Annotated in this window: 38 protein-coding genes and 4 tRNA genes; 20 read left to right on the top strand and 22 right to left on the bottom strand. The window is 35.2% G+C overall.

All coding sequences use genetic code 11. The features are described from left to right. Positions 1-23: 23 nt before the first annotated feature. The 13 genes from tsf to NMM19_RS07970 all read right to left on the bottom strand — a co-directional run bounded on the left by tsf (position 24) and on the right by NMM19_RS07970 (position 12,647). Positions 24-1,064 (bottom strand): translation elongation factor Ts, encoded by a 1,041-nt coding sequence (gene tsf, locus NMM19_RS08030; RefSeq protein ID WP_049494452.1) that lies wholly within the window; start codon positions 1,062-1,064, stop codon positions 24-26. A 78-nt stretch (positions 1,065-1,142) separates the two neighbouring features. After that, positions 1,143-1,925, bottom strand: a complete 783-nt coding sequence (gene rpsB, locus NMM19_RS08025) for a 30S ribosomal protein S2 (protein ID WP_178895615.1) — start codon at positions 1,923-1,925, stop codon at positions 1,143-1,145. 270 nt (positions 1,926-2,195) lie between these two features. After that, positions 2,196-3,407 (bottom strand): aminoacyltransferase, encoded by a 1,212-nt coding sequence (locus NMM19_RS08020; protein WP_254730839.1) that lies wholly within the window; start codon positions 3,405-3,407, stop codon positions 2,196-2,198. A gap of 210 nt (positions 3,408-3,617) precedes the next feature. Then, positions 3,618-4,823, bottom strand: a complete 1,206-nt coding sequence (pcsB, locus tag NMM19_RS08015) for a peptidoglycan hydrolase PcsB (protein WP_178895617.1) — start codon at positions 4,821-4,823, stop codon at positions 3,618-3,620. A gap of 92 nt (positions 4,824-4,915) precedes the next feature. Continuing rightward, positions 4,916-5,410 carry a rod shape-determining protein MreD gene (gene mreD, locus NMM19_RS08010; protein WP_178895618.1) on the bottom strand — a complete coding sequence of 165 codons (495 nt, stop codon included), beginning with the start codon at positions 5,408-5,410 and terminating at the stop codon, positions 4,916-4,918. Continuing rightward, entirely contained in the window at positions 5,407-6,228 is an 822-nt protein-coding gene (gene mreC, locus NMM19_RS08005) for a rod shape-determining protein MreC (RefSeq protein ID WP_178895619.1), read from the bottom strand. Before mreC ends, mreD begins: the two co-directional genes overlap by 4 nt. 31 nt (positions 6,229-6,259) lie before the next feature. Continuing rightward, on the bottom strand, positions 6,260-7,054 hold the full coding sequence (locus tag NMM19_RS08000; protein ID WP_178895620.1) for an energy-coupling factor transporter transmembrane protein EcfT: 795 nt from the start codon (positions 7,052-7,054) through the stop codon (positions 6,260-6,262). Next, complete coding sequence (locus NMM19_RS07995; RefSeq protein WP_178895621.1) at positions 7,047-7,886, bottom strand: energy-coupling factor transporter ATPase; 840 nt, start codon at positions 7,884-7,886, stop codon at positions 7,047-7,049. The genes NMM19_RS08000 and NMM19_RS07995 overlap by 8 nt, the downstream gene beginning before the upstream one ends. After that, positions 7,871-8,698 carry an energy-coupling factor ABC transporter ATP-binding protein gene (locus NMM19_RS07990; RefSeq protein ID WP_178895622.1) on the bottom strand — a complete coding sequence of 276 codons (828 nt, stop codon included), beginning with the start codon at positions 8,696-8,698 and terminating at the stop codon, positions 7,871-7,873. The genes NMM19_RS07995 and NMM19_RS07990 overlap by 16 nt, the downstream gene beginning before the upstream one ends. 2 nt (positions 8,699-8,700) lie before the next feature. Next, a complete protein-coding gene (gene pgsA, locus NMM19_RS07985) occupies positions 8,701-9,240 on the bottom strand; it encodes a CDP-diacylglycerol--glycerol-3-phosphate 3-phosphatidyltransferase (protein WP_006150908.1) in 540 nt (179 codons plus the stop codon). 11 nt (positions 9,241-9,251) lie between these two features. Then, positions 9,252-10,079: a cytoskeleton protein RodZ gene (rodZ, locus tag NMM19_RS07980; protein WP_178895623.1), complete on the bottom strand. Its 828-nt coding sequence runs from the start codon at positions 10,077-10,079 to the stop codon at positions 9,252-9,254. 40 nt (positions 10,080-10,119) lie between these two features. Further along, positions 10,120-11,400 (bottom strand): pitrilysin family protein, encoded by a 1,281-nt coding sequence (locus NMM19_RS07975; protein ID WP_178895624.1) that lies wholly within the window; start codon positions 11,398-11,400, stop codon positions 10,120-10,122. Beyond that, positions 11,397-12,647, bottom strand: coding sequence for a pitrilysin family protein (locus NMM19_RS07970; protein ID WP_178895625.1), 1,251 nt, complete (start codon positions 12,645-12,647; stop codon positions 11,397-11,399). Before NMM19_RS07970 ends, NMM19_RS07975 begins: the two co-directional genes overlap by 4 nt. A gap of 159 nt (positions 12,648-12,806) precedes the next feature. Between NMM19_RS07970 and yaaA the strand changes: the two genes are divergently transcribed. Together yaaA and recF are read left to right on the top strand one after the other, a co-directional pair. Then, positions 12,807-13,175 (top strand): S4 domain-containing protein YaaA, encoded by a 369-nt coding sequence (gene yaaA / locus NMM19_RS07965; protein WP_178895626.1) that lies wholly within the window; start codon positions 12,807-12,809, stop codon positions 13,173-13,175. Between the two features lie 2 nt (positions 13,176-13,177). Next, positions 13,178-14,269 carry a DNA replication/repair protein RecF gene (gene recF, locus NMM19_RS07960; RefSeq protein WP_178895627.1) on the top strand — a complete coding sequence of 364 codons (1,092 nt, stop codon included), beginning with the start codon at positions 13,178-13,180 and terminating at the stop codon, positions 14,267-14,269. 53 nt (positions 14,270-14,322) lie between these two features. Here recF and guaB read toward each other — a convergent pair whose 3' ends face one another. Both guaB and trpS read right to left on the bottom strand, forming a co-directional pair. Then, positions 14,323-15,801, bottom strand: coding sequence for an IMP dehydrogenase (gene guaB, locus NMM19_RS07955; RefSeq protein WP_006154819.1), 1,479 nt, complete (start codon positions 15,799-15,801; stop codon positions 14,323-14,325). 162 nt (positions 15,802-15,963) lie between these two features. Beyond that, positions 15,964-16,989 carry a tryptophan--tRNA ligase gene (gene trpS / locus NMM19_RS07950; protein ID WP_178895628.1) on the bottom strand — a complete coding sequence of 342 codons (1,026 nt, stop codon included), beginning with the start codon at positions 16,987-16,989 and terminating at the stop codon, positions 15,964-15,966. Between the two features lie 205 nt (positions 16,990-17,194). Here trpS and NMM19_RS07945 point away from each other — a divergent pair, with 205 nt between their 5' ends. Next, positions 17,195-18,817 carry an ATP-binding cassette domain-containing protein gene (locus tag NMM19_RS07945; RefSeq protein WP_178895629.1) on the top strand — a complete coding sequence of 541 codons (1,623 nt, stop codon included), beginning with the start codon at positions 17,195-17,197 and terminating at the stop codon, positions 18,815-18,817. A 133-nt stretch (positions 18,818-18,950) separates the two neighbouring features. Here the strand turns inward: NMM19_RS07945 and NMM19_RS07940 are convergent, their stop codons facing one another. After that, entirely contained in the window at positions 18,951-21,605 is a 2,655-nt protein-coding gene (locus NMM19_RS07940) for a YhgE/Pip domain-containing protein (protein WP_178895630.1), read from the bottom strand. A 128-nt stretch (positions 21,606-21,733) separates the two neighbouring features. Between NMM19_RS07940 and NMM19_RS07935 the strand changes: the two genes are divergently transcribed. Beyond that, entirely contained in the window at positions 21,734-22,276 is a 543-nt protein-coding gene (locus NMM19_RS07935; RefSeq protein ID WP_178895631.1) for a TetR/AcrR family transcriptional regulator, read from the top strand. A gap of 41 nt (positions 22,277-22,317) precedes the next feature. Here the strand turns inward: NMM19_RS07935 and NMM19_RS07930 are convergent. The 6 genes from NMM19_RS07930 to rlmH form a co-directional block, all read right to left on the bottom strand. After that, a tRNA-Asn gene (locus NMM19_RS07930) sits at positions 22,318-22,391 on the bottom strand. 5 nt (positions 22,392-22,396) lie between these two features. Further along, a tRNA-Glu gene (locus tag NMM19_RS07925) sits at positions 22,397-22,468 on the bottom strand. A gap of 51 nt (positions 22,469-22,519) precedes the next feature. Further along, positions 22,520-23,272 carry a competence system response regulator transcription factor ComE gene (gene comE, locus NMM19_RS07920; RefSeq protein WP_178895632.1) on the bottom strand — a complete coding sequence of 251 codons (753 nt, stop codon included), beginning with the start codon at positions 23,270-23,272 and terminating at the stop codon, positions 22,520-22,522. Then, positions 23,269-24,588 carry a competence system sensor histidine kinase ComD gene (gene comD, locus NMM19_RS07915; protein WP_178895633.1) on the bottom strand — a complete coding sequence of 440 codons (1,320 nt, stop codon included), beginning with the start codon at positions 24,586-24,588 and terminating at the stop codon, positions 23,269-23,271. Before comD ends, comE begins: the two co-directional genes overlap by 4 nt. Before the next feature lie 168 nt (positions 24,589-24,756). Next, a tRNA-Arg gene (locus NMM19_RS07910) sits at positions 24,757-24,830 on the bottom strand. A gap of 41 nt (positions 24,831-24,871) precedes the next feature. Further along, positions 24,872-25,351 (bottom strand): 23S rRNA (pseudouridine(1915)-N(3))-methyltransferase RlmH, encoded by a 480-nt coding sequence (rlmH, locus tag NMM19_RS07905; protein ID WP_178895634.1) that lies wholly within the window; start codon positions 25,349-25,351, stop codon positions 24,872-24,874. Between the two features lie 185 nt (positions 25,352-25,536). Between rlmH and NMM19_RS07900 the strand changes: the two genes are divergently transcribed. The 16 genes from NMM19_RS07900 to NMM19_RS07825 all read left to right on the top strand — a co-directional run bounded on the left by NMM19_RS07900 (position 25,537) and on the right by NMM19_RS07825 (position 42,114). Beyond that, positions 25,537-26,718 (top strand): S1C family serine protease, encoded by a 1,182-nt coding sequence (locus NMM19_RS07900; protein WP_178895635.1) that lies wholly within the window; start codon positions 25,537-25,539, stop codon positions 26,716-26,718. Positions 26,719-26,777: 59 nt separating this feature from the next. Further along, positions 26,778-27,539, top strand: a complete 762-nt coding sequence (locus NMM19_RS07895) for a ParB/RepB/Spo0J family partition protein (protein WP_178895636.1) — start codon at positions 26,778-26,780, stop codon at positions 27,537-27,539. A gap of 212 nt (positions 27,540-27,751) precedes the next feature. Beyond that, on the top strand, positions 27,752-29,107 hold the full coding sequence (gene dnaA, locus NMM19_RS07890; RefSeq protein ID WP_178894381.1) for a chromosomal replication initiator protein DnaA: 1,356 nt from the start codon (positions 27,752-27,754) through the stop codon (positions 29,105-29,107). Between the two features lie 158 nt (positions 29,108-29,265). Then, complete coding sequence (gene dnaN, locus NMM19_RS07885) at positions 29,266-30,402, top strand: DNA polymerase III subunit beta (protein WP_178894382.1); 1,137 nt, start codon at positions 29,266-29,268, stop codon at positions 30,400-30,402. 66 nt (positions 30,403-30,468) lie between these two features. Further along, positions 30,469-30,663 (top strand): DUF951 domain-containing protein, encoded by a 195-nt coding sequence (locus tag NMM19_RS07880; RefSeq protein WP_006150549.1) that lies wholly within the window; start codon positions 30,469-30,471, stop codon positions 30,661-30,663. An 84-nt stretch (positions 30,664-30,747) separates the two neighbouring features. Then, on the top strand, positions 30,748-31,863 hold the full coding sequence (gene ychF / locus NMM19_RS07875) for a redox-regulated ATPase YchF (protein WP_006150542.1): 1,116 nt from the start codon (positions 30,748-30,750) through the stop codon (positions 31,861-31,863). A gap of 72 nt (positions 31,864-31,935) precedes the next feature. After that, on the top strand, positions 31,936-32,505 hold the full coding sequence (pth, locus tag NMM19_RS07870) for an aminoacyl-tRNA hydrolase (protein ID WP_178894383.1): 570 nt from the start codon (positions 31,936-31,938) through the stop codon (positions 32,503-32,505). Continuing rightward, positions 32,498-36,001 carry a transcription-repair coupling factor gene (mfd, locus tag NMM19_RS07865; protein ID WP_178895637.1) on the top strand — a complete coding sequence of 1,168 codons (3,504 nt, stop codon included), beginning with the start codon at positions 32,498-32,500 and terminating at the stop codon, positions 35,999-36,001. The genes pth and mfd overlap by 8 nt, the downstream gene beginning before the upstream one ends. Before the next feature lie 65 nt (positions 36,002-36,066). Beyond that, positions 36,067-36,333, top strand: a complete 267-nt coding sequence (locus NMM19_RS07860; protein ID WP_006146042.1) for an RNA-binding S4 domain-containing protein — start codon at positions 36,067-36,069, stop codon at positions 36,331-36,333. Beyond that, entirely contained in the window at positions 36,326-36,694 is a 369-nt protein-coding gene (locus NMM19_RS07855) for a septum formation initiator family protein (protein ID WP_178894384.1), read from the top strand. Before NMM19_RS07860 ends, NMM19_RS07855 begins: the two co-directional genes overlap by 8 nt. Before the next feature lie 6 nt (positions 36,695-36,700). Beyond that, a complete protein-coding gene (locus tag NMM19_RS07850; protein WP_006154842.1) occupies positions 36,701-36,823 on the top strand; it encodes an SP_0009 family protein in 123 nt (40 codons plus the stop codon). After that, on the top strand, positions 36,816-38,084 hold the full coding sequence (locus NMM19_RS07845) for a serine hydrolase (protein WP_178894385.1): 1,269 nt from the start codon (positions 36,816-36,818) through the stop codon (positions 38,082-38,084). Before NMM19_RS07850 ends, NMM19_RS07845 begins: the two co-directional genes overlap by 8 nt. Next, positions 38,081-39,358 carry a tRNA lysidine(34) synthetase TilS gene (gene tilS / locus NMM19_RS07840; protein WP_178894386.1) on the top strand — a complete coding sequence of 426 codons (1,278 nt, stop codon included), beginning with the start codon at positions 38,081-38,083 and terminating at the stop codon, positions 39,356-39,358. Before NMM19_RS07845 ends, tilS begins: the two co-directional genes overlap by 4 nt. 4 nt (positions 39,359-39,362) lie before the next feature. After that, positions 39,363-39,905, top strand: coding sequence for a hypoxanthine phosphoribosyltransferase (gene hpt / locus NMM19_RS07835; RefSeq protein ID WP_006150551.1), 543 nt, complete (start codon positions 39,363-39,365; stop codon positions 39,903-39,905). A 16-nt stretch (positions 39,906-39,921) separates the two neighbouring features. Next, on the top strand, positions 39,922-41,880 hold the full coding sequence (gene ftsH, locus NMM19_RS07830; RefSeq protein WP_178894387.1) for an ATP-dependent zinc metalloprotease FtsH: 1,959 nt from the start codon (positions 39,922-39,924) through the stop codon (positions 41,878-41,880). Positions 41,881-42,042: 162 nt separating this feature from the next. Then, positions 42,043-42,114, top strand: a tRNA-Glu gene (locus NMM19_RS07825). The last annotated feature ends 66 nt before the right edge of the window (positions 42,115-42,180 follow it).

Below are 42,180 nucleotides of genomic sequence, written 5' to 3'. Positions count from 1 at the left end.
AAATCTGCTTCCTCTTTTTATTATTAGTTATTCAAAGCTGCTGCCATTGTAGCTGCAACTTCAGCTTCAAAGTCATTTGCAGCTTTCTCGATACCTTCACCAACTTCAAAGCGAGCGAACTCAACTACTGAAGCGTTAACTGATTCAAGGTATGCTTCAACTGTCTTGCTGTCATCCATGATGTAGACTTGTGCAAGAAGTGTGTATGCTTGGTCGACTTTAGTGTTGTCAAGCATGAAGCGATCCATTTTTCCTGGAATGATTTTATCCCAGATTTTTTCTGGTTTACCTTCTGCAGCCAACTCTGCTTTAATGTCAGCTTCAGCTTGAGCGATAACTTCATCAGTCAATTGTGCTTTTGATCCATACTTCAAGTGTGGAAGAGCTGGTTTGTTAACCATTGCACGGCTTTCGTTATCTTGGTCAATAACGTGGTTCAATTGAGCCAACTCATCTTTAACAAATTGCTCATCCAATTCTTTGTATGAAAGAACTGTTGGTTTCATCGCAGCAATATGCATTGAGATTTGTTTAGCAAGTGCTTCGTCTCCACCTTCGATTACAGAGATAACACCGATACGTCCGCCGTTGTGTTGGTACGCACCGAAGTGTTGTGCATCTGTTTTTTCAAGCAAAGCAAAACGACGGAATGAGATTTTTTCACCGATTGTAGCTGTTGCAGATACATATGCAGCTTCAAGAGTTTCACCTGAAGGCATTGTCAAAGCAAGTGCTTCTTCGTTGTTAGCTGGTTTACCTTCAGCGATTACTTTAGCTGTAGCATTTACCAACTCAACGAATTGAGCGTTTTTCGCAACGAAGTCAGTTTCAGCATTTACTTCAACTACTGCTGCAACGTTACCGTTAACAAATACACCTGTCAAACCTTCTGCAGCAACACGGTCAGCTTTTTTAGCTGCCTTAGCCATACCTTTTTCGCGAAGCAATTCAATCGCTTTTTCGATATCACCTTCAACTTCAACCAATGCTTTCTTAGCGTCCATAACACCAGCACCAGATTTTTCACGCAACTCTTTAACAAGTTTAGCTGTAATTTCTGCCATTTTGATTCTCCTATATTTTTTAAAAATAGGAGAGCCGGGCTAAGCCCCGCCCTCCTAGGTAATTACTATTTATACGAATTAAGCGTTGTCGCCTTCAACAACTTCAACGATTTCTTCGATTGAGTCTGCTTGAGCTTCTGAAGCTGCAAATTCTGCTTCAACTGCTACTACAGCATCTTCACCTTGGCGACCTTCGATGATAGCGTCTGCCAATTTAGCTGTGATCAACTTAACTGCGCGGATAGCGTCATCGTTAGCTGGGATGATTACATCGATATCATCTGGATCAGTGTTTGTGTCAACCATCGCTACAACTGGGATTCCCAATTTTTTAGCTTCTTTAACAGCGATTTGCTCTTTATGTGGGTCAACTACGTACATTACATCTGGGATGCGAGGCATGTCTTCGATACCACCCAAGAATTTTTCAAGACGTGCACGTTGTTTGTTAAGAAGTGCAACTTCTTTCTTAGGAAGAACATCGAAGATTCCTTCTTCTTCCATGCGTTTGATTTCTTTCAAACGAGCGATACGTTTTTGGATTGTTCCCCAGTTAGTAAGAGTTCCACCCAACCAACGGTGGTTGATGAAGTATTGACCAGAACGCTCTGCTTCTTCTTTAACAGCGTCAGCAGCTTGTTTCTTAGTACCAACGAACAATACAACTGCGTCGTTAGCTGCTGCATCACGCATAAAGTCGTATGCTTGGTCAGCGTATTTTACAGTTTGTTGCAAGTCGATAACGTGGATTCCGTTACGTTCAGTGAAGATGTACTTAGCCATCTTAGGGTTCCAGCGACGAGTTTGGTGACCAAAGTGTACACCAGCCTCAAGAAGTTGTTTCATTGAAATTACTGCCATGAGTATTTCTCCTTTTTTGTTTTTTCCTCTTCTTGATTTCAGCTTGCAAAACAACCCAAGGGCAACAGTTTCACAATTCATCAAGAATGAGTATTATCGTTCACACGACAAGTTTCATTTTATCATAATTAGAGCTTTATTTCAAGTAATTTTGTTATTTTCTCCTTATTAAATTACTAGTTAAAAGCTCTAAATTTAAAACATCTCAACATACACTGCTGAGATGTTCTAATTGCTAATTTTTTAAAATTTAATGTAGTGGTGTTTATGCTATCTACTTCGAAGTTTCTTACGAATCTTATAAGCTAGATTAAACAAGAAATATAATGAACTAGTTGGATAGTTAAACTCACCAGCAAATTCCTCAATAGTGGGATTAAACTTAGATTTAAAATTAAATAACCCGCCTTCTAAGTTGTTTTCAATTCCACCCATATTATGAGTCTCTGCCCCACGTTCAAATGAATGTTGAGCTGTCTCAAACCATGTAGGTATAGCAGGTTGATAGTGTCTAAACTCTTCATTCATTCCAGCATATAAGTTTTCAGATGTTTTCCCAAATTCGATGGTCAAAGTTCCAGACAATGGAACGACACTGTCCCCTCCATCAATATGGCTCTTAAGAAAAGAAATTTCTTCTTCTAATCGTTTTCTCTCTTGCTGATTCTCTTTTACTTTGCCTTCTTTCGTTTTATCTGTAAACTTCTGCGCTGTTTTTAGATTCTTTTCGAGTTGATTCTCAACTTCTTTCAGTCTATTAGGTAAATCTAAATAGCTCAGTGTGATAAAGGAGTGATCAGGATAAGTATTCAGTAACTTCTGATAATAATCTTTGCCTCGTAAACTAATGTTCTTGCGAGACTCTGTTTTCTTCATTAAAAATGAAAATTCATCTAATAAGTCGAGTCCACCGAATTTTACTTTCAATCCTTTATTTCTTGCAGTTCGGATTGCCTGTCTAGTAGACTTGGATAGTTGATCCAGAGAGAAGTTTTCTTTATGAATATTAGCTTGAAAACGTGGTTGTATATTTTCTGCCATATCCTTTGTCAAACCAGTCCAATGAACTTTGTTTTTTTGCAATTCCTCAATAATTTCAAAAGTTTTAGAATTTTGAATAATTTCTTGGTCGATAAGACTTCGACTGATAAACAAACTTGGATCAAATTTAACCATTATTGCATGGCTTTTTTTAGCAAGTTTTTTCAACGTTAAAAGTACAAATTTCAGAAGTTCTTTATCTTCATAGTCAATTACTGGACCTCGTGGAATATAGAACATAGAAAGTCCTAATGGTAGCGGCTGAATTAAGATATTCGCTACTCCAACTAGTTGATTTTCTTTATAAAATCCAACTCTCTCATTCCCCCAAGTATCCTTTATCTTGGACCAATCACTACTCTGCAATAAATTTCCTTGAGGATGATTTTCTAAAAACAAATCCCACTCTTTGACATCAACATTTATTTTATATGTAAACATAACTCCAACACCGACTCCCTTTAGAAACCTTTTTTATTAACGTGCTACACTCGTACTAAATCTCTAAATTTCATCTAACTTTAACTAAATAATTATAAGAAAAGAATATAAAATAAGTTCAAGTAATTATATAATGAAATTTATTTTTCAGCACTATACAAAGGGTGAGATTTATAAAACCTCACCCTAAATTTAGTAATAATCAGTATATTAGTTTGGATAAATGTATCTTACAGTACCTCTTGATGCTGTCGGATTAAACCATCCACGATAATTTCCAATTGGTTGAGTTCCACTACCATCATAGTTACATTCAGAAACTTGAATACGAGTTGATGATTCAACAGCCGTAACAACTGCTACGTGACCGTATCCCCCATCATCCCATGAAGCAATTGCACCAACTTGTGGTGTAGAACCCGTACGGAAACCTGCAGCCGCTGCACTTGCAGCCCATTGGCCACCATTTCCCCAGTAATCGCCAGCCCATGGTGCTAAAGTTTTTGCACCCCATGTACATTGACCTACAGGATAACTTGATGCATTTGAACTATAGGTTGGGCGCTGACTTACAGTAGTTACTGCAGGTGTGTAGCTTGAATCATCGTCTGATGATGAGCTTGAAGTTGCTTGTACTTGTGCTGCAAAGGTTGTATTTGCTGAAGCAGCAACTGTTTGTTGTTGACTTGCTTGTTTCGCTTTGTATGCTGCTTCTGCTTCAGCTGCAGCCTTAGCTTCTGCTTCAGCTGCTGCTTTTTGCTCTAACAAAGTAGCTTTTTCACTTTCTGCGGTAGCTTTTTCTGCTGCAAGATTCAACTCAGCGGCTTTCAATTCTGCCTGTTTTGTTGTCAAGGCTTGAGCGTCATCAGCAAGTGTTTGTTGGTTGGCAATAACTGTGTTGATTGCATCATTGTTTGCAACTTGTTTTTCAGAGATGGCTTTTTTATCTTCTTTTTGTTGTTGCAACATTTTATTGTTTGCTGAGACAATTTCACTCATAGCTGCTACACGAGAAATAGCTTCTGTGATTGAGTTAGAGTTAATAATTGTATTAATGTAGCTTGTAGCAGTTCCGTTAGTTTGTGCACTACGAGCTTGGTTTTCAAGCGATTCATTACGAGCTACGATGTTTTTTGAAAGCTCTGTGATTTCACCTTCAAGTTTTTTAGACTCTTCTTGAAGTTTTTCATTCTCAGCTTGCAACTTTTCTTGTTCCGTTTGAATAGCTGTTACTTTAGTTTGAATCTCATCAACTTGTTTTTGAGCTTCCTTTTGTTGTGTTGTCAATTCACTAATTTTGCTATCTTGAGCAGCAATTTTTTCATTTGTTGTATTGGCTCGGACACTTGAAAGCACAGCTCCTTGTGAAACTAATACTGTACTTAATAAGAGTGATGCTAGAATTTTTTTCTTCATAGTGTAAATGCTCCTTCTTTAAAAAGACAATACTAGTATATCAAAAAAAGGCCTAATAAATATTACGCCTTTATTACAGTTTTGTTTCTTTCTTATAGATATATTTTTTCAAAAATATATTGGAAAACTAACATCCATATAAAATTCAACATCATAGTAGGACCCAGACTATAAACTATAAAAACAGGTAGATTTTCTGCAGTCATTCCTACCACCTGCGCTAGGATAAAACTTCCAAATTCAAATGTAAAAGTCATCATTAAAATAGCTAATAATCTTGTCCATCTATTTGACAAAATAACTGAGTTGCTTTTATATACGATTGCTCCAATAATCACAAAAAGAAGACTGGCTATCCCTATCAGATGGAAGAAATAGATATCGTATATAAGTCCTAGAACCAAGCAATAGGCCAAAAACAGATATTCTGATACTTCGATTGTCTCGAATAATAAGAAGATGAAGATGAAGTGGCTTACAATTTGAAAATGTGGGAAAAAGCTATTTACAAATTGTCCTAAGTGGCTATCTATTAAAATGATTACGGGCAAGAGCAAAAACATACCTATTTGCTTAAAAAGTCTCATGATAGATTCCCCACTAACTCTACGACTTTAAGATTCATTGGATCAGCATGCATTTTGACCATAACTTCTCTTGTTAGATAGTCCGTACTATGTGTCACTGATACGACTTCTCCTACAGGGATATCTGTAGCATTAAAATTTCCCAAACCTCCAGTTACCACTTTGTCGCCTTGGCTAATGTCGCCATTGCTATTGAGCTGGCTGATTTTCAAAAGTTCTTTTTCCTTATCATAACCGATAATAATACCATAAATGCTACTAGAACCGTGCTGGATTTTAACGGAAATCTTCTCTGTATTCTCAGCGTTTGTCAATAAATTGACCACAGTTGAGTTGTCTTCTACTTTTTCAACACTTCCAACCAATCCTCCACCAGCAACAACAAGCATGTTTGTCGTTGCTCCTTGTTGAGAACCAACGTTAACTGTTAATTCTTGTTTCCAGGTTGATGGAGTTCTCATGATGACATCCGCAGCAATTAACTTGGTCACATTTAATTTGGACTTCATATCTAATAACTGACGTAATTGCTCATTTTCTTCCTTCAGACTGTCTGCTTCATTCGTTTCTTTTTCCATTTGATAGAGTTCTTTTTTAAGAGTTTCATTCTCATTGTAAGCTCTCGTCAAATTTCCTAAATCAGACTTTGTAGATTCTAACCATTGGAATGGTTTTTGAACAATTCTATCTATCAGAGAAATGCCATCTCCAACTTTTGTCACAACCGCACTTGATTTCGTCATCACTAAAAAAACTGAAACCACTAATACAACGACAAATAGAACAATGATATATTTTGATTTTTTAAAACGGTTCATACCTCTACCCTATCTCATTCTATACTTCACTCTAGGATTTTAACAAAAATAGAATACCGCCCAAGACACAAATAAGTAATAGAGCTACACTATCTTTATTCATCCATTTCAACTGTCGATACTGACTACGTCCATTTCCGCCTTGATACCCTCTAGCTTCCATAGCTGTAGCAAGAGAATCCGCTCTTTTCAAACTGGTAGCGAACAAAGGTATCAAAATAGGTATCATAGCCTTGACTTTTTGGATTACATTCCCTTCTCCAAAATCAACACCACGCGCCTTTTGAGCATTCATAATGCGAATAGTATCATCCATCAATGTTGGTACAAAACGTAAGCTCATAGACAACATGAGACCTATTTCATGCACAGGAACCTTCAGCTTTTTTAAAGGCCCAAGCAAGGATTCAACCGCTGTCGCTAAGCTCAATGGCATGGTTGTCAGAGTAAGCAAGGTTGAGAAAAAGATAATCAAAACAAAGCGACAAAAAATGATTCCAGCCTGCTCAATACCATGACTCGTGATTTTTATAAACCCCATCTCGAATAGGACTTGACCACCAGAAATAAAGAAAAGTTGAAAAAGTGTTGTAAAAGCAATCAGAAAAAACATAGACCGCAAACCTTTTATGAAAAAAGATAAGGGAACTTCTGATAAGGCTACAAAAATGCCAGTTGCAACGAAAAGGATCAAATTTGTTATTGGATTATTGGCCCAAAAAACAATCAAAATTAATAAAATCATCGCCACTAACTTACTACGAGGATCCAAACGATGAACAATCGAATTTCCTGGTATGTAACGACCTAAAATCATGTTATCCATTGATGAACTCCTTAAACTCCTCTATCGTTATCGGCAATTGTTTGAAAGAAAGTCCTCTGTCAGCTAATCTTTGAGCAAATCTTGTGATTTTTGGAACACCTAATTGGATTTTTTCCATAAATTCGACATTTTGAAAAACAAGACTTGGCTTCCCACTCTTGACTAACTTTCCTTTTTCCATTACGTAAACTTGGTCAGCAAATTCTGCTACATCATCCATAAGGTGAGTCACCAAAACAATCGTGATACCATCCTGATGAAGCTTTTTAAATAAGGTCATCAACTCTTTTCGTCCAATTGGATCTAGTCCTGCTGTAGGTTCATCTAAAACTAAGATACTAGGCTCCATTGCTAAAATCCCAGCAATAGCAACCCTTCTCATTTGTCCTCCTGAGAGTTCAAATGGACTACGTTCAAAAAGTGACTCGTCAATTCCCACTAAAGCTAATTTTTCACGTGCAATAGCCTCGGCATCTTCTACAGAAACTCCAAAATTTTGAGGACCAAAAGCCACATCTTTTAAGACTGTTTCCTCAAAAATTTGATTTTCAGCAAACTGAAAAACCAATCCTACTTGTTTGCGGATTTGACGAATTTGCTTATTGACTGATGTTGATGTAATTAATGTATCAAAGACACGAACACTTCCCTTTGTGGGAACCAACAAACCATTCAAAAGTTGTAGAATTGTAGATTTCCCACTTCCTGTATGCCCAATAATTGCTGTATAAGATCCATCCTCTATTGACAAACTAACATCGGACAAGGCAGCTGAGGCAAAGGGTGTTCCTTCCTGATACGTATAACTCACATTGTCTAGAATAATTCCCATAAAGCCTCCTCAAGTTCCTCCTCTGTGAGATAGAACTCTGGCAAGTCCAGACCACTGGTACGTAGCGATTCTTTTAATTGGTTGACAAAGGGTTGGTCTAAGCCGATTTGATCTAGATCTGATCTAGAAAATAATTCTCTAGGAGTACTTGTTGACTCAACTTCTCCTTTTTTCATTACCAAAACACGGTCACTCATAGCAACCTCATCTAAATCATGCGTAATAGAGATAACTGTCATCTGGTGGTCTTGGCGAATCTTCTGAACTATCTTAATCAACTCTAGTCGTCCTTCTGGGTCCAACATACTTGTAGCCTCATCCAAGATTAAAATATCTGGTCGCAGAGCTACTACTCCTGCAATTGCCACTCTCTGTTTCTGACCTCCAGACAAGCGAGCTGGTTCTTTTTTTGTAAATTCCGCCATCCCAACTAATGACAAAGCTTCAGAGACTCGTTTCTTCATCTCTTCAACTGGAATCCCTTGGTTTTCTAAGCCAAAAGCAACGTCATCTTCAACAGTTGCTCCTACGAACTGATTATCGGGATTTTGAAATACCATACCAATCTTACGTCTTTTCTCCCAGACATTTTCTGGTGTTAGGCAATCACCATCTATCCAAATTTCTCCAGATTCAGCCTCGAGTAAGCCATCAATCAAGCGAACTGTCGTTGATTTCCCACTCCCGTTGTGACCAACGATTGACAACCATTCTCCACGTTTCACGTGAAACGAAATGTTATGAACATCATAATGTTCTTGATCTGCCTGGTATCGAAATGACAGATCCTTAATTTCAATAATCGATTCCATATCTAGCGAAAGGTTCCTTTAAATAAATATGCGCTTCCCTTGAAGTAATCATAACCAGAATAAACTGTGAAGAACAAGGCAATATAAAGAGTTATCTGACCGAGTAAATTCCAATGGAATAACAAGAAGATAATCGCGAACATCTGGCTAAATGTCTTGATTTTTCCTGGCATTGCTGCAGCTAAAACAGTACCTCCGGTTTCAACTAAAAGCAAGCGCAAACCAGTAACTGCAAGTTCACGACAAATGATAACAGCCACCACCCAAGCAGGAGCCATATCGAGGCCAACTAGCATGATAAAGGCTGACATTACCAATAGCTTATCAGCCATTGGATCCGCAAATTTCCCGAAATTGCTAACGACTTGCCATTTTCTAGCCAAATAACCATCTAGATAATCCGTGATACTGGCGATAGCAAAAATAATTGCTGCTATTTTATGTAACACAGGAGATGGGCCAAATGATAGAAGGAGAACAAAAATCGGAATAAATAAAATTCTACCAAGCGTAAGTATGTTAGGAATATTTTCTTTTTTCATATTATCCTTCCTTAGTTTGAACTCACTGTTAGTCTAATCCAACCAGTTTGACCGGTTAATTTCGCAGTGTCAATTTCTTGATTATCAATTTTAATTTTAACGCCTTTTACAACGCCTAATGTGATTGTTACCGGAGAGCCTTTATAAATTGTTGTTTTAGCTGTTTTGTTATTTGGCTCGAGAGTAGTTCCTCCAGCTAGATCCGTATCTGATACACTTATCCAACTTGTTGCATCCGTCACAGATAATTGAAGTTCAGCAGTATCTTTAGAAGTTTTATACTCTACTGATATCACATCTCCCTGACCTGAAACAGTCACAGTTGATGCTTCACTCGAACTTGATGGACTAGTGGTTTGGTTGCTAGTTGTTATTTCACTAGTTGTTGCATTTGTAGTAGTAGTTACAACATTATAGTTAGCTGAAGTTGTTTCTGTTGGTTGTGTTTGAATATAATTCCAAACATAATAGGTTACGAATACTAAAATTGATAAGGAGAATAAGACGAAGTAAAAAAGTGGAAGCAGGGAACGTTTCTTTCGATTAGAACGTCTACGACCTGATAGTTCTATCTCATCAACATCAACTTCTTCATAGGTAATCATACTACCTGAATCATAAGCATCTAAAACTATACTTTCATCCAATTCAACTGCCCAAGCATACTTTCTCAAAAAAGAGCGAACATAAAAGGGACTAGGTAATTTATCAAAATCATCTGACTCTAAAGCTTCTAGCATATCCAGTTGAATATCTGTCTTGCGCTGCAACTCCTCTAAACTCAACCCCTGGTTTACTCTTGCTAAACGTAAAACTTCACCGATTGTTTTTTTCCTCATACTTATCATTCCTTCTTTCTAGTCTCATTTTTTTCAATTATTATAGCGGAAAAATCGTAAACTCAACCATTTCACTATTATCAATAAAATGATGACCTACCTCAAGAACATCTTCTAAGGTCATTTCCTGTATAATCTTTGGCAAATCAAACAAGGTTGATTCATCAACGTGCGACTGATATTGAGTCGCAATAAATTCTAAAGAATTCAGATTATGGATAAACTCTCCATAAATTTCACTTTTTATTAAATCAAGATGCTCCTCTGACACATCCGGATCAGTTACAAAATTTTTTATTGCCTTTCGAAATTGGTGTGAAATGGCAACAGGTTCTTTTGTATCCATTGTCAGCATCAAAAAATTAAAACGATGATTGATTTCAACCTCCATAGATAATGAAGAATCTAGTTTCCCAGTTTCATACAAACTTTGAAATCTTTTTGAGGTCCATCCAAACATCATCGAAAACAAGGCCTTCAACAAAACACCGTATCGATAGCAGTCTTTACTCTCCATCTCAGCATTTGTTCGAACTCCAATAGCTAATTTAGGAGAAGCAACATCCATACGAATACTCTCTACCTTCTTTACAAGGTGTAAAGCTATTTTTTCTCTAGCAGTTTTAGTTATCTGATTTCCAGTATGTCCATTAGAGAAATAACTCTGTATTAATCCTAAATCAAAGTTCCCAACGAGAAAAACATGGCTGTTGACAGGTGTGTAAAACTCATCAAAATTATCTCGTAAATCCTCTAAACGAATATCTTCTATCGAATGTTCAGTACCAACAATATCCGAAGCTAAAGGACTTTCTGGATAAAGATTTGCAAGAGTTTTAAAGAACAAGCAAGAATCTGGATCATCCTGATACATTTCACGTTCTTGCTGGATGATATCCTTTTCACGCTCAACTGACTCTTTGGTAATATGAAAACTTGTAACGAGTTCTTCAAGCAAATCCAAACACTCTATAACATGATCAGATGTTGAAAATAGATAGCTAGTATTTGTAAAGCTTGTAAAGGCATTACTTTCTGCTCCTAGTTCTGTAAAAGCAGCCATGATATCTTCGGAGTTTTCTCTTTCAAAAAGTTTATGTTCTAAAAAATGAGCAATTCCATTAGGATATTTTTTCTTTTTCCCATCTCTATCTGTAAACTCGGTGTCAACCGAACCAACTTGAACAGTTACCACACCATAAACTTCGTTAAAATCATTTTTAGGAAGTAAAGAAACTGTCAAGCCGTTTTTTAATGTTGCTTGATAAAGAGTTTCCTTTACAGCAGGATAGTATTTCTCTTGAAAAGTAACTCTAGTCATTCTGCTCCTTCCATAAAATAGATTGCCTGCAATTTTAGACTAGATGCAGCTTTACAAATCGCATCCTTGTCAACTTGTTCTAGTTTTTCTATCAAAGTCTCTAGGTCTAAAACTGACTTACCAAAAAAGATAGTTAAGTATTCTCTATCTATAATCGAGTCTTGGTTATCTTGACTTAGCAACATATTTCTGCGAATCATTTCCTTAGTCTGATTGATTTCAGCATCTGTAAATCGACCATTTTTGATATCGAATAATTGATCATTCATCAGTTTCCGTACTCGATTTCGGTCTTGATGGTTAATACCAGCAAAGAGTCGCAAAAAACCACTAAAAAGATCTAAATGACTAGATACTGTATAAGCCAAGCCTTCCTTTTCCCTTACTTGAGTAAACAGTTTAGAATGTGGGAAAGCCCCAAGTAGACCATTTAAAAGAAGTAAAGCCATTTTTTGATCATCCTCATAACCAATCGTGCTATGGTAACCCATCTCTAAAATGGACTGACCTAGGTTTCTCCTGATAATTCCTTCTCTAAGAACATTTGAATACTCTTGTCGATATTGAATGTTTACAGTTTCTTTACGACCTGTCAACTTATATTTCTTCAGGCTTTCTAGAACTTCAATTTCATTAAAGTCTCCTAAAAAGAATAAATCAATCCTATCTTCTTTCAGCATTTTTTGAAAACTTGAATAGCAAGATTTAGAAGTCTCTTCGGAAATTCTGGCAATTAAATCTTTAGGAACTAACTGCATTGATTCTTCTTGGAAAAACAACTGATCCAATTCTTTATGGGCAAAGAAGAAAGGATCCTCTAATTCTGATTCTAGTCTCGCCAACAATTGTTTTTTTTCAATTTCAAAGGCATTGTTCTCAAATTCATCTTCATCTGACAATGGATTAAATATGACTTGATACAATAATTCTAAAATCTGAGCAGTTAATACGTTTTTCTTACTTAAAAATTCATCTCGAACATAAGTCAAACTCACGTCTACTAAGTGACTTTGCCCCCTTCTATAAGCATGAGTTGACAAATCTGCTCCATACAATGCTGCCAGATGTTTTCTAAGAACCTGGGCAGTTGGATAACCTTTATTAGCAGTTTCAAGCATACTGGCACTTAGCATGCGACCAGAGATTAAATCCAGAGATAATGGAGCTGTGAAACGCATGGTTATTTTATTTGTCTTAAACTTTTTAGAATAGATAAAATGCACTGCAATTCCAGGGAATAACTCCATCTTTTACCTCCTTTTACATAGAGTTCTATTATACCATGAAAACGAAAATTTTTCCTGTTCTCTTTGACGCTTTTGAAATTAAAATCGTTTTCATATCTTAGGTTTTCCTTCCACTATTTTAAGTAAAATATGGTATAATACCAAAGATTGAGGTGAACTATGGAATACAAATTATTTGAAGAATTTATTACGCTCCAAGCTCTTTTAAAAGATCTTGGAATCATCCAAAGTGGTGGCGCTATTAAATCATTTTTAGCTGACCATCTTGTATATTTTAATGGGGAATTAGAAAATCGTCGCGGCAAAAAAATTAGAATCGGAGATTCTATTGAAATCCCTGATTTAAAAACTCAAATTATTCTAGTTAAACCAACATCAGAAGAACTAGAGGAGTTTCGTCTAGAAAAACTTGAGAAAGAACGTGTAGCTAAGCTTGTCAAGGAAATGAATAAAAAGATACAAAAGAAGCCAGCGAAAAAGAACCAGTCAACAAAAGCAAAACCTGCACCACGTTTCCCAGGTAGATAAATATGTGGCTGAAAAATCTATCCATTAAACAATTTCGTAACTATCGAGATGTCGAAGTTAATTTTAATCCAAAATTAAACGTATTTGTTGGCCGAAACGCTCAAGGAAAAACCAATCTTCTTGAAAGTATTTACTTTTTAGCCTTAACGAGAAGTCATCGAACAAAGACTGATAAAAATTTAATTCAATTTGAACAAGAACAACTGCAAGTTTCTGGAATCTTGAAAAAGAAAACAACAAGCATTCCACTTGAAATTGACCTAACTCAAAAAGGGCGAATTACTAAAGTGAATCACTTAAAGCAAGCTCGCCTATCAGATTATATTGGTCATATGAATGTTGTCTTATTTGCTCCAGAAGATTTACAACTTGTCAAAGGTGCTCCGGCCATTCGTCGTAAGTTTATTGACATAGAATTAGGGCAAATTAAACCAATTTACTTGTCAGACCTGTCAAGTTATAACCACGTCCTTAAACAGAGAAATACCTATCTCAAATCTACACAAAACATAGACGAGACTTTCCTATCTGTTCTTGATGACCAACTAATAGAGTATGGATGTCGTGTAATGATTCATCGAGCTGACTTTATCCAGAAAATGGAACTCTTTGGCAAGAAAAAACATTTTGACATCTCAGATCAGTTAGAAGAATTGTCAATCATTTATCAACCTTCTGTAAACTTTATTGACAAGGAACATTTGGCTGAATCTTTCCATATAGCACTTCAAAAAAGTAGATCCAGAGATTTATTTAAAAAGAATACTGGAGTTGGTCCTCATCGAGATGATATGATTTTCATGATTAATGGAATGGAAGCAAGTTTCGGAAGTCAAGGGCAACATCGTAGCTTGGTACTTTCTATAAAACTTGCTGAGATCGAATTGATGGAGAGCATTACCAAAGAATCTCCCGTTCTTTTGCTTGACGATGTCATGAGTGAACTTGACAATACTCGTCAACTTAAATTATTGGAAACTATTTCTCATAACATCCAAACTTTTATTACAACTACTAGTTTAGACCATCTTCAAAACTTGCCTGATAACTTGAGCGTCTTTACAGTAGATAATGGTCAATTGACTGTAAATTAAAGTTTACATCTATGTAAAATAAAAAATCTCCTGTTTAACAGGAGATTTTTTTATTACATTGAATAGTTTGGTGCTTCATTAGTGATTTGCACATCGTGTGGATGGCTTTCTTTTAGACCAGCACCTGACATTTCGATAAACTGAGCATTGTCATGTAATTCTTTTAGGTTAGCAGCACCACAGTAACCCATACCAGAACGAATACCACCAATCATTTGGAAGACGATATCGGCTGCTGCACCTTTATAAGCAACACGACCTTCGATTCCTTCTGGAACCAGTTTGTTTGCTTCATTGACAGAACCTTGGAAGTAACGGTCGCTTGAACCTTTCTTCATAGCAGCAATTGAGCCCATACCGCGGTATGTCTTGAACTTACGTCCTTGGAAGATTTCAGTTTCACCTGGAGCTTCATCTGTTCCTGCAAACATTGATCCAAGCATTACTGCATTTCCACCAGCAGCAAGGGCTTTAACAATATCTCCAGAATACTTGATTCCACCATCAGCGATAATTGTTTTACCATATTCACGCGCCACTGCTGCAGCGTCATAAATAGCTGTAACTTGAGGAACTCCCACACCAGCGATAACACGAGTAGTACAGATTGAACCTGGTCCAATACCGACTTTAACAACGTCAACACCTGCATCATAAAGGGCACGCGCACCTTCAGCAGTAGCGATATTCCCAGCAATCAGTGTACGGTCTGGGAAATGCGCACGGATTTCAGCAATTTTACGAAGAACCCCTGCTGAGTGACCATGGGCAGTATCGATGACAATGGCATCCGCCCCTGCTTCAAAGAGGGCTTCAGCACGTTCAAATGTATCAGAAGTGACACCTACCGCACCAGCGACTAGAAGACGACCGAATTCATCTTTTGCAGCATTTGGAAATTCGATTACTTTTTCAATATCTTTAATGGTGATTAAACCAGATAGACGTCCTTCCTCATCAACTAGAGGTAATTTCTCAATACGGTGTTCTTGAAGAATACTCTCTGCAGTTTTTAAGTCTGTACCAACCGGAGCAGTAACTAGGTTTTCACTAGTCATGTGTTTTGAAATTGGTTGATTGTAGTCAGAAATGAAACGCAGATCTCGGTTGGTCAAAATACCAATTAACTTACGGTTTTCAAGAGTTTCAACCACTGGGACACCACTGATACGGTAACGGCCCATGAGTTCATCTGCTTCAGCGATGGTATGTTCCGGAGTCAAGAAGAATGGATCAATGATAACACCATTTTCAGAACGTTTTACCTTTCGAACTTCATCTGCCTGTTGTTCGATAGACATATTTTTATGGATAACTCCAAGTCCACCTGCACGCGCGATTGCAATGGCCATTTGGCTTTCTGTTACAGTGTCCATTGCAGCTGTAATAATTGGGATATTTAAAGTCAAATTATCTGCCAATTTTGTTGTTAAATCCGCATCATTAGGCAACACATGACTCTCTGCTGGAATTAGCAATACATCATCAAAGGTAAAACCTTTTTTCAAAAATTTAGTGTCCCAATTAGACATTGAAGTTTCCTCTTTTCTTTCTTTATTGAGCTAAACGCTTTTTGTATTGTATCTATCATACCATTCTATGAAAATTTGTCAATTAAATTTATAAGAGAATAAATAAAAAACTATCCCTCTTATTTTAAAGAAGAAATAGTTTTATAGTTCATATTTTATCCATTAATGAAAGTAATTTAACCCCATTGCTGATTTAACTTCCGATAAGGTTTGACCAGCAACTTCTCGAGCTTTTTCACTACCTTTTTGAAGCATATTATAAACCTCACCCATATCTTTAGCATATTCTAGGCGACGTTCACGGATTGGACCAAGTTCACGTTCTAGGATTTCAAGTAGGTAGCGTTTGGTCTTAACATCACCAAGACCTCCACGTTGATAATGTTCCTTCATTTCAGCAATTTCTTGAGCATCCTCTGGTCGACCGAATACATCCAAGTAATGGAAAACCATATTTCCTTCAATCTTACCTGGATCCTCAACACGAATATGGTCTGGATCTGTATACATACTCATTACTTTTTTACGCAAAGTATCCGCATCATCAGCTAGGTAAATACCATTATTGAGTGATTTCGACATTTTCGCATTGCCATCAAGTCCTGGTAAACGTCCTGCTCCTTCATGCTCAGGATAAATTCCTTCTGGTTCTACTAAAACATCACAGTTATAGGCATGGTTGAAAGAACGCACAATTTCACGTGTTTGTTCAATCATCGGCTTTTGATCATTCCCTACTGGAACTAAGTTCGCCTTAAATGCTGTAATATCTGCTGCTTGCGAGATTGGATAAACTAAAAATCCAGTTGGAATACTTTCTCCAAAGCCTTTTTGAGCAATTTCAGTCTTTACGGTTGGATTTCGTTCCAAACGAGCTAATGAAACTAGGTTCATATAGTACATAGACAGCTCTGCCAATTCTGGAATCTGACTTTGAATGAAAATCGTTGCTTTATTAGGATCTAATCCCACTGCAAGATAGTCCAAGGCAACATTCCCAATAGACTCTACAATAGTTTGTGGATCTTTTGCATGGTCTGTTAGTGCTTGCTGGTCAGCTAAAAAAACAAACATGTCATATTTATTTTCTTCTTGTAGTAAGACACGATTTTTCAAGCTACCAACGTAGTGCCCAATATGTAATTTCCCCGTTGGACGATCTCCTGTTAAAATAATGGGTTTACTCATAATATTCTCCTTTGATATGGTCCTTTCAATTATAGCATTTTTTTGATAAAAAGACAGATAATTTTTTCAATCAAACAATAGTTTTCTAGCCATATATCCGTAAAGAAACTGTCAACTTACTTTACAAAAAATTGACAAATAAAAATTTGAATATTTACTAATTTTCTAGTAGAATTAGAGTATTACATATAATAGGAGAAAAACATTGCTAACAGTATCTGATGTTTCACTACGTTTTAGTGATCGCAAACTTTTTGATGATGTCAACATTAAATTTACAGAAGGAAACACCTATGGTTTGATTGGTGCTAATGGTGCCGGAAAATCAACCTTTTTGAAAATTTTAGCTGGTGATATTGAACCAACAACTGGTCATGTCTCTCTAGGACCAGACGAACGTCTTTCAGTTCTTCGTCAAAATCATTTTGACTATGAGGACGAACGTGTTATTGATGTTGTCATCATGGGAAATGAAAAACTTTACAACATCATGAAAGAAAAAGACGCCATTTATATGAAGGAAGATTTTTCAGACGAAGATGGTGTTCGTGCTGCTGAACTTGAAGGAGAATTTGCTGAACTAGGTGGTTGGGAAGCTGAGAGTGAAGCTTCACAACTTTTACAAAATTTGAATATCCCAGAGGATCTTCATTACCAAAATATGAGCGAACTTGCAAACGGGGACAAAGTGAAAGTCCTCCTAGCAAAAGCTCTCTTTGGTAAACCAGACGTCCTTCTTTTGGACGAGCCGACCAACGGTCTTGATATTCAATCTATTACTTGGTTAGAAGATTTCTTAATTGACTTTGATAACACAGTTATTGTCGTATCCCACGACCGTCACTTCTTGAACAAAGTATGTACACACATGGCTGACCTTGACTTTGGAAAAATCAAACTCTATGTCGGAAACTACGACTTCTGGAAGGAGTCTTCTGAGCTTGCTGCTAAATTGCTAGCAGACCGTAATGCTAAAGCAGAAGAAAAAATCAAACAACTTCAAGAATTCGTTGCTCGTTTCTCTGCCAATGCTTCTAAATCAAGACAAGCAACTTCACGTAAAAAAATGCTTGATAAGATTGAGCTAGAGGAAATTGTCCCTTCTAGTCGTAAATACCCATTCATCAGCTTTAAAGCTGAACGTGAAATTGGGAACGACCTCTTGACAGTAGAAAATCTATCTGTAAAGATTGACGGTGAAACTATTCTTGACAACATCAGCTTCATCTTGCGTCCAGGTGACAAGACAGCTCTTATCGGACAAAACGACATCCAAACAACTGCCTTGATTCGTGCCATTATGGGTGAAATTGACTATGAAGGAACTGTCAAGTGGGGAGTTACAACTAGTCGCTCTTATTTGCCAAAAGACAATTCAGCTGATTTTGCTGGCAGTGAATCTATCCTTGACTGGCTCCGTCAATTCGCAAGTAAAGAAGAAGATGACAATACCTTCCTTCGTGGATTCCTCGGACGCATGCTCTTTTCTGGAGACGAGGTTAACAAGCCTGTAAACGTCTTGTCAGGGGGAGAAAAGGTGCGCGTGATGCTTTCAAAACTCATGCTTTTGAAATCAAACGTTCTTGTACTTGACGATCCTACAAATCACTTGGATTTGGAATCTATTTCAAGCTTGAACGATGGATTGAAAAACTTCAAAGAATCTATCATCTTTGCCAGTCACGACCATGAGTTTATTCAAACTTTGGCTAACCATATCATTGTCTTATCTAAAAACGGTGTCATCGATCGTATTGATGAAACCTATGATGAATTCTTAGAAAATGCTGAAGTGCAAGCAAAAGTAAAAGAACTTTGGAAAGATTAAGTATAACTTTAAAAAACTCAGTTGGATTAACCAACTGAGTTTTTTTTTAAAATTAGTTACTTGTAATTTGTTCATTTACAGTTCTGTCAAATTGTTTTCTTTTAAAATATTCATTGTTTCACGTGAAACTTTTTTAATCTTCATCCATTTTTTTAGGTTGATAAGCTAACATGCCTAATCCTATGAATAAAACCAAAGTTACGAGAAGGAAAATTACCTGATGATGAATATTTCCTGTCATAGAAATGGTTTGTCTCAATCCTGAAACTGAATAACTCATTGGTAACCAAGGATTAACAGCTTTAAAGAAATCATTTGTCAAAGCAAGTGGATATGTTCCTGCACTCGAAGCTAATTGTAATAATAGCAATATTAGAGAGAAGAAAGCACCCAAACGACTATTCCATGTTGTTAATGCAGTTACCATAGACATAAATGTTAAGCTTGCGATAATAATTAAGAATAAAGTTCTCATTTCATGATTTGCTGTTAGACCAATAAGATGAACTCCACCAAATACTAACACAGCTGCTAACACAGCGATAACTCCATTTATCTCAAAGCGAGATTTGAACCAAGCCCAGCGAGTTTCAGGATGACGACCTGAAGGTAATTTAGCAAAAATCATATTTGTTGATAATGCAGCGACAAAGAGAGCGACTGATATCATATAAGGAGCCATAGCAATCCCATTTACAGGAACTTGATCATTATCTTTTTTTGAAAGACTCAAAGGCTCAGATAATATTTCTGCATTATTAGACTCTGTTGATGCTGATTTTAGTTGATTGCTAGCACTTCTTAAGCCTTGTCCTAGGTCAGTAGTTCCTACTTGTAAACTTCCAATACCAGCAGTTAAAGTTGCTCCACCTTCAGCTAATTTTCCAGCACCATCTGCAATTTTTGCTGCTCCATTTCCTAACTGAGAGCTAGCTGAAAGCAATTGACTTGATTTATCTGTTAATTGACTTGAACCAAGCTGTATTTTATCAAGTCCTGCAATTAATTCCGGACTCTTGCTATTTAATTGGTTAGAACCAGATGATAGTTTTTCAATACCTGTTACTAATTCTGGTGTTTTCCCAGCTAGAGTATCCAAACCAGTTGTCAATTTTGAAGAGTTTTCTGTCAACTTGGTTGAGCCAGAAACCAATTGATCCAAACTTGTTGTTAAAGTTGTATTCTTTTCACTTAGTTGATTTACACCTAAAGAAATAGTATCCAATCCTTTAGTATACGCATTAACTCCATTTTCAATTGATTGACTTCCGGGAACTAACTGATTATCTACAGCATTTTGCAACTGTGTAAATCCACTTGACATAGATGTCAAGGAACTAGACGCTATAGGTAAAAGTTGATTTGCTTTAGTCTGTAAAGTAGAAAGATTAGAGATTGGTTGGTTTATACTTCCTAAATTTTCTTTTAAATCTCCTGCCGTCGTTAAAATTGCTTTTGCTGACTCTATCGTAGAATTAGAATTATTTGAAACAGCTTCAGTCAGTTCTTTTTTCTGAGTATCAGTAAGAGACTGATAAGTTGCTGTTGCTTGAAGATTGGTAAGAATTTTTTCTTGCTCTATTTGACTATTAGTCACAATAGTTTGAGCGAGAGTAGTTATAGTTGTTAAGTCATTAGATATTGTATTTTTAAGATCAGTATTATCTGAAACTGTAACTGATTGGAGAGCCTTATTCAACTCATCTAAACTGCTTGCTAATTGAGTGATTTCCTCTTTTTGTTGAGATGAAGTATTCAATTGAGTCGAAATTTCTTTAATCCCTTTATTTAATTGGGCGATACCGTCTCTCAATGTATCTGATTGACTTGAAAGTTGTTTTGTACCAACAGATAATTTGTCCACTCCACTTGTATAGGCATTGACACCAACCGAAAATTGACTGAGACCTGAATTGAGTTGTGAAACTCCACCAGCATATGACTTCATCCCTGTATTTAACTGGTTGATACCTGTTACTAATTCAGGAGTCTTGGAAGATAATTGATTAAGTCCAGTGTCAACCTGTGAAACTGCACTTGTATAGTTCTGTAAACCATCATTAAATGTTCCTAAGCCACTATTCAGTTGCTTTACTCCTGTGACATATGTTGTCAACCCTCTTGTAAATTGTTCACTTCCATCAGAAAAAGTTAAACTTGAGTTAGCTAAAGTATTAAGATTTGAAGACAATGTTTGACTTCCTACAGCCAATTGACCAGCTCCGTTGGCTAATTGTTCACTTCCATCTGCAGCTTTGGTTAAACCGGATTTTAAATCACCCATCTTTTGAAATAAAGCTTTCGTGTAAGTCTCAGTTACACTGGCAGAAACATTTTGTTTTAACTGTGTCATAGCAGAATCGCTCATCTTACTTGCAATGAAGCTATGTCCACTAGAAGTTTGATAGTCAATGTTCATTTGTTCTGGGTGATCTGTTAAAATAGAAGCAGCCTTTTCAGACAAGTCGCTTGGCAAAGTGACTACCATATAGTAGTCACCGTCTTCTAGACCCTTCTTACCTTCTTCTTCATTGACAAAATGAAAATCTAATGATTTATTTTCCTTTAAATTAGACACCATGTCTTTTCCGATAGCCATCGTATTTCCATTGTAAGTCGCTTCTTTATCATTATTAACGACCGCTACAGGCAACTCAGATAATTGGCCATATGGATCCCACATAGATGATAAAAATATGATGTTGTATAAAGCTGGAATGAGAGAAATCCCTATCATTACAATGATAAAGGTTGGTTTTTTAAATATTGCTTTCCATTCTTTAAACATATTGTCTCCTTTTTTACACATATTGTCTAAAATTTTGATATAATAGATTATACATTAAAAAATCTAAATTACAAGGTAAAAATTAAATTTTTAGACACTACGTCTATTTTTGTTCACAAGGAGGAACTATGACAGAGAGTAACAAACGCTTAAAAACAAAACGTACTATCGAGAATGCTATGGTTCAATTATTAATGGAACAACCATTTGATCAAATTTCTACTGTTAAGCTAGCTGAGAAAGCCGGAATTAGTCGCTCTAGCTTTTATACACATTACAAAGATAAGTATGATATGATTGAACATTACCAAAGTAAGCTTTTTCATACCTTTGAGTATATTTTCCAAAAACACGCAAATCATAAAAGAGATGCTATTCTAGAAGTGTTTGAATACTTAGAGTCTGAACCTTTATTAGCTGCTCTTCTATCTGAAAATGGTACAAAAGAGATACAAAACTTCCTGAGAAATAAACTTCATATCATGCTTAGCACTGACCTCCAGAAACGCTTTATGCAATTAAATTTAAACGACATTGAGTTAGAATATAGTAGCATCTATCTAACCAATGCACTATTTGGTGTATGCCAAACTTGGATTGCTCATGGAAAAAAAGAAAGTCCGCAAGAAATGACAGACTTTCTTATGAAAATGTTAGGAGATTCAAATTAGCAACAAAAAAAGAACACCAATGGTGTTCTTTTTTTGTTTGACTCCGCCAGTAGGACTCGAACCTACGACATCATGATTAACAGTCATGCGCTACTACCAACTGAGCTATGGCGGATAATATAGTCCGTACGGGATTCGAACCCGTGTTACCGCCGTGAAAAGGCGGTGTCTTAACCCCTTGACCAACGGACCATCTATCTGTAGCAGATATAACCATTATATCAATTTCTTACTAATTGTCAATCACTTTTTAGATTTTTTCTCCAGAATATCTCTTAATTTCCGAACCTTGAGACGGGTAATCGGGCAGCGATGTTCCTCATAAAAAACCACTTCTAAATTTTTTCGATCAATTTCCCTAATATTTCCTACATTAACAAGAAATGATTTATGAGCAGAATAAAATCTTTGAGTATCTTTATCTTTTTCTTGAATATCCGCCATAGTCCCATAAAATTCTTTGGCAAAATTCTTACCAATAATCCTTAACTTATGAGATACTCCTGTTGTTTCAATATATAAAATATCATGGTAGGGAATTTTTAAATCATTTCCTTTGTAGTTATAGTCAAAATAATCCACAACATCTTTATTTTCAAGCAGCATACTTTTGGTATATAAGATACTCTGTTCGATACGTTTTTTAAATAATTCATCATTGATATCTTTATCAACAAAATCCAAGGCTGATACTTGATATTTGTAAGTTAAGGTAGCAAATTCTGATCTACTAGTGATAAATACGATAATTGCATAGGGATTGTGGCGACGAATAAACTGTGCTACCTCAAATCCTTTTTTCTCAACTCCATGAATATCAATATCTAGAAAATAAAGCTGGTTTACTTCATCATTTTCGATATATTCCTTAAACTCTCGTTCTTTACCTGTTGTTTTATAAGAAATAGGAATATTCAATTCCTTTGAAATTTCATCCAAGGTTCTTTCTAATCTGACTTGATGTTGAATAACATCTTCTAAAATTAATACTTTCATTCAAACTCTCTCTTAAATCTAATAATCTGTCTAAACGTACTATCTTCCATCTCTGTCTCTAAAATGATATTTTCATACTTATCCAAAATCTCTTTGACATTATTAAGGCCAATTCCTCTATTTCTACCTTTAGTAGAAAAACCTAGTTCAAACAAGTCTTCTGAAGGTGTCATAGTAATTCTACACGAATTTTGAATCACGATAACTGTTTCTAAATCCATCTTAATCACTGCAACTTCCATTTGTTTTAAATAACTTTCTGCAGCACCCTCAACAGCATTATTTAACAAAACACTCATAATACGAACAAGATCGAGTAAATCGATTGACAATCTTGTGATAATATCCTTTACTTCTAATGTAAACTCTACGTCATTATTTCTGGCATATACAATAGATTGAGCAATCAAACTTCGTAAAGCTGAATCTTCTATATTGTTTAAATCAAAGTATGTATACTTATCTGAACGTAATTTTTGATTAGCTTTGACTAGAACTTCATTGTAAACCCTGTAAATTTCCTGTAAATCTCCACTATCAATCGCCATTTGCATACTAACAAGCATACCTGCATAATCATGACGAAAACCACGGATTTCATTGTACAAACCAACAATTTCATCTGTATATGTCTGTAAATGTTCTTGTTCAAATTTTTTCTGTTTTAGGGCAATTTCTTTTTCAACTCGCACCTTATGAGAATTCATAGCGAAGAATATTAGTAGTAAACAGATAAAGACAATTGTTGCTAAAATACTACTGAAATTATTAAAATGAGCATGAATACCCACCATATCTGAAATGAATAATAGAACTTGTAAAGTAAAGAAAATTAAAATGACCTTTTTGAAAAATGGATAAAGGTAATTTTTATCAAAATAAGTAAGTTCAAGATGAAAATAAGTAATAATTTTTTTAGTGATAAAATACGTCAGCATCAAAACCACTACAAAAAATAAATCTTCATATTTTATTAAGAAAGAATCACCTGTTATAGAGGATATGATTACTGCTATAAATGTATGAGTACTTTGATATAATAAAGACAATAATAAACTAATAAAAATAGCTTTGAACTTATTATATTTTTTAAATCCTATTAAATAAGCAAAGATAATACAGGTAAATGAAATTTTTTCCATTCCTAATCCATGTAAAGAAGTTAAATAGAATAAAATTTCAACAATAGACTGTAATATAAATACCCAAGAAATAAACAGATATCTTTCTTTTTTTATTGCCTTACAAATGAGTTCATAGCTATTTGTTAGAATAAGAATATGAAGAATAACTATGAGTATTTTCAATAAATCCATTATATCTCCCTATAATGTTTTCTCTTTTTCTTTATAAATAAACTTACAAGCCTATTATACAAAACGGAGTCTGTTTTAAAACATTTCATTCTCAACTGCACATTTTTGTACCTGAACTGTCAATTTTTACAAAAAACGCTGGGTTTCCCCAGCGTTAAATCTAGTATATGATCCCAGCAGGATTCGAACCTGCGACCGTTCGCTTAGAAGGCGAATGCTCTATCCAGCTGAGCTATGAGACCTAACTAGTTTATCTTATCAAAATAATCGAGAATAGTCAATCCTATTTATGATAGGGAGAACCTTGTTGGATGGTAAAGGCTCGGTATATCTGTTCTACAAGAACTAGACGCATTAATTGATGTGGAAGAGTCAGTCTACCAAAACTAAGGGATAGATTCGCTCGATTTTTTACTTGAGGAGAAAGACCCAGACTCCCACCAATCACAAAGGTTAAGGTTGAATAACCATTAATAGAAGCTTGTTCTAGTTGTTTACTGAATTCTTCAGAAGACAAGGTTTTCTCTTCAATAGCTAAAACGACAACAAATTCTCTATCCCCAATTTTGGAAAGAATTCGATTTCCCTCTAAATCTAAGATTTTTTCATTTTCTGAATCGCTGGCACGATCTGGTGTCTTTTCATCAGCTAATTCAATCATTTCTACGGCAGCAAATCGTGATATTCTTTTAGAATATTCTGCAATTCCATCTTTGAGATACTTTTCTTTTAGTTTTCCAACTGTTACAATTTTTATTTTCATGCTTCTATTTTATCATAATCGCATTCTATTCACATCTTATTCACAAATGAAAAAGGTTAAAAAACACAATAAATTCACAAGTTTTAATCAGTTATCCACAGATTGTTAAAAACTTAAACTTTTTTAAGCTAGGATTAAGTTAATAATTTTATACTTTCACTAATAAATCAAATTTGGAGGATTCTATGAAAAACTTTAACAAGTTTTCAAAAACAATTGGACAACTTTTACTAGTTATTCTTATTAGCTTTTTTAGTGGTCTATTAGGAAGTTTGGCTGTTCTTCAATTCAACCAAAAGCAAGGAAGGGGAGAACAAAATAGTGCAGCGATCACTCAGACTGCTTCGAAAAATGAAAATTCTACCACACAGGCTGTAGATAAAGTTAAAGATGCTGTTGTATCTGTCATTACTTACTCATCAAACTCTCAAAATAGTTTACTCGGATCTGATGAAACTGATACAGATACCAATTCTGAACAAGTATACAGCGAAGGTTCTGGTGTCATTTATAAAAAGGAAGGGGATACTGCTTACCTTGTAACCAATACTCACGTTATTAATGGTGCTAAAAAAGTTGATATTCGTTTAGCAGATGGCACAAAAGTCCCTGGTGAAATTGTGGGTTCTGATACTTATTCAGATATTGCCGTTGTAAAAATTGCTGCAGATAAAGTCACAACAGTAGCCGAATTTGGTGATTCTAGTCAATTAACAGTTGGAGAAACAGCTATTGCAATCGGAAGTCCTCTAGGTTCTGAATATGCCAATACTGTGACACAGGGGATTGTATCAAGTTTAAATAGAAATGTATCTCTAAAATCTGAAGACGGACAAGCTATCTCAACCAATGCTATCCAAACAGATACAGCTATTAACCCTGGGAACTCAGGTGGTCCTTTGATTAATATCCAAGGCCAAGTTATCGGTATTACATCAAGTAAGATTGCCTCTAATGGTGGAACATCTGTCGAAGGTCTTGGTTTTGCCATTCCTGCAAACGATGTAATCAATATTATTAAGCAGTTGGAAAAAGATGGAAAAGTAACTCGACCTGCTCTTGGAATCCACATGGTTAACTTATCAAATCTTAGTACAACTGATCTTCAAAAACTAAAACTTCCTGGAAATGTTACTTCTGGTGTAGCTGTTCGTTCTGTTCAAAAAAATATGCCTGCAAATGGACATTTACAACAATATGATGTCATCACAAAAGTAGATGATACCAAGATTTCATCTACAACTGAATTGCAAAATGCTCTATATAGTCACTCTATTGGAGATGAAATGACTGTAACTTATTACCGTAATGGTAAAGAAGAAAAAACTACAATCAAACTAGATAAGAGTACAAGTGATTTAAATTAATAGTTTACATATTTGTAAACCTACTTTACAGAATATCAAAGATGTGATACTGTAGAAATATGGAAGAACTCAAACTCATTCGTATCAGTGATATTCAAAAAAATCCCTATCAACCTCGTAAAGAATTTTCAAAAGAAAAAATTCAAGAACTTGCCCAATCTATTAAAGAAAATGGTTTAATTCAACCTATTATTGTCCGTCAATCTCCAGTTATCGGATATGAAATCCTAGCTGGAGAAAGACGGTATCGGGCATCAATAGCAGCTGGGCTAACAGAAGTTCCGGTAATCATCAAAAAACTATCTGATCAAGATATGATGATTCACTCAATCATTGAAAATTTGCAGCGGGAAGACTTAAATCCGATTGAGGAAGCAAAAGCTTATCAATCTTTAATTGATAAAGGGTATACTCATGCAGAAATTGCTGACAAAATGGGGAAATCACGTCCCTATATTACCAATCTTGTTCGCTTACTAACACTTCCCAATTTTATTCTAATGGAAGTAGAGAAAGGAAAATTATCTCAAGCACATGCTAGGCTTCTAATTCAACTACCTGTGAAAGAACAAAAAAATTTACTCAATCGCATTCAGAAAGAGGATTTATCAGTTCGGCAGGTGGAACATCTACTTAAAGAAGAAAAAAATAAGAAGAAAAGCAAAGAAAAAGATCACTTTATCAAAGAAGAAGAAGAAAATTTGAAAAAATTGTTGGGATTAGATGTCCAAATCGTCCTTCAAAAAAAAGAGGCAGGAAAAATAACTATCTCTTTTCATAATCAAGAAGAATACCAACGTTTTATTAACAGCCTAAGATAAGGCTGTTATTTTATTTTTCTCAACTCACATAATTATCCACTGGATTAGTATAGAAAAAGTCGATTAAATCAAAAATAAGATAATTTATCCACAACTTGTGGATAAATCTTTTAAACATTGTGGATTGTTTTTCACAAGTTGTGGAAAAATTGCTTGCTATGTGATAAAATAGTGTTTAAGATTACACCATTTAGAAAAGGAGGAGTTTGTTGTTGAAAGAAAAACAATTTTGGAATCAGATTTTAGAATTAGCTAAAGAGAGATTGACACGATCAATGTTTGATTTCTATGCAACACCTGCTGAATTAATAAAGGTCGAGGGAAATGTAGCTACCATATTTTTACCAAGATCTGAAATGGAAATGGTTTGGAGTACAAAACTCAATGATATTATTGTAGCTGTCGGTTTCCAAATCTATGACACTGAAATTAAAGCACAATATGTATTGACTAAGGAAAATTCTGACTCCTCCGATACAACAACTGTTGAAAATTCTAATCATCAACAAGAACAAACTATAAAATCTATCCCTTACTCAGAAACAGGATTAAGAGATATTTATACTTTTGATAATTTCATCCAAGGAGATGGAAATATTTGGGCCAAGTCTGCTGCTTTAGCCGTCTCGGAAGATCCTGGGCTAACTTATAATCCTCTGTTTATATATGGAGGACCTGGTTTAGGAAAAACTCACTTACTCAATGCTTTGGGGAATGAAATTCTTAAAAAAAATCCTAATGCGCGTGTAAAATATATTCCTGCTGAAAGTTTTATTAATGAATTTTTAGATCATTTAAGACTCAATGATATGGATAATTTTAAAAAAACCTATCGAAGTCTAGATCTCCTTCTTATTGATGACATTCAATCTCTTAGTGGAAATAAAGTACAAACTCAGGATGAATTTTTCAATACATTTAACAAACTTCACAGTAATAATAAACAGATCGTTTTAACGAGTGACCGTAGGCCAGAACAACTAGAAAACCTACCTGAACGACTTGTCACGCGCTTCTCATGGGGATTAACAACGGATATTACTCCACCTGATTTTGAAACTCGTATCGCTATCCTAAATAGTAAAACAGAGGATTTAGATTATCATTTTCAACCTGACACAATCGAATATTTGGCTGGCCAGTTTGATTCAAATGTACGTGAATTAGAAGGTGCGCTCAAAGATATTAGTCTCATGGCTAAAGTCAAACAAATCAACACTATAACTGTGGATATTGCATCTGAGGCTATACGTGCTAGAAAACAAAGCGTCAGCACCATGATTGTCATTCCGATTGAAAAAATCCAAGAGGAAGTCGGAAAATTTTATGATGTGAGCGTTAAGGAGATGAAGGGAACTAGACGTGTTCAGAATATTGTTCTAGCTCGCCAAGTTGCTATGTACCTAGCTAGAGAATTAACTGATAACAGTCTTCCAAAAATCGGAAAAGAATTTGGTGGTAAAGATCATACAACCGTCATTCATGCTCATGCAAAAATCAAATCTATGATTGAAACTGATGATAAATTACGTATAGAAATCGAAACCATCAAAAAGAAAATCAAATAACTTGTGGATAAGTGTTTAAAATTTTACTGATTTATTAACAAATTTTAAACAAGTATAACTTCTTGATTTTTCTAAACTAAACTTGGTTTTCCACAGATTTCACACAGCCTACTATTACTATTAACCTTCTAATAATAAAAATAAATAAAGGAGATTCCATGATTCATTTTTCTATTAATAAAAATTTATTCCTGCAATCATTAAATATTACTAAACGTGCTATTAGTTCAAAAAATGCTATTCCTGTTTTATCAACTATTAAAATTGATGTGACTAACGAAGGAATTACATTAATTGGATCAAATGGTCAAATTTCAATTGAGAATTTCATTTCTCAAAAAGATGAAAATGCAGGTCTTCTGATTAACTCTTTAGGTTCTATCCTTCTAGAAGCTTCATTCTTTATCAATGTTGTTTCTAGTCTTCCAGATGTGACTCTTGATTTTAAAGAAATTGAACAACACCAAATTGTATTAACAAGTGGGAAATCAGAGATTACCCTTAAAGGTAAAGACAGCGAGCAGTATCCACGTATCCAGGAAATTGCAGCAAGTAATCCTTTAGTTCTTGAAACAAAGCTTCTTAAAAAGATTATCAACGAAACTGCCTTTGCAGCTAGTGTTCAAGAAAGTCGTCCAATCTTGACTGGTGTACATTTTGTCCTAAGTAATCATCAAGAATTAAAAACAGTTGCGACAGATTCTCACCGTCTCAGTCAGAAGAAATTGACACTTGAGAAAAATAGTGATAATTTCGACGTTGTTATCCCTAGTCGCTCTCTACGCGAATTTTCAGCTGTTTTTACAGACGATATCGAAACAGTAGAGATTTTCTTCGCAAACAACCAAATTCTCTTTAGAAGCGAAAATATTAGCTTCTACACACGTCTCTTAGAAGGTAATTATCCTGATACAGATCGCCTAATTCCAACAGATTTTAATACGACAGTGACTTTTGATGTTGTGAATCTACGTCAATCTATGGAACGTGCACGTCTCCTATCAAGTGCAACTCAAAACGGTACTGTAAAATTAGAAATCAAACAAGGAGTGGTTACAGCCCATGTAAATTCTCCAGAAGTTGGTAAAGTAGACGAAGAAATTGATACAATTGCTGTATCTGGCGAAGACTTGACTATTAGCTTTAACCCAACTTACTTGATTGAAGCACTAAAAGCCTTGAATAGTGAAAAGGTAACAATCAGCTTCATTTCAGCAATTCGTCCATTTACCTTGGTACCAGCTGATACAGATGAAGATTTCATGCAGCTGATTACACCAGTTCGTACAAATTAATGGAAAGAGGTTGAGCCTAGCTCACCTCTTTTATGATATAATCAGAAATATGAAAAGGAGAGTAGTATGTATCAAGTTGGAAATTTTGTTGAAATGAAAAAACCACATGCTTGTACAATCAAATCTACAGGCAAAAAAGCAAATCGTTGGGAAATTACTCGTTTAGGTGCAGATATTAAAATTAAATGCAGTAATTGTGATCATGTAGTCATGATGAGTCGCTATGATTTTGAAAGAAAAATGAACAAAATTATCGACTAGAAACACTGAATTGGAGAGTTAGCAAGTTTTCCCTTTTTGTGTTATAATATTGAAGATTGAAATGTGAACGGAGAATGAGAAACTATGGCTTTAACAGCAGGTATCGTGGGTTTGCCAAACGTTGGTAAATCAACCCTATTTAACGCAATTACAAAAGCAGGAGCAGAGGCTGCAAACTATCCATTTGCAACCATTGATCCAAACGTTGGGATGGTAGAAGTTCCAGATGAACGCCTCCAAAAATTAACTGAAATGATCACTCCTAAGAAGACAGTTCCAACAACCTTTGAATTTACAGATATTGCAGGGATTGTAAAAGGTGCGTCAAAAGGTGAAGGTCTTGGTAATAAATTCTTGGCCAATATCCGTGAAGTTGATGCCATTGTCCATGTGGTTCGTGCCTTTGATGATGAAAATGTCATGCGTGAACAAGGTCGTGAAGATGCTTTTGTTGATCCACTAGCAGACATTGATACCATTAACCTAGAATTGATTCTTGCTGACCTAGAATCTGTCAATAAACGCTATGCGCGTGTTGAAAAGATGGCACGTACGCAAAAAGATAAGGAATCAGTTGCAGAATTTAACGTTCTCCAAAAGATTAAACCAGTTCTTGAAGACGGTAAGTCAGCACGTACCATTGAATTTACAGATGAAGAGCAAAAAGTAGTCAAAGGACTCTTCCTTTTGACTACTAAACCAGTTCTTTATGTAGCAAATGTGGATGAGGATGTTGTTGGAGACCCAGAATCTATTGATTATGTGAAGCAAATTCGTGAATTCGCAGAAACAGAAAATGCAGAGGTAGTGGTGATTTCTGCGCGTGCTGAAGAAGAAATTTCTGAATTAGACGATGAAGATAAAAAAGAGTTTCTTGAAGCTATTGGTTTGACAGAATCAGGTGTGGATAAGTTGACTCGTGCAGCTTACCATCTACTTGGACTTGGAACTTACTTCACAGCTGGTGAAAAAGAGGTTCGTGCTTGGACCTTTAAACGTGGTATGAAAGCTCCACAAGCAGCTGGTATCATCCACTCTGACTTCGAAAAAGGTTTTATTCGTGCAGTAACTATGTCTTATGATGATTTGATTAAATACGGATCTGAAAAGGCTGTAAAAGAAGCTGGACGTTTGCGTGAAGAAGGAAAAGAATATGTCGTTCAAGATGGCGATATCATGGAATTCCGCTTTAACGTATAATCAACATTTTTAATAGTGTCAATTAGGTTGGAAAAAAATTCCAACCCTTTTGGGTTTTGAAAGGAAATTTTAATGACAAAATTACTTGTAGGATTGGGAAATCCAGGGGATAAATATTTTGAGACAAAGCATAATGTTGGTTTTATGTTGATTGACCAACTAGCAAAAAAACAGAATGTATCCTTTACACACGATAAAATATTCCAAGCTGAATTAGCTTCATTTTTCCTTAATGGTGAAAAAATTTATCTAGTGAAACCAACAACTTTTATGAATGAAAGTGGGAAAGCAGTTCATGCTTTATTAACCTACTATGGTTTAGATATTAAAGATTTACTGATTATTTACGATGATCTTGACATGGAAGTAGGAAAAATTCGTCTTCGCGCTAAAGGATCAGCTGGCGGTCATAATGGTATCAAGTCAATTATCCAACATATTGGTACACAGGTTTTTAATCGTGTAAAGATTGGTATAGGTAGACCTAAAAAAGGAATGTCTGTTGTTCACCACGTTTTGAGTAAATTTGACAAGGATGACTATATAGGTATTTTACAGTCTATTGACAAGGTTGACGATGCTGTAAATTATTATTTACAAGAGAAAAACTTTGAAAAAACAATGCAGAAATACAATGGGTAAGGGAATGTCATTAATCGAATTCTTTTTAGAGAATAATCATATACAATCATGGAATGGGCATTTATCTCTCAAACAAAGACAATTACTACTTGGTTTATCAGGATCAGCAAAATCCTTAGCTATTGCAAGTAGTGCTAAAAATCAGGACAAGATTTTAGTGATGACATCTACTTATGGAGAAGCTGAGCGTCTAGTAAATGATTTAATTTCTATCCTGGGTACTGATATGGTTTATCCATTTTTAGTAGATGATTCACCAATGGTAGAATTTTTAGTATCGTCACAAGAAAAGATTTTTTCTCGCGTTGAAGCCTTACGTTTTCTAAGAGATAAATCTCAAAAAGGAATATTAGTTTGTAACATGGCAGCTAGTCGTATATTCTTGCCTGATCCTAAGATTTTCGATGATAGTGTTTTAAAACTGCAAGTCGGACAAGAGTGTGAACAAAGAGAATTAAAAAATAAGTTAACTGCACTTGGTTATAAGAAAGTTACACAAGTTCAGAGTCAAGGTGAATTTAGTCTTCGAGGGGATATTTTAGATATCTTTGAAACATCACAAATTTCTCCTTACCGAATTGAATTTTTCGGTGATGAAATAGATGGGATTAGAGAATTTGATGCAGAGACACAATTATCAAAGGAAAGTCGCCCTGAAATTTCTATATATCCCGCTAGTGATATTTTACTAACTGCTGAAGATTATCATCGTGGTCAGGAATTTTTAGAAAAAGAGATTGACAAGACATTGTCACCAACTGTAAAGTCTTACCTAGAAGAAGTTTTTAGTTGCACGAAAGAGCAAGTTTTTCATGCAGATATTCGAAAGTTTTTATCTGTTTTGTATAAAAAACAGTCGACCTTGATTGACTACTTGAACCAAGCGCCTATTATCTTTGATGATTTTCAAAAAATCATGGATCAGTATGATATTTTTGATAAGGAAACAGCTAGCTACTTTACAGAGGATTTACATAATAGTAAAGCTGTATCAAGTTTACAATACTTTGCAGATGTAGAAAGTCAATTTAAAAAATATTTACCAGCTAGCTTCTTTTCTAATTTTCAAAAGGGACTTGGAAATCTAAAATTTGATCATCTTTATCAATTTAATCAATATCCAATGCAAGAGTTCTTCAATCAATTTTCTTTTCTGAAAGAAGAAATTGAACGCTATAAAAAATTAAAATATACGATTGTTCTTCAGTCAAGTAGCGAGAATGAACTAAAAAAATTGTCAAGTATTTTAGAAGAATATGACATAAAAGTTGATAATATTAGTGCGAATGAATTCTGTAAAGGAACTGTCAATATTGTTGAAGGAAACCTTCGTCATGGTTTTCATTTTGTGGATGAGAATCTTGTATTCATCACTGAATATGAAATATTCAAAAAGAAGATTAAACGCAAATACAGAAGACAAAATATTAGCAATGCTGAAAGATTAAAGGATTATAGTGAACTCCAAAAAGGAGACTATGTTGTTCATCAAATTCATGGGATTGGTCAATTTTTAGGAATTGAAACGATTGAAATCAAAGGGATTCATAGAGACTACGTAAGTGTTCAATACCAAAATGGAGATCGAATTTCTATCCCTGTAGAACAAATCCAAACCTTATCTAAGTATGTTTCAAGTGACGGTAAGGCTCCAAAGTTAAACAAATTAAACGATGGACGTTTTAAAAAAGCTAAGCAAAAAGTTAAAAATCAAGTTGAAGACATCGCAGATGACTTAATTAAGTTATATGCAGAGAGGAGTCAACTTGAAGGTTTTGCATTTTCAAAAGATGATGAAGACCAAGTTGCTTTTGATGAGGCTTTCCCTTATGTTGAAACTGAGGACCAACTTCGAAGTATAGATGAAATTAAAAGGGATATGCAGACTTCTCAACCAATGGATCGACTCTTAGTTGGAGATGTTGGTTTTGGTAAGACAGAAGTTGCCATGCGAGCTGCATTTAAAGCTGTCAATGATCATAAACAGGTTGTCGTTTTAGTGCCAACAACTGTTCTTGCGCAGCAACATTACAGTAATTTCAAAGAAAGGTTTGAGCAATTTGCTGTAAACGTAGATGTTTTAAGTCGTTTTAGAAGTAAAAAAGAGCAAACTGAAACACTTAAAAAATTGAAAAAAGGCCAGGTAGATATCTTGATTGGGACCCATCGAGTTTTGTCTAAAGATGTTGAATTTGCAGATTTAGGATTGATCATCATCGATGAGGAACAACGTTTTGGTGTCAAGCATAAGGAAGCACTTAAGGAATTAAAAAAGAAGGTGGATGTCTTAACCTTGACAGCTACACCAATTCCTCGAACTCTTCATATGTCTATGCTAGGTATCCGAGATTTATCTGTCATTGAAACCCCTCCAACAAATCGATATCCTGTTCAAACCTATGTTCTTGAACAAAATGATCGTGTGATTCGTGATGCTGTGTTGAGAGAAATCGATCGTGGTGGTCAGGTTTACTATCTTTACAACAAAGTTGACACGATTGAAAAGAAGGTTTCAGAATTACAAGAACTGATTCCTGAAGCTTCTATTGGTTTTGTTCATGGTCAAATGAGTGAAATTCGTTTAGAGAATACATTACTTGATTTTATTGAAGGCGAATATGACATTTTAGTAACTACGACAATCATTGAAACAGGTGTAGATATTCCAAATGCTAATACCTTGTTTATTGAAAACGCAGATCACATGGGCTTGTCAACCTTGTATCAATTAAGAGGTCGAGTTGGTCGTAGTAATCGAATCGCTTATGCTTATCTCATGTATCGACCAGACAAATCTTTGACAGAAGTTTCAGAAAAGAGATTAGAAGCTATCAAAGGTTTTACCGAATTAGGTTCTGGTTTCAAAATTGCTATGCGTGATTTATCCATTCGTGGGGCAGGTAATCTTTTAGGAAGTTCTCAGTCTGGTTTTATAGATTCTGTTGGTTTTGAATTGTATTCTCAGTTACTAGAAGAAGCAATTGCTAAGAAAAATGGAACTGACAAGAAACGTGAAAAAGGAAATGCTGAGTTAATTCTACAAATTGATGCCTATCTTCCAGATGAGTACATATCAGATGAGCGCCATAAAATTGAAATTTACAAGAGAATTCGTCAGATTGACAATCGTGTCAACTATGAAGAATTACAGGATGAGTTGATAGACCGATTTGGAGAATATCCAGATGTAGTTGCCTATCTCTTAGAAATTGGATTAGCCAAAGCATATCTCGATAAAGTATTTGTCAATCGTGTAGAAAGAAAGAATAATAAGCTTGTCATTCAGTTTGAAAAAATATCGCAACAACTATTTTTAACCCAAGATTATTTCCAGGCTCTTTCTCAGACAAATCTGAAGGCTAATATTTCTGAGAATCAAGGTTTGATTGAAGTTGTATTTGATATCCGAAATAAAAAAGATTATGAGATTTTAGAAGGACTCTTAACCTTTGGAGAATCGTTAGCGAAGATAAAAGACTTAAAAGAGTCACATTAGGGATTACCTTTTTTCTTCTATAAAAGGGAGAAAAATGGTACAATAATAATTTGAGGTATTATAAGATGAGACTAGATAAATATTTAAAAGTATCACGAATTATTAAACGCCGTACGGTAGCTAAGGAAGTTGCAGATAAAGGGCGAATCAAGGTAAATGGAATCCTTGCTAAAAGTTCAACAGATTTAAAAATCAATGATCAAGTTGAAATTCGCTTTGGAAATAAGTTGTTACTTGTAAAGGTGCTCGAAATGAAAGATAGCACAAAAAAAGAAGATGCAGCTGGAATGTATGAAATTATCAGTGAAACAAGGGTAGAAGGCGATGTATAAAAAAATAGTCCAAATGAATAACTCTTTTATTCAAAATGAACACCAACGACGTAAATACATGATGGAAGAACGTCAAAAACGCAATCGTTTTATGGGATGGGTTTTGATTTTGATAATGTTGTTATTTATCTTGCCAACTTATAATTTAGCACAAAGTTATCAACAATTACTAACACGTCGTCAGCAATTAACGGATTTGAAAAAACAATACCAGGAATTGAGTGACGAAAAGGATAAAGAAGCTAGTTTAGCAACTAAGCTAAAAGACGAATCCTATGCAGCTAAATATTCCCGTGCAAAATATTATTATTCGAAATCATGGGAGGAAGTTTATACAATTCCGGACTTGCTTCCTAGGTAATGTAAAATGGAAAATTTATTAGATATTGTCGAAAAATTTTTAAGTCAGTCAGATGAAAAATTAGATGAGTTAGCTCAAAAGAATCATCTGTTACGACTACAAGAAGAAGAGGGGAAAAAGAATGCGTAAATTTTTAGTGATATTACTACTTCCTATTTTCCTAAAAAGCGTTCAAGTAGTAAGCACTGAGAATCCAGTTATCATTCCAAAACAAGAAGTTTATTCTTTAACTCATACTCCATATCATTTTTATTATCAAGATATTATAGAATCTCCAAAATTTTATGGTGAGACGCCAGTTTATTCTACAGAAGACCTGATTAAAGAATCAGGAAAAGTCAATGCAGAAACAAAATTATCTGTTTTAGAATGGCGATTAAATAAACAAGGACAGCCTGTGTTTAAATTGTCAAATAATCAATTTGTGATGGCTGATAAACGACTTTTATACGATAGTTCCATCGTAAACGATTTTTCTAAACGAGTATGGCTAGAACCAGGATTTGTCGTTTATAATAGTCCTTATGATCAACAAGAATTAAAGTCTACTTTAGCAGCTTATCAAGAGGTTGAAGCAGATATGTCTATTTTTGCTGAAGGTCGTGAATTCTTACATATCAAGCAAACGGGCTGGATTTCGACGGATTATATTTCCGATGATGATAATCGTATTCAGAAAGTACAAGAGTTGCTATCTGCAAATTATCAAAATGAACAGTTCTCTATTTATGTGAAACAATTGAGTACAGGTAAAGAAGCTGGGATTAACGAAGATCAGAAAATGTACGCTGCTAGTGTTATGAAATTACCTTATCTTTATTCTGTTCAGGAAAAAATCAATCAAGGTGATTACCAACTTGACACGAAATTGAAGTATGTTTCCGAAGTTAATGATTTCCCTGGTTCTTATAAACCGGAAGGAAGCGGTAGTCTCCCTAAAACAGCGGACAATAAAGAATACACTATCAAAGATTTAATCACAAAAACTGCAAAAGAATCTGACAATGTAGCTCATAATATTCTTGGTTATTATATTACGAATAAATCAGATGAAGCCTTTAAAAAAGAGATGGCTACTATCGCAGGTGAAGAGTGGGATGTGACAGATAAGTTGGCTTCAGCTAAAATGGCTGGTCAAGTTATGGAATCTATTTATAATCAGAATGGTTTTGTTTTAGAATCCCTATCACAAACATCATTTGATAATCAGAGGATTGCTAAGAATATTTCTGCTAAGGTAGCCCATAAAATTGGGGATGCAGATGAATTTAAACACGATGTAGGAATAGTCTATACAGATTCTCCTTTCATTATTTCAATCTTTTCCAAAAATTCTGATTATGATACCATTTCTAAAATTGCTAAGGATGTATATGAGGTCCTAAAATGAGAGACCGCGATTTTTTAAATCATCTTCTAGAAAAGGATTATTTCAAAGATCATTCAAGAGTTGTGCTAGCTTTGTCTGGTGGATTGGATTCGATGTTTCTCTTTCGTCTTCTTTCAACTTATCAAAAAGAACTTGGTATTGAATTGTTTTTAGCTCATGTAAATCATAAACAACGACCAGAGTCAAATCAGGAAGAAAATGAATTAAGAAAATTAGCTGAACAAGCTGGAGTTCCAATTTATGTAGCTTGTTTTACTGGAGATTTTTCAGAAACGAATGCTCGTCAATTTCGCTATAATTTTTTTAGAGAAGTGATGGAGAAAACTTCATCTACAGCTCTTGTAACAGCTCATCATGCAGATGATCAAGTTGAGACAATCTTTATGCGATTGATTAGAGGTGTTAGACTACACCATTTATCAGCTATTAAAGAAAGACAAACGTTTAATAAGGGAGAGTTAATTCGTCCTTTGTTGTCTTTTTATAAGAAGGATTTTCCTAAAATTGAGCATTTTGAAGATCCAACGAATAAAGAAAATCACTATCTTCGCAATCGTATTCGCAACCTCTATCTGCCACAGTTAGAAAAAGAAAATGTTCAGGTAAAAAAGGCATTTTTAGAGTTTGGGAAAGAAGTTTCTGATTATCAAATTGCTCTGGCTGAATTATCTCAAGCGGTTGATGTGGAAGATTTAACTCAGTTTTTATCTTTTAGTGAAGCAACGCAAGGAGTTTTACTACAACAATACCTTAGTCGTTTTGCTGATTTAAATGTAACAAGAGAACAATTTCAAGAAATTCATCATATTTTAAAAACTAAGAGTCAATATCGCCATAGTATAAAAAATGGTTATGAACTTATAAAAGAATACCAGCACTTTCAAATTGGTAAAATCAGACCAAAGTCTGATGAAAAAAGTAGTGAGTGTGTGCTAAACTATCAAAATCAAGTTTATTATGAAGGTTTTCTATTTTCATTCGGAATTCCTTTAAAAGGCGAAAATGTTCAACAAATAAATGTTTCCCGTGAAACATCATTGATTTTGAGGCATCGACAGTCAGGTGATTATTTGATAATAAATGGTCATCGAAAAAAAGTAAGGCGACTTTTTATTGATTTAAAAATTCCTGCAGAAAAACGAAAAAATGCGATTATTGTTGAGCAATTCGGAAAGATTTGTTCAATTTTAGGAATTGAATTCAGTGATTTGAGTATAAAAATGAAAAATGATATAATGAACACTGTACTTTATATAGAAAAAATAGATAGGTAAAATCATGTTAGAACAAGATATCAAGAAGATTTTGATTTCACAAGATGAAATTACAGAAGCTGCTAAGAAGTTAGGTGCTCAATTGACCAAAGATTATGAAGGTAAAAATCCGATTCTAGTTGGTATTTTAAAAGGATCTATTCCTTTTATGGCAGAATTGGTGAAATATATCGACACTCATCTTGAGATGGACTTTATGATGGTTTCTAGCTATCATGGTGGTACTGTAAGTAGCGGTGTTATCAATATCAAACAAGATGTAACTCAAGATATTAAAGGTAGACATGTTGTTTTTGTGGAAGATATTATCGACACTGGTCAAACCTTGAAAAGTTTGAGAGATATGTTTACTGCTAGAGAAGCGGCATCTGTTAAGATTGTTACAATGCTTGATAAACCTGAAGGCCGTACTGTAGAAATCGAAGCAGATTATACATGTTTTACAATTCCGAATGAATTTGTTGTAGGCTATGGTTTAGACTATAATGAAAATTATCGTAACCTTCCTTATGTAGGTGTATTGAAAGAGGAAGTTTACTCAAAATAGAAGGGTAAGTTGTTGAATGCAAAAGCAAAATAATGGTTTTATAAAAAATCCATTTCTTTATTTGTTGATGATTTTCTTGCTAGTAACAGGATTTCAGTACTTTTTCGCTGGAAGAGCTGCTGGGCACAGTCAACAAATTAAATACTCAGAATTGGTGCAGGAAATCACTAACGACAATGTAAAAGAAATAACCTATCAACCAAGTGGTAGTGTTATTGAAGTGTCTGGTGTCTATAAAACTGCTAAAACAGAAAAACCGGAAACAGGTATTCAGTTTTTCACACCTTCTGCAACAAAAGTAGAAAAATTTACAAGTATTATTCTTCCATCGGATACTACTGTAGCAGATTTGCAAAAATTAGCTGGGGAACACCAAACACAAATTGAAGTGAAGCATGAAAGTTCAAGTGGTATGTGGATTAACATCCTAGTTTCAGTAGTACCATTTGCCATTTTATTCTTCTTCCTATTTTCTATGATGGGCAATATGGGTGGAAATAGTGGACGCAATCCGATGAGCTTTGGACGCAATAAAGCTAAGGCTGCTAATAAGGAAGATATCAAAGTACGCTTTTCAGATGTAGCAGGAGCTGAAGAAGAAAAACAAGAACTTGTTGAAGTTGTTGAATTCTTGAAAGATCCAAAACGCTTTACAAAATTAGGTGCTCGTATCCCAGCTGGTGTTCTCTTAGAAGGACCTCCGGGAACTGGTAAAACATTACTTGCTAAAGCAGTAGCAGGAGAAGCTGGAGTACCATTCTTTAGTATTTCAGGTTCTGACTTCGTAGAAATGTTTGTCGGTGTCGGTGCCAGCCGTGTACGTTCACTTTTTGAGGACGCTAAAAAAGCAGCACCAGCAATTATCTTCATTGATGAAATTGATGCCGTTGGTCGCCAACGTGGTGTCGGTCTTGGTGGAGGTAATGACGAACGTGAACAAACCTTGAACCAACTCTTGATTGAAATGGATGGTTTTGAAGGAAATGAAGGAATCATTGTCATTGCAGCAACGAACCGTTCAGATGTTCTAGACCCAGCCCTTCTTCGTCCAGGTCGTTTTGATAGAAAAGTATTGGTTGGTCGTCCAGATGTTAAGGGACGCGAAGCGATTCTGAAAGTCCATGCTAGAAATAAACCTCTAGCAGAAGATGTAGACTTGAAGTTAGTAGCACAACAAACTCCTGGTTTTGTTGGTGCTGACTTAGAAAACGTATTGAACGAAGCGGCATTAGTTGCTGCCCGTCGCAACAAATCAGTCATCGATGCTTCAGATATTGATGAGGCAGAAGATCGCGTTATTGCAGGGCCCTCTAAGAAAGATAAAACTGTTTCCCAAAAAGAACGTGAAATGGTTGCTTATCACGAAGCCGGGCACACTATCGTAGGGTTAGTCTTATCGAATGCGCGTGTAGTTCATAAGGTAACAATTGTTCCTCGTGGTCGTGCAGGTGGTTACATGATTGCTCTTCCAAAAGAAGATCAAATGTTGCTATCTAAAGAAGACATGAAAGAACAATTAGCTGGTTTAATGGGTGGACGTGTTGCTGAAGAAATTATCTTTAATGTCCAAACAACAGGTGCATCAAACGACTTTGAACAAGCTACACAAATGGCGCGTGCAATGGTTACAGAGTATGGTATGAGTGAAAAACTTGGACCTGTTCAATATGAAGGAAATCATGCAATGTTTGGTGCTCAAACTCCACAAAAATCTATTTCAGAGCGTACAGCTTATGAGATTGACGAAGAAGTTCGAGCATTGTTGAATGAAGCACGTAATAAAGCAGCTGAAATTATTCAATCAAATCGTGAAACGCATAAATTAATTGCAGAAGCCTTATTAAAATATGAAACATTGGATAGTACACAAATCAAATCTCTTTACGAAACAGGAAAAATGCCTGAATCAGTAGAAGAGGAATCACGTGCCCTATCATATGATGAAGTCAAATCAAAAATGGCTGAAGAAAACTAAAATATTAGTAGGCTATATACAAGAGAGGATATAATGTTATCCTCTCTTTCTTATTGTAAAAAACAATATATGAAAAACTATTAAAAAAATTTCAGAAAAATAAACCCAATATCTTGACAAGGGGAAAAAAGTAGGTATAATAGAAAGAGTTGACAAGCTCAGGGTCCGTTGGTCAAGGGGTTAAGACACCGCCTTTTCACGGCGGTAACACGGGTTCGAATCCCGTACGGACTATGGGTGTATCGTGGTTGATGGGAACAGGTTATAAAAAAAGTTAAAAAAACCTGTTGACAGAGAAAA

This window comes from Streptococcus sp. CF8_St5-17, from assembly GCF_024295665.1.
Lineage (GTDB): Bacteria > Bacillota > Bacilli > Lactobacillales > Streptococcaceae > Streptococcus.
This window is presented reverse-complemented; position numbering and strand designations above follow the sequence as displayed.

Excerpts from the sequence above, each read along its gene's own strand:
- tsf (WP_049494452.1), bottom strand. The coding sequence starts at position 1,064 with ATGGCAGAAATTACAGCTAAACTTGTTAAAGAGTTGCGTGAAAAATCT.
- rpsB (WP_178895615.1), bottom strand. The coding sequence starts at position 1,925 with ATGGCAGTAATTTCAATGAAACAACTTCTTGAGGCTGGTGTACACTTT.
- NMM19_RS08020 (WP_254730839.1), bottom strand. The coding sequence starts at position 3,407 with ATGTTTACATATAAAATAAATGTTGATGTCAAAGAGTGGGATTTGTTT.
- pcsB (WP_178895617.1), bottom strand. The coding sequence starts at position 4,823 with ATGAAGAAAAAAATTCTAGCATCACTCTTATTAAGTACAGTATTAGTT.
- mreD (WP_178895618.1), bottom strand. The coding sequence starts at position 5,410 with ATGAGACTTTTTAAGCAAATAGGTATGTTTTTGCTCTTGCCCGTAATC.
- mreC (WP_178895619.1), bottom strand. The coding sequence starts at position 6,228 with ATGAACCGTTTTAAAAAATCAAAATATATCATTGTTCTATTTGTCGTT.
- NMM19_RS08000 (WP_178895620.1), bottom strand. The coding sequence starts at position 7,054 with ATGGATAACATGATTTTAGGTCGTTACATACCAGGAAATTCGATTGTT.
- NMM19_RS07995 (WP_178895621.1), bottom strand. The coding sequence starts at position 7,886 with ATGGGAATTATTCTAGACAATGTGAGTTATACGTATCAGGAAGGAACA.
- NMM19_RS07990 (WP_178895622.1), bottom strand. The coding sequence starts at position 8,698 with ATGGAATCGATTATTGAAATTAAGGATCTGTCATTTCGATACCAGGCA.
- pgsA (WP_006150908.1), bottom strand. The coding sequence starts at position 9,240 with ATGAAAAAAGAAAATATTCCTAACATACTTACGCTTGGTAGAATTTTA.
- rodZ (WP_178895623.1), bottom strand. The coding sequence starts at position 10,079 with ATGAGGAAAAAAACAATCGGTGAAGTTTTACGTTTAGCAAGAGTAAAC.
- NMM19_RS07975 (WP_178895624.1), bottom strand. The coding sequence starts at position 11,400 with ATGACTAGAGTTACTTTTCAAGAGAAATACTATCCTGCTGTAAAGGAA.
- NMM19_RS07970 (WP_178895625.1), bottom strand. The coding sequence starts at position 12,647 with ATGGAGTTATTCCCTGGAATTGCAGTGCATTTTATCTATTCTAAAAAG.
- yaaA (WP_178895626.1), top strand. The coding sequence starts at position 12,807 with ATGGAATACAAATTATTTGAAGAATTTATTACGCTCCAAGCTCTTTTA.
- recF (WP_178895627.1), top strand. The coding sequence starts at position 13,178 with ATGTGGCTGAAAAATCTATCCATTAAACAATTTCGTAACTATCGAGAT.
- guaB (WP_006154819.1), bottom strand. The coding sequence starts at position 15,801 with ATGTCTAATTGGGACACTAAATTTTTGAAAAAAGGTTTTACCTTTGAT.
- trpS (WP_178895628.1), bottom strand. The coding sequence starts at position 16,989 with ATGAGTAAACCCATTATTTTAACAGGAGATCGTCCAACGGGGAAATTA.
- NMM19_RS07940 (WP_178895630.1), bottom strand. The coding sequence starts at position 21,605 with ATGTTTAAAGAATGGAAAGCAATATTTAAAAAACCAACCTTTATCATT.
- NMM19_RS07935 (WP_178895631.1), top strand. The coding sequence starts at position 21,734 with ATGACAGAGAGTAACAAACGCTTAAAAACAAAACGTACTATCGAGAAT.
- comE (WP_178895632.1), bottom strand. The coding sequence starts at position 23,272 with ATGAAAGTATTAATTTTAGAAGATGTTATTCAACATCAAGTCAGATTA.
- comD (WP_178895633.1), bottom strand. The coding sequence starts at position 24,588 with ATGGATTTATTGAAAATACTCATAGTTATTCTTCATATTCTTATTCTA.
- rlmH (WP_178895634.1), bottom strand. The coding sequence starts at position 25,351 with ATGAAAATAAAAATTGTAACAGTTGGAAAACTAAAAGAAAAGTATCTC.
- NMM19_RS07900 (WP_178895635.1), top strand. The coding sequence starts at position 25,537 with ATGAAAAACTTTAACAAGTTTTCAAAAACAATTGGACAACTTTTACTA.
- NMM19_RS07895 (WP_178895636.1), top strand. The coding sequence starts at position 26,778 with ATGGAAGAACTCAAACTCATTCGTATCAGTGATATTCAAAAAAATCCC.
- dnaN (WP_178894382.1), top strand. The coding sequence starts at position 29,266 with ATGATTCATTTTTCTATTAATAAAAATTTATTCCTGCAATCATTAAAT.
- NMM19_RS07880 (WP_006150549.1), top strand. The coding sequence starts at position 30,469 with ATGTATCAAGTTGGAAATTTTGTTGAAATGAAAAAACCACATGCTTGT.
- ychF (WP_006150542.1), top strand. The coding sequence starts at position 30,748 with ATGGCTTTAACAGCAGGTATCGTGGGTTTGCCAAACGTTGGTAAATCA.
- pth (WP_178894383.1), top strand. The coding sequence starts at position 31,936 with ATGACAAAATTACTTGTAGGATTGGGAAATCCAGGGGATAAATATTTT.
- mfd (WP_178895637.1), top strand. The coding sequence starts at position 32,498 with ATGGGTAAGGGAATGTCATTAATCGAATTCTTTTTAGAGAATAATCAT.
- NMM19_RS07860 (WP_006146042.1), top strand. The coding sequence starts at position 36,067 with ATGAGACTAGATAAATATTTAAAAGTATCACGAATTATTAAACGCCGT.
- NMM19_RS07855 (WP_178894384.1), top strand. The coding sequence starts at position 36,326 with ATGTATAAAAAAATAGTCCAAATGAATAACTCTTTTATTCAAAATGAA.
- NMM19_RS07850 (WP_006154842.1), top strand. The coding sequence starts at position 36,701 with ATGGAAAATTTATTAGATATTGTCGAAAAATTTTTAAGTCAGTCAGAT.
- NMM19_RS07845 (WP_178894385.1), top strand. The coding sequence starts at position 36,816 with ATGCGTAAATTTTTAGTGATATTACTACTTCCTATTTTCCTAAAAAGC.
- tilS (WP_178894386.1), top strand. The coding sequence starts at position 38,081 with ATGAGAGACCGCGATTTTTTAAATCATCTTCTAGAAAAGGATTATTTC.
- hpt (WP_006150551.1), top strand. The coding sequence starts at position 39,363 with ATGTTAGAACAAGATATCAAGAAGATTTTGATTTCACAAGATGAAATT.
- ftsH (WP_178894387.1), top strand. The coding sequence starts at position 39,922 with ATGCAAAAGCAAAATAATGGTTTTATAAAAAATCCATTTCTTTATTTG.